The following is a 57,671-nucleotide window of genomic DNA, read 5'->3' as shown; positions in this document are numbered from 1 at the left end:
AATTATTTTTGTTCAAAATACGATTTTCAGTCTTTTTTGTTTTGTTTGCTCTGATGCCTTGATCGGTATATTGGTTTGTTTCTGAATATGATCCAATACTTATAACTTTATATTTGCCAAGTTCATCGAATTCAGACTCAATAGATGTCCCTCCAGTAGACTTACCGAAATCTTCCAACTTACGTTGTTCCCAATCGTCAATAAAAAAGATATATTGACTAATAATATACAATATTTTTATTTTTTACTTTTCAAAAATATAAGCATTTTATCTAACTCATTTATGTTTTTCTTATTTTTAGATAAAAATAAGAAAATTGTCAAGTTAAGTGTTGAATTGCAAGAAATACAAGTAAAGAATTTGGACAAGAAAAAGAATAGTCTGTCATTATATCACAAAATATCATTGATTTTAGTAGATAAATTAGAAATGTAGTAACGTTAATGATAGATGATAAGAATAAAAAATAAATATATAAAAGAGAATGTATTCAAAAGTAAGGTGTAATGAATTATAGTGATTTTTTACTATTATGGATAATAAAAGGGTGTATCCCATATTTCTTTTTTAGTACAGCGTGATATAATTGAGCATGAGAGTATTTTGATAAAAGGTTAATATATAGCGTTTATTTGTCAATGTTATATAAAAATGTATGCATCTCAAATGTAAATATTTTTGTTAAAGTTAGTGTGTACTTTGTGCAATGAGAAGGAGAAAATATATTATTAACAGAATGAAGATAGTTTTATTTGTTAATAAGAAAAGGAGAAAAAAGAATGATTACATCAGAGGAAATAAAATCACGTTTATGGAGTGGTGCGAATGAACTACGTGGTTCAATGGATGCCACTAGATATAAGGATTATATGTTAGGCCTTATGTTTTATAAATTTTTAAGTGATAAAACACTTAAAGAATTTGCAATAGCTTGTGGTCTTTCTGCTACGGATAATTGGTATGATGAATATTGTAATGCATATTTAGAGTATGGACAATCAATTGAAGATATGATTCAAAATATGGTAGGGTATTGTATACGTCCGGAGTATCTTTATCATACGTGGATTAAAGATATGAATTCAGGGCATTTTGAAGTGCAGAAAGTAATGGATAGTTTGAATCAATTTGAACGTAGTATTTCTGTAACAAGTAGAGCGAATGATTTTCAAGGTCTTTTTGCAAATTCAACACTGGATTTATCAGATACATCTCTTGGGAGTAATTTGAATGAGCGTAGTAAAAATATTCAAGCTCTTATTCGACTGTTTGAAGATTTGGATATGGTTTCTCTCCAAGACGGTGATGTACTTGGTGATGCGTATGAATATTTAATTGGACAATTTGCTATGGAATCAGGTAAGAAGGCTGGAGAGTTCTATACACCTCGACAAGTCAGTGAAGTCATGGCACAAATTGTGACAACAAACGATACAATAAAATCTATCTATGATCCTACTGTTGGTTCTGGCTCGCTTCTTTTAACAGTAAAACAACATTTAACAAAGGAAGAACAGAAAAAACTTGAGTACTATGGTCAAGAGAAAAATACAGCGACTTACAACTTAACACGTATGAATTTATTACTTCATGGTGTTGAACCTAATAAAATGAATATTAAAAATGGCGATACTCTTTCTCAAGATTGGCCGGAAGATCCAGAACGTCCAAATGAAGGTGTTCAGTTTGATGCAGTTGTTATGAATCCACCGTATTCTATTAAAAATTGGAATCGTTATGGACTTAAACCGAGTGATCCACGTTTTGAAATTGCGGGAGTTCTGCCTCCAGATTCAAAAGGAGATTTTGCTTTCTTACTTCATGGTTTGTATCATTTGTCTATAAAAGGACTTATGGCAATTGTTTTACCTCACGGTGTTTTGTTTCGTGGTGCAGCAGAAGGAGAAATTAGGAAACGTTTAATAGAGAAAAATCAAATAGATGCTGTTATTGGACTACCAAATAATCTTTTTACGAATACGGGTATCCCAGTATGTATTATTATCTTGAAGAAAAATCGTGAATTAAATGAACCAATTCTGTTTATTGATGCTTCACGTAATTTTGTTAAAGAAGGAAAACAAAATGTTCTTCAAGAAAAAGATATTGCAAAAATTGTTGATGTTTATAAAAATCGTACAGAAGAGAAAGGGTATAGTCATTTAGCATCACGACAAGAATTAATAGAAAATGAATATAATATGAATATTCCACGTTATGTGGAAGCTTCTGATGAAGAAATTCCTCATGATGTTGATGCACATTTATATGGCGGCATACCAGAAAAAAATATACAGTCTTTAAAAGTTTTAAATGAAACGGTTCAGGATATTTTAAATAAGGCGTTTATTGAAAAGCGTCCGGGCTATTTAGAGTTAAATCAACCGCTCGAAGAACTTTCTGAAAATATTTTTTCGAGTCGTGCTATACAAGAAAAATCACAAAAAATTAAAGCAACTATTGAAAATTATATCCAATGCTATTGGACAAAATTGCATCAACTAAACTATAAAAATAACGTAAGTATGATAAAAGCAAGTATGCTTGAAGATATTAAAAAGTGTCTGGACGAATTTGGACAAATTGATATTTATGAAGGGTATCAAATTATTGCAGAAATGTGGAAAAATGCATTGATGCATGATGCGGAACTTATTGAGCAATTAGGATTTTATCAAGCTGGACGAACACGTGAACCGAATATCGTATCAAAAAAAGGTAAAGAGAAAATTCAAGATGGTTGGAACGGAGCAATTATTCCTAATAATCTTATAGCTGATTATTGTTATGAACGTGAACAAGAACGGATTACAGCACTAAAATCACGTCTTTTAGATATTGAGAGTGAATTGAGTGAACTTGTAGAAAATGCTAAAGTAGAAGATAGCGAGGAGAATATTATTCTTGGTGATTTTCTGAAAAGAAATAATGAAGGTGAGATACAAGATAGTTTTGATAGTAAGTTGATAACAGCAGGGATGAAAGAAGTGACAAAAGGGTCAGATGAATATAATCTCTTAAAAAATGTATCTAACTTATTAAAAGAAAAAACATCTATTGGTAAAGAAATCAAATTAAAAGAACAAGAAGTGAAAGAATTAGTATGGAATCGTATAGAGAATTTAAGTGATGAAGAAGTTGATGAACTTTTATACCAAAAATGGTTTGGCTCTGTTATTGAAAAAGTTTTACTTCTAGTAGAAAAACCACTAAAAAAAGAGATTGCTGTGATTGATGAGTTAAACAAACGTTATTCAGATACATTAGATGATATAGATGATGAAATATTAAAACTTGAACAGGAGTTTGAAAAACTGATGAGTGAATTGGTGGTGCTTTAATGGTGGAAAACAACAAAAAAATACCAAAAAGACGCTTTAAACAGTTCAAAAATGCTGATGCTTGGGAACAACGTAAGTTGGAAGATTTCGGTAAGTCTACTGGAGGGACATCTATTGAGTCTGAATTCGATGAACTTGGCAAATATAAAGTTATAAGTATTGGATCATATTCAGAAACAAACCAATATACCGATCAAGGCATCAGAGCAAACAAAACAAAAAAGACTGAAAATCGTATTTTGAACAAAAATAATTTAACAATGATATTAAATGATAAGACTGCTTCAGGGAACATAATTGGTCGAGTTTTACTGATAGATTCTGATAATTCCTATATTTTTAATCAACGGACTGAAAGAATTGAAGTTTATGAAAATGAATATCTACCAGAATTTTTATATCAATTTTTGAATGCTGATAATATTCGTGGGAAAATTATTTGTGCTTCTCAAGGAAATACACAAATATATGTAAATTGGACTTCTATTAGAGAATTAACTTATGAAATTCCTGTATTGAAAGATGAACAAAGGAAAATTGCAGATTTATTTAATCAACTCGACAACCTCATCGCCTTTCACCAGCGTAAACTTAATAAGTTAAAAACGTTAAAAAAGGCTCATTTATCAGAAATGTTTCCCGCTGAAGGAGAGCGTGTGCCAAAACGTCGTTTTTCTGGTTTTTTTGACGATTGGGAACAGCAGAAGTTGGGGGAGATAGGAACAACTTATTCTGGGTTGTCTGGTAAAACAAAAGAAGATTTTGGACACGGTAAAGCTTGTTTTATACCTTATATGAATATTTTTTCTAATCCCATTATCGATTTAAATGATATAGAGTATGTTGAAATTGATGAAAAACAAAATGAAGTAAAAGCAGGAGATGTATTTTTTACAACATCTTCAGAGATACCTGAGGAAGTTGGTATGACCTCTGTGATAATTGAAAATAAGCCAAACACTTATCTTAATAGCTTTTGTTTTGGCTATCGCCCAATTAAATCAATAGATAATTATTATTTAACATATATGCTACGTTCTAAATCTGTAAGAAAATCGATTGCCTTTTTAGCACAAGGAATTTCAAGATATAATATTTCAAAAAATAAGGTTATGGGAATTGAAGTACCGTTGACTACAACAAATGAACAACAGCGAATAGGGGCATTTTTCCGAGATCTCGACCACCTCATCGCCCTTCATCAGCGTAAATTAGAAAAGTTAAAAAATTTAAAAAAAGCTTATTTAAACGAGCTATTTGTTTGATACCAACGTGTGTATATCGTGTTATTTAGTACTGGAAAGGAGATAGATGAAATTGACAGATAAAAATGGTTCTGAACGAGAGTTTCAAAATAAATTTGTAGAAGAACTAAAAAAATATAGATGGCAAGCACCGGACAAATTGAATGGAAATTTGCATAAAGTTACTGTTGATGATTTAATAAACAATTGGCGTGAGGAACTTAATCGAATAAATGTAGATGTGTTAGAAGGTGTTGCCCTAACAGATGCAGAGTTTGAACAAATTATGTCCAAAGTCAATCAAATCTCTAATAGTTATGAAGCTGCAAAAATTCTTTCTATGGAAGGTTCAATAGGAAAGATTGACGGCATTTATCGTGATAAGCATCCAGATGTTACTAAAAAGCAAATTACATTGACGATATTAAAGAAAGCACAAGTAAGCGGAGGTGATTCTAGTTATCAAATAGCTAGAGAGGTATCAACTAGTAATAATAATCGTTTTGATATTGTTCTTTTAATCAATGGTTTACCGTTAATCAATATAGAACAAAAAAGAAGTGATAAAACCTTAGATGAAGCATTTGGACAGTTTAAAAGATATTATCGAGATGGTGAATATACGAATAATTTTATGGCCTTTTCACAAATGATGGTCGTAACGACTGAGATTGAAACGCGTTATTTTGCAACGCCAAAAACGATAAATGATTTTAACCAATCATTTGTTTTTCATTGGTCGGTTACAAAAAAAGATAAAAAAGATGGTCGACATTTAGGACAACGCATCTTAACAGACTATAAAGAAGTTATTGAGCATTTTCTAATGGTGCCAATGGCACATCAAATGGTTGGAGATTATTTGATTATTGATGAAGATCCAGATAACGAGGAAAATAGACGGCACATGTTGATGCGACCTTATCAAGTATATGCTTTACAAGCTGTTGAGAAAGCTACTTTTGGATGGGATAATGCTGAAGGAAAACCACATGGTGGTTTTGTATGGCATACCACTGGATCAGGTAAGACAATTACGAGTTTTAAAACAGCTCAATTTTTATCCACACGAACCGAATTTGATAAAGTTGTCTTTTTACTGGATAGACGTGATTTAGATGAGCAAACATCAAAAGCGTTTAAAGCTTATTCAACGTATGAATCTGTTGATGTCGATGATACGAGAAGTACTTATCAATTAAGAAAACAAATGATGAGTTCTAAAAATGGTATAATTGTAACGACGACGTTTAAATTAAGTTTCTTAGTAAAAGAGTTAATTACAGCACAAGATAATACTTTAGCAGACAAAAAAATAATTTTTATTATTGATGAGGCACATCGAACAACCATGGGAGAAATGATGGGAATGATTAAAGATTATTTCTTTAAAAATGCATTATTTTTTGGATTTACAGGAACGCCTCTATTTGATGAAAATAACGTTAAAGGAAAAATTAATCAAAGAAGTGAAGTCATCAATACGACTGAAAAATTATTTGGTCCATTATTACATCAGTATACGATTGATGAGGCTATTAAAGACGGTAATGTTTTAGGATTTCATGTAGATTATATCAATACAGGTGAATTTATTAGTTATGAAAGTTTACGAGATGAGCTAGTTGAGAAATTAGTGGTCATGAATACTGAGTGTAGTAAAAAGGAAATACAGCGTAAAGTCCAATCATGGTCAGAATTAGAAGTTGAAGAGAATGCTGTAAAAGAAGGTATTTTAAAATACCAAGATAAAACACATATTCCTAGAGTCGTCTCAGAAATTCTTTCTGGGTGGAAAGAACAATCTAGAAATGGAGAGTTTAATGCTATATTAACTGTTGCTTATAAAGATCGTGTGATTGCTTATTATCATGAGTTTAAAAAGCAAATTAGTGAAAGATTTGATACGACTGAGCATAGACCAAATATTGCGATGACATTTAGTTTTGGGAATGAGAATGATGTTGAAAATATGGCGATTGATGTGATAGATGAAATGTTTGAGGATTATGCGAATTTTACAGGTATTCAGTTTTTAGCGGGAGATAAGCGGAATGGTGAAGATGCTTATTTTGAAGATTTAACATACCGTGCAAAACGTGGTGGAAGTGGTAGAAATTCAAAAAATATTGATATTGTCATCGTTGCGGATCAATTACTAACAGGTTATGATGCAAAACGAGTGAATACATTGTATGTAGATCGACGACTTGAATTGCAAGGACTTATACAAGCCTATTCTCGTACAAATCGTGTTTTTGGCGCCTCTAAGGAATTTGGAAGTATTATTAATTTTCAATATCCTAGAATAACAGAAGAAATTGTAAATGAAGCTATTCGTTTATATGGAAGTGGTGGTAAGAACAGTTATGTTCTTGTTGAAAAATATGACGATGCTGTTATTTTATTAAGAAAGTGTATGGATGATTTAATTTTATCATTACCAAATCCAACAGAATGGCCAACTATACAATACGATGAAGAGAAGAAAAACTATTTTAAAAAAGTATTTGAATTAGCGAATAAGCAACTAAATCGTGTGAAGCAATACTATGAGTTTTGTTGGGATAATGAAACATTTGGTATTAGCGAGGATATTTTTCAAAACTATGTAGGTGCGTATAAAAATTTATTTCTACGTACTTCTCATATAGAAGTGGAAGAAATACAGGAACTGTTGGGACAAACAAAATTACAAGGGACACAAATTATTGATGCTCAAAATATTTTATCATTTATTGATAAAAAAACAGAGAGTGAAGATGGTTATAAAGTTGTAAATGATGGGAATCTTGTTTTAATTCTTGAGAAAATTGAAGAATTAAGTAATAAAGGGGAATACGATTTGGCAGAATCTTTAAAATTATTTGTTCAGAATGAATTAAAACCGGGGCATCTAGAAGTAGATGTAGATTTTGATACGGCTTTTAGAAAATGGCAAGAAGAACGATGCTTTGAAGATGTTAAAAAATTTGCTTCTGAATGGGGACTTGATAGTGAATTACTTGAAAAATCATTAATGGACTATAACGTAAAGAAAAAGGATGAAATTCCATATTTATCAAATTTGATTAAATCGTTGGACGCAACAAAAGCAACCAATGAATTTGCAGGTAATAAAATAACATTATCCTTGAACGTACATACAGCTTTAAAACAATGGATGCCTGAAATAAAACAAACTTATAAATACTGAAAAGATCAAGAATATTCTTGGTCTTTTTGCTGTATCTATTTTTTTAAGTGTTTTATCATAAATTTTTTCTAAATAATAGCTATGCAAAATTTTTTTACTTTATACGTTCTCATCATTCTTCATTCAGCATAAGGCATAGATAGAAAGGATTATTATGAACAAAATGACAAAAGAAACGTTATTACATGAATATTTTCAACAATGGATAAAACTTTTTAAAGAGGGAGCTGTTCGTTCTGTTACACTTGAAAAATATTATAATAATTATCAGCATTTAAAAAATATTGTTCCAAATCTTAAATTATGTGAACTAGATAGAACGGCTTATCAGCAAATACTAAATGATTATGCTCAGATGCATGAAAGGCAAACGGTTATTGATTTTCATCATCAGATAAAAGGTGCTATATTAGATGCGGTAGATGAAGGTTTCGTTTATAGAGATCCCACTCGAAAAGTTATTTTTAAAGGAAAGGTTCCAAGAGCGAAAAAAATGAAATATTTGAATCAATTTGATTTACATAGTGTGTTATCAGATTTGAATTTAGAGTATAAAATAAATTGGGATTGGCTCATTTTGCTTATTGCTAAAACAGGGTTAAGATTTTCAGAAGTGTTAGGCTTAACACCGTCGGATTTTAATTTTTTACAACAAAATATCTCTGTGACAAAAACTTGGGATTATAAAGGCAAAGGAGGTTTTTTACCAACTAAAAATAAATCGTCGGTTAGAAAAGTGCAAATTGATTGGCAATTAAGTATGCAATTTCAGCAGTTGATAAAAGATTTACCAAAAGATAAACCAATTTTTGTGAATGGTCCCGTTTGCAATTCCACACCAAATAAATGGTTAGAAAAGCATTGTAAGCGTGTAGGTGTACCGGTTATTTCAATACATGGATTAAGGCATACACACGCCTCTCTTTTAATGTATGCGGGTGTATCTATTGCCAGTGTTTCAAGACGATTGGGGCATTCTTCTATAACAACTACACAAAAAGTCTATATGCATGTTATATCAGAGCTTGAAAATCAAGATAATGATATTGTCATGAGATATTTGGCAAGTTTAACTTAGAAAGACTGCTTTATGTTGATGAAGAAGATGAGAGTATTATGGAGTTTGATACATATTTGATTATAGTAGAATAATCTAAATAAATTCAAAAAGAGATATTCGTATGCTATAATTTGAAAGACTATTTTTAGAAAGTTGGAATAGTGGTAAAATGATGTTCAGTGAAAGGATATAGAGAGTATAGAAATTACCAAACTTTCCAAATATAGATGGTTTATGATAGACTATTACTAGGAGGCAATTATGTTATCAAAAGAAAAATTAAATCGAATAAATGAATTGGCAAAAAAATCAAGAGAAGTCGCTTTGACAGAGGAAGAAAAGGCTGAACAAAAAGCACTTAGAGAAGAATATTTAGAAGCATTTCGTGGAGGAATGAGAAATCATATTGAAGGGTTGAAAATGATTGATCCAGAGGGTAATGATGTTACACCAGAAAAATTAAAACAAATTCAAAAGGAAAAAGGTTTGCATGGACGTGATAAAGAGTGATTTATTGCAACAAGTAAGAGAGATATATGCGAAACATCTTGAAATGCCTTATATTTCACCTGAGCGTGATTTACAAGCTTGGTTAAATGAAGTGTCTGTATCTTCGGGGAAAATTGTTCCTAAGCGAAATATGGAGCGTTTAGATAATGGATTATTACCGGGGCATATTATTTTGTTGTGGCGAGTGAATTTTGGAACATATACGACAGATACGGTTATTTCAAAATATTTTGAGCATACGTATGGGATTGATGCCCAAAAAGATATTCACTTGTTAATGGAACAAGGTCTTGTTGAAGAAGAAAGTGCTATTGTATCAACACGCCATTTAACAAGCGGTGTGTTGAAATCATTTTTAAAGGAAAAACAAATCAAAGGTTTGTCATCTTTAAAACGAGCAGATATTGATGAGGCAATACGCACACATTTTAGTGAAGAAGAACTGACAAAATTATTTGCATTAAGAGGCTATACATTAACGCAAAAAGGACAGGAAACATTGAAGTGTTATCCAGAAGTGGTTGACAGACATCCAAAGAAAAAATTCTAATTGAAAAAAGATGTTATTTTTTGTAAAATAGAAAAGAACGTTATAGAAAAGAGGAGAGAGTATGGATACAATATGGGTTGTTTTAATTGCATTTGCAGCAATGGCATTAGGTGTTGTGGGTGGCTTCTTCTTAGCAAGAAGAACAATGATTAAATATTTTGAAGAAAATCCGCCAATGGACGAAACTATGGTACGTACAATGATGGCACAAATGGGACAAAAACCATCTGAAAAGAAAGTGCAACAAATTGTACAATCTATGAAAATGCAAAGTAAAAAGAAAAATAAAAAATAATAAAAATACTTTGTCAAATTGTGTTGGTTGGTTTCACCCACCAACACAATTTATAATATAACTCTTGATGTGATAAGTTACATCAAGAGTTTTTTGTTTAATTTTTTTGATAGGTAAAAAGGTGTATAAAAAAGGGAGTGACAATACCGTTTGTCACTCCTCCTCAAAACTTAACTACCGTAACTCTGCATCTAATACATCAAAAATAACGTTGATTGATTGAGAGAAATTACTTTGTTCTTCTTTTGTGGTGATGTATATAGGTGTTCCAAAATTTACTTTTGTTTTTTTTCGTTTTAATAGGTCTTTAAATGAAAATGGTCCTTGGTAGACACATGGGATAATTGGCACTTTCGCCAGACGAGCAATCATAGCAGCACCTTCCTTTGCTTCGGATGTATGACGAGAGCCACTTGGGAAAATGACAAGCCCTAGCTTCCCTTCTTTTAAATGAGTTACAGGAATTTTAATAGCGCTAGGTCCAGGGTTTTCTCTATCTACTGGAAAAGCATTCATACTTGTAATCAACCAGCGTAATGCAGGGTTTTTAAAAAGTTCTTTTTTTGCCATAAAACAAAATTGTTTAGGACTTGCTGCTAAGGCTAAGTAGATAGGATCTAACCAACTACGATGAGGTGAAATTAAAATATAACCGACATTTTCTTTAGGGTCTGGTAAATTTTGTTTGTTTTTAATGAGAGTAGTTCCATTTAAGATAATTAATAAAAATCGTGCAATACCACGAATCATTGAGTATAACATAAGACGCTCCTTTTTATGAATGTATTGATAGTATGACAAAAAATATCAGTAAAATCAAGTCAAAGAAAAAAGTGAATATATAGAATTATTTGACAAGGTAGTTCTATTACTCTATACTCTTTTTATAACAAATGTTTGCTTTTTAAAACGTTTGTTTATAGATAGGAGGGATTTTATGAACTATTTACCTTTAGTTGGTATAGTGATTATTTTATTAGGTTTTATTTTTAAATTAGATACGACAGCAACAATTATTGTATCGGCTATTGTGACCGCACTTGTTGCTGGTATTAGTTTAGACGGAGCAATTACAGCTTTAGGAGAAAATTTTGTAAAAAGTCGATTGGTAACAATTTTGATTTTACCTGTACCTGTTATTGCACTTGTTGAAAAATATGGTTTAAAAGAACAAGCAAGCCAAATCATTAAGAAAATGAAAAAATTAACAGCACCTATTTTCTTATTTGTTTATTTCATTATTCGTCAAATTACAGCTGCAACATCTATTCCATTTGGTGGGCATGCACAAGTGGTACGTCCGATTGTTTATCCAATGGCAGAAGCGGCTGCTGCAAAAGACGGTGAATTAACAGAAGAAATTTCTGAACAAATGAAAGCTAAATCTGCTGCTGTGGAAAATATTGGTAATTTCTATGCACAAAATGTCATGTTAGGATCTGCTGGTGTATTATTGATTTCTAAAACATTAGAAGAATTAGGGTATAAAGCACCAACAAATGATATTGCACAAACAGCATTGATTATTGCTTTTGCCTCATCTGCTGTGATGCTTTGTACAACATGGTTATGGCAAAAAGCATTGAAGAAAGGAGGAAAATAATCATGAAAAATATTTTTTTAGAGTTAGCGTATATACTGATTGGTTTCCTATTCTTTCTAAATGCCATTCAAACATTTAGACATAACAAAGAAAAACAAATAGGTACTAGCTTATTTTGGGCAATTTTAGGATTTACTTTTGTTTTTGGGAATAGTGTTCCTTACATTGTGACGGGTGGATTATTGATTATCTTAGGTGTTTTAACAGCAACCAAACAAGTGTCTGTTGGGAAGTTTAAAGCTGTTGAGGATAGTGTAAAAAAACAACGTTCAGACAAATATGGTATTCTTGTCTTTTTACCTTCTGTTTTATTAGCCTTTGTTGCATTTTTTGTTGCTTTTACAACAAATTTAGGCGGACAAGTCGGCGTAGTGATCGGATCAATTGTTGCGTTTTTAGTATCCTTACTTTTATTTAAACCAAGTTTATCAGAAGTACACGAAGGAACATCACAATTAACACAACAAATGGGTGTGAATATTTTTCTACCACAATTATTAGCAGCTTTAGGTAGTATTTTTGCGACTGCTAATGTGGGAATGATTATTTCAAATGGTGTGGCTTCAGTTGTTCCTGCAAATAACCGTTTAATTGGTGTGATTGCTTATGTATTAGGTATGGTCATTTTTACCATTATTATGGGGAATGCATTTGCTGCCTTTACAGTGATTACGGCAGGTATTGGTGTTCCGTTTGTTTTTGCTTTAGGTGGGAATCCAGTGCTTATTGGAACAATGGCAATGACAGCAGGATATTGCGGAACATTGTTAACACCAATGGCAGCAAACTTTAATAGTATGCCTGCTTCATTATTAGATATGAAAAATCAATATGGTATTATTAAAGCACAAGCACCAATCGCATTAGCAATGATTGTTGTGCATATTGTATTGATGTACACATTAGGATTTTAGGAGGGAAACACGATGAAAATTTTAGTGACAGGATTTGATCCATTCGGCGGTGAAACAATCAATCCAGCGTGGGAAGCTGTGAAACAGTTACCAGAAACATTAAATGGTGCAACTATTAAAAAAATACAAATTCCAACAGTGTTTCATGATTCAGCAGATGTTGTTTTTAAAGAGATCGATACATTTTCTCCAGATGTGGTATTGTGTATTGGGCAAGCGGGCGGACGTGTTGGGGTCACGCCTGAAAGAGTTGCTATTAATGTTGATGATGCACGCATACCAGATAATAACGGCAAACAACCGATTGATGTGTGTATTCAACCAGACGGTGAACCAGCATATTTTTCAACTTTACCGATAAAAGCAATGGTCAATAATATGAAAAAAGAAGGCGTTCCGTCAAGTGTATCAAATTCAGCAGGTACATTTGTGTGTAATCATATTATGTACCAAGTATTGTACTATTTGTCTAAACATTATCCAGAAAGTCAAGGTGGATTTATTCATGTGCCGTTTATTCCAACGCAAGTGGTGGATAAACCAACAGAGCCGTCTATGTCTTTAGACGATATTGTAAAAGGATTAACATCATCATTAAAAACGATTGTAGACTACCATGGAAAAAATGACGATAAATTAGTTGGTGGGCAAACTCATTAATGTGTAAAAGGTTTCTAGTTTTTGTGCTAGGAACCTTTTGCTATAAGGTAATACTTGATTTATACTTTAAATTTGATAAAATATTAACATATAATCTATAAAACGAAAGAAGGAAAGTACACATGAGCGATGGTTCGTTACCCGCCCAGATACTACTTATTATTATTTTAACAGCGATAAACGCACTATTTTCAGCGACAGAGTTAGCGTATGTATCGTTAAATGTCATGAAAATGAAGCAACTTGAAATAGAGGGCAATAAAAAGGCAGAAAAAGTGATGCGATTATTAGATAATTCGGATGACTTTTTAGCGACAATTCAAGTTGTGATTACATTTGCAGGATTTCTATCGAGTGGTTCTGCCTCACTTAGTTTTACAAAATTGATTGAACCATATTTGGTGAGTTTTGCTGGTGAGTTTGGTGTGACATTGTCTGTTTTAATCGTGACTGTCATTTTATCATATTTAACACTTGTGTTGGGGGAATTGTATCCAAAACAAGTTGCGCTACAAATGCCTGAAAAAATAGCATTGTCAACAGCAGGTTTTGTGATGTTGACACAAAAATTTTTCAAACCATTTGTTCGCTTATTGTCATTTTCAACAGGTGTTTTGAAAAAAATTACACCGATTGAATTTAAAAACGAAGAGGAAAAATTAACACGTAGCGAAATGAAAGCATTATTAGACAATAGTCGTAATGATGGTGCGATTGACTTAGAAGAGTTTTCTATGATGCAAGGGGTACTATCTCTTGATACGAAATTAGCACGTGAAGTAATGGTACCTAGAACAGATACATTTATGATTGATATTGAAGATGATATGAATGATATATGGACATCTATTTTAGATAATTCTTATTCTCGTATTCCTGTTTATGAGGGTGACAAAGATATGGTCATTGGTATCTTGCATGTAAAAGATATTTTAAAAACAGCTAAAGTAACGGGATTTGATAGCCTTAATCTTCGTGATTTAATGAATGATGATCCATTATTTGTACCGTCTACTATTTTTATAGATGATTTATTACTAGCTTTTAGAAAAGAACGTCAACACATGGCTATCTTAAAAGATGAGTATGGTGGTGTTGAAGGGATTGTGACAATGGAAGACTTAATTGAAGAAATTGTCGGGGAAATTGAAGATGAATCTGATGAAGAAGCAGATTTATATAAAAAATTATCACATCGTGTCTATAATATAGACGGAATTATGCCGATTGATAAATTTAATGATGTTTTCCATTTAAATATTGAATCTGAAGAAATGGATACAATGGCAGGATTTGTTTTAGAACAACTTGGCTATTTACCAGAAGATGATGAAAAAGATGTACGAGTTGACTTAGAATCATGTATTTTAAAACCCGTACATATTGAAAACGGACGTATCCGAAGTATCAATGTTATTTTAAAAGATAAAATTGAAATTGAGGTTGACTAAAAAACCTTGACACATTGGCTAGCCGATGTGTCAAGGTTTTGATTTTAGAAGTGATGGGAGATATATATGGTAGGAATTGGAACAATCATCAATGCGATTTCAGTTTTGTTAGGGGGTGGAATAGGACTTCTTCTAGGAAATCGTCTACCCGAAAGCATACAAAAAATATTAACACAAGCAATGGGACTATCTGTTTTATTTATTAGTGTTGCAGGTGCTATGTCACACATGCTTGTATTAACAGATAAAGCACTTTTGACAAAAGGAGGTATGCTAATCACGATTTCCTTAGCCCTAGGTGCTATACTTGGTGAATGGATAGATATTGAACGACACATTGTCTTATTTGGTGAGAAAATTAAACAAAAAGTCGGGAATACGCAAGATAATTTATTTGTTGAAGGATTTGTTACAGCCAGTTTTACCATTTGTATTGGTGCAATGGCTATTGTAGGGTCTATTCAAGACGGATTACTGCACGATCCAACGATGCTATTTACAAAATCTGTTTTAGACGGTGTTATTTTAATTGTCTTTGCATCGGTATATGGAATAGGTGCTATTTTTTCTATCATACCTCTTGTATTGTGGCAAGGTATAATTACGTTGTGTTCAAGTTTAGTGCAACAGTTTTTAACACCTACTATGATAGATAGCATTTCGTTAGTAGGGTCTTTACTGATTTTTTGTGTTGGTGCTAATTTATTTTTTAATATGAAAATAAAAGTAGCAAATCTTTTACCGTCACTTATTTTTGCGATTATTTTAGTGCATGTCATTGGATAATGGTATTTTTAAGAATGTAAGAAGACTATTGAAACAAAAGGGGAGGGTGAGTTATCATAAGTCAAATTACTGAATATTAAAGGGTTTTCCATATAAAATATAAATTTTTTAAGAGTTGTTTAGTTTTAGTAACGCTATTTTTGGGATTTAGTCAAATGAATAGTACTTTTGCGGAAAATACAACTAAGGATATTTTAACTGAAAAAGTTGACAGTCGAGATAAAACAAAAAAATTATCAGGTGCTTTTTTTGATGTACTTACCCAAAAATGAAAAAGTAATATATATTATTGTTTTTAATTTTTGAAAGTTTATACTTGTAGACTCTTAAACTTTTTTGGTGTCCGAATAGTTCGCTTTTTAATTTATTTCTTTGCTATTTTTATGAGTAAGTCAGTTAATGTATAAAATTGTTTAATAAGTATTTTTTATTTGTTCATGTTCTTCTTGTGTAACATTGCAGCTTATTGTTTTATTTCTTAATCGTCCTGTTGTAACCTCCTTTTTATGATGATACATGACTTATAAATAGAGTAGATGAACGTTCGCTTATCGTCCTAATTTGAAAAAGTGCTAAGACTTTAATCATTTCAGAAATTTTATAATCAATTTATAACTGCGGTTATTAAATTGATTACTTCAGTTATCAAAGTTTTTTTGTCTTTTATTAAGTCTTTTTTAGGTGTACAGTTTTTTCTTTCACTTATACTTATATGACTAATTTAGGTTTAAGATAAGGTGAAAAAAGCAAAGAGAATTTAACATGATTTATGATAGAACTAAAAACCGGAACGAATGTATGTTATCATTCGTTCCGGTTTTGTATATTCATATTATTTTTAGCGTTTTTGCTGTTTGCCCTCATTACGACGTACTTTTTGTGTTGGGGCTGTTGTTACTTGTTTTGTGTGAACAGAGGTTGTTACGTCTTTTCTTTTTGGGAAATGAATAGGATTTTCTTCCATATCTTTTTTAATATCTTCTTTAATTTTTGGTTTTAACACTAATGAAATGTATAAACTTGTTAAACAGCTAAAGATACCACTGACGGTCCAATATAATGCAGCACCGGCAGGTAATGATAACCCAAATATTAAGTTAATTAAAGGTGTGGTAAATAGAACAGCTTTATTCATTTGTTTTTGTTCTTCAGTCATACCAATTTGTGAAATGTATCCTTGGATTAAATAAAAAGCGGATGACAAGATACAGAATAACCAGCTAGGTGTTGCTAAAGAAACACCTAAGAACGTATCGTTTAAAATTTCAGTTGATGAAATTGTTGCAAAGTATAATGCTGAGAAAATAGGCATTTGAATGAATAGTGGTAAACATCCACTGGCACTTACGAATTGAATACCTGCTGCTTTTTGTAATGCAGCTTGCTCTTGACGTAGACGTGCTTGTTCTTCAAAAGTTTTTGCTTGTCGCATTTCTTCTGTTATTGCTTGCATTTGTGGTCTAATATACGCCATTCTCTCTTGTTGAATGGTATTTGTTTTCATCATGTTGATATTTAAAGGTGTAATCGCAATACGTACTAATATGGTAACAGCAATAATACCTAGCCCATAACTACCGACTGTATTTCCAAAAATACCTGCAAACCAGAAAATAAGTTGTTCCATAGGTCGACCGAGTACGTCCCAAATAAAACCTGTTGGAGCACCACTTGTATCACGACCTACACATCCTGATAAGATTAAAACGAGTGTCAAAGTTACCAAGATACGTATCCATTTTTTTTCTTTCATATGTTCATTCCTTTTTTTAAATTTACTAGAAGATTATACCCTATTTTATACGAAGTTTCAAAAATATGATATAATAAAGCAAAAATAATAAATATGGAGGCAGAGCAGTGGCTAAGAAAAGAAACAAAACAAAAAAGAAGCAAACATTTAAGTTAGAGTATATATCCATTGCTTTACTATTTGTCTGTTTATTTGCTGTTTTTTCATTCGGTTTTATCGGTGTTTTTTTTGCTAATATTATCCGTTTATTTGTTGGTGATACGTACCGATTTGTGTCTATTTTGTTGATTATTTATGCAATTTATATGCTATTTAAACGAACACCCTCAATTCCGATGACAAAAAAGCAAATGATTGCCAGTTGTGTATTTACAATTATAATTCTTGTGTTTTTTGAATATTTAGGATTTGCAAACCGTACTAATCTTATGTCAGACACATGGAAAGCTATCTCAACTGATTTATTCAGCAATCAATTAAAACAAGCGACCGGTGGCGGTATGATTGGAGCTGTTTTAGCGAATATATTTACGTTTTTATTTGGTGAAATTGGGACATATTTAATACTGCTCCTTTTATTAGGTATCACTTTAGTATTAGTAAGTGGAAAAACGATTTCTGATTTTATTGATATGGCGCAGCATACTAGAACAAAAGTGCAAAAAACGCAAATAAAACTACCAAAATCAGTAAAAGAGGTCAAAGAAGATATAGATAGCGTGCTATATATTGAAGAAGACGATAAACCAGCCGTTGAAAATATAGAGCCGATTGTTATAAATAGTTTCCAGCCCGAACCAGACGTGATTGACCCGGTAGTAGAAGAAGTGGTTGAAAAAGAAGTAACATTTTCTGTATCAAAAGAAGATTCGCACTATGAATTACCTCCAGTAACATTATTAAATCGTGTAGAACCAGTTGATCAATCGAGTGAGCATGAATTAATAAAAAGAAATATTCGTATTTTAGAAGATACATTTAAAAGTTTTGGTGTCAATGCACGTGTTATTTCTGCTAATTTAGGTCCGTCTGTGACAAAATTTGAAGTACAGCCAGCTGTTGGTGTGAAAGTCAGTAAAATTGTGAGTTTAACAGATGATTTGGCGTTAGCCTTGGCAGCAAAAGATATTCGTATTGAAGCACCGATTCCTGGAAAATCATTTGTAGGTATTGAAGTACCGAATCAAACCACAAGTATGGTTTCTTTCAGAGAAATTATTGAAGGTAATATTGATTCTAAATCAAAACTAGAAGTCCCACTTGGAAGAGATATTTCAGGAAATATTCGTATGGCTGACTTATCAAAAATGCCACATTTACTTGTTGCTGGTGCTACGGGTAGTGGAAAATCTGTGGCGATTAACGGCATGATTACAAGTATTTTGATGAAAGCCAAACCAAGTGAAGTGAAACTGATGATGATTGACCCTAAAAAAGTAGAGTTAAATGTCTATAATGGCATTCCTCATTTATTAACTCCAGTTGTCACAAATCCACGCCGTGCTGCACAAGCATTGCAAAAAGTTGTCTTGGAAATGGAAAGACGCTATGAATTATTTGCTCAAACAGGTATGCGTAATATTATTGGGTATAATGAACAAGTTGATGAATTTAATGAAACAGCTGATGAACCCATGGAGAAAATGCCGTACATTGTTGTGATTGTAGATGAGTTAGCTGATTTGATGATGGTGGCAAGTAATGAAGTAGAATCAGCCATTATCCGATTAGCGCAAATGGCACGTGCAGCAGGAATTCATATGGTTTTAGCGACACAAAGACCAAGTGTAGATGTTATTACTGGATTGATAAAAGCCAACGTACCTAGTCGAATGGCATTTGCCGTATCTAGTAGTATTGATTCTCGTACGATTATTGATAGTAACGGTGCTGAAAAACTACTCGGAAAAGGTGATATGCTATTTCAACCAATGGGAGAAAATAAACCAATTCGTGTACAAGGTGCGTTCTTATCTGATTCTGAAGTTGAAAAAATAGTAGAATTTGTTAAAAATCAACAAGAGGCAAATTATGTCGAAGACATGATTCCAACAGATGAACCGGTATCACAAGGAGAACCAGAAGACGAATTATTTACTGAAGTTGTAGAATTCTTGAAAGAACAAGAGTTTATTAGTGTATCTATGTTACAACGTCGTTTTAGAATTGGCTTTAACCGTGCGGCGAGATTGATGGATGAATTAGAAGCCAAAGGACATGTTGGTGCGGCTGAGGGAACAAAACCACGACGTGTATTAATTAATACAGAAGTATAACACAAAATAGTATTTAAACAGAAAGGCTTGAAATCAATTTGCTGATTTTAAGCCTTTTTGTGTTATTGATTTAAATACTATTTTTTAATCATGGGTTGCCATATCTGATACTAGTTGATTTGAAAAACTATGTATTGCAATAAATGTATCCTAATAATTAACGCTTGATTGTCGACTTTGAAAAGAGTAGAATAAAAAGAACAATATATTTAACGTGGAGAATATTATGAAAATTGCGATGTTTACAGATTCGTACTTTCCTCAAGTAAGTGGGGTAGCGACATCAATTAAAATTTTAAGTGAAGAATTAGAAAAAATGGGTCATGACGTCACAATTTTTACGACGACAGATCCCCATGTCGATGAGAATGAGAATAATGACAAAATTGTTCGGATTGCTAGTGTGCCGTTTATTTTCTTTACAGATAGACGTTTAGTCATTGGTGGAATGAATAAAGCTTATAAAATTGCGAAAGAAAAGCAATTTGATATTGTGCATACGCATACAGAATTTGGCATGGGACTTATTGGCAAATATGTGGCATATCGATTAAAAATTCCAACAGTTCACACTTATCATACCATGTATGAAAAATATTTACATTATATTGCTAATGGTTATTTAGTTAGACATAGCCATGTTCGTTTTTTATCTCATTCATTTTGTAACCACACGTCAGGTGTGATAGCTCCGGGCCCACAAATTTTTGAGATTTTAAAAGGCTATGATATTGAAACGGATATTCAAATTATTCCAACGGGTGTACCAATCCCAGAAAAAGTTACTTCTGTTAGAACAAATATTAGACAAGCATTAGGTTTATCTGATGAACATCTTGTGTTATTATCTTTATCTCGATTGGCAAAAGAAAAGAGCTTAGATAAAATTATAGATGCTTTCCCACATGTTTTAGTACAATATCCAAATGCTAGATTAGTATTTGTTGGAGATGGACCTGCTAGAAAATCATTGGAAGAACAAGTAAGTGAATTATCTCTGCAAGATACGGTTATCTTTGTCGGCGAAATTCAAAATGATGATGTGTATAAATATTACCAAATGTCTGATATTTATGTGAATGCATCTGAATCTGAAACACAAGGGCTAACGTATTTAGAGTCTTTAGTCAATGGCTTACCTGTTATTGCAAAACGTAATGATTATTTATCTGGTATCATTACGAATGAAAGTTTAGGATGTTTATATGAAGACACATCACAATTAGCCAAAGCAGTCATTGATTATGTACCTATTTTAAACGAAACTCAAAAATTATCTAATGAAGAAAAAGAAGCATTGTCTTATAATGTATCAGCAGATAAATTTGGGAAAGCTGTTGAGGCGTTTTATTATCAAGCCGTTGAAAGTTATAAAGAAAAACGAACGAATGAAGAAAATCCAAAATCAAGTATTTTAAATCGTTTGTCCTTTGGAAAGTGGTTCGATAAAGATGAGTAAAAAACTACTTAAAACAAATGCTCTTAGACAATTAGACCAAAAAAAGATTGCTTATACAGTTCATACATATGAATGGGATGAACAGCATATCGGGGGTAGACATATTCTTGAACAATTCAAGGATAAAAGTGAACGCATTTACAAAACGATTGTTTTAGTTGGAAAAAGTGGTGCCTTATATGTTTGTGTTGTGCCGATAACAAGTGAACTTGATTTAAAACAAGTAGCGCATGTGTGTAAAGAAAAAAGTGTGACATTATTACCTTTAGACATGCTTGAAAAACAAACAGGATATATTCGTGGAGGCTGCTCGCCAGTAGGCATGAAAAAACAATTACCTACGTTTTTCGATACAAGTGTTCAAAATTATGATACAATAGTCGTATCTGCTGGTAAAAGAGGGTATCAAATGGAATTGACCCCCGCAGATTTAATGAATGTTACCAATGGGATACTTTCTCATTTAATACAATAAATACAGGTTTTGCATGCGTGACGCATGCAAAACAAAACGCAGTCGTGGTGGAATGGCAGACACGCTATCTTGAGGGGGTAGTGAGAGTATTCTCGTGTGGGTTCGAGTCCCATCGACTGCATTTTTTTAATGTTTTATAAAATAGTTAAATCTGAGAAATGACTTTATATAGCCTTTTTTTTAGTTTTGGGGATATTAAAAAAATGGCTCTTCGTCAAATTGTGTTGGTGGAGAGAAATAGTGAGTATGTTGGTAGTGAATGGCATTAACCATTCACTACCTTTTTCACATTCTTTTTCTGCCACTGAGAATGGTGTTGTATGATTAAAATACGCAATCTAAAATAAGAAAAACGTCTGTAGCCATAGGCAATCCGTTTGATGACTTTAATATGATTGTTGATAGCTTCTGTGATACCGTTTGAATAAGGTGTGGTAAAAGCTTGATAAATACCATTCTGATAGGTTTTAAAAATATCAAATTTCTTTCTAAACCACTCTGGTAATGACGGGTCAATATGATGAATAACCTCCATAAATGACTCAAAATCTCGCTGTCTATAAGCATATCTCAACTCTTGTACAAACTCATATGCTTGTTTTAAAACAGGACTATAGTCTAATAATCTATCCAGGATTTGTGCGTGTGTCAGATATGTTTTAAAGGATTGGTGATAGTGATAGTCTGTATCATTTACATCAAAGGCATCTTTTAATAATAATTTCCAGTATTTCTTTAAGTGTTTATAAGCCTTTTCTTCTTTTTTAAAGGTGTTCATTTCTTTTATACGTAGTGTATTTAAATTCCGATGTATATGTTGTATGATATGAAATCTATCTGTGACAATAACGGCATTAGGAAAAACCTTCTGAATAAGTTTGCCATAATTGGCATTCATATCCATAACAAGATAGCGAACGCTATGTCTTGCTTTTTTAGAAAATTGTTTAAAATAAGTGATTAAATGGTCTAATTGGCGACTAGGTAACACATCAATAATACGGTGCGTCAATCCGTCTACACAGATAAAACTCATCTTCCCTAAATGAGATGTCACAGACTTAAATTCGTCGATACATAGTACCTTAGGTAGATAATGAAAAGACGGTTTAACTTGTTTTGTATATTTATCTAAGACACGTTGTACGGTCACATCAGATACAAAGTGGTCTTGGCAGATATGTTTTCTTGAAATATTTTTCGTTAAATCAAGTGCAATAAGTTGTTTTAATTCTTTAGAAATACAAAATGTTTATCGACTAAAGAACACGAAGAAGAACAGGTTTTTAGACACGTTTTACAGCGATAACGGGTTCTTTTAAGAAGTAAAACAGTTTTGATTTGTCTAAACTTTGGTAATAATGTTTTCGTTTGATATGTCCCATGTTTGATGAGTGTTTTAGCATGACAATGTGGACAGGTGTGGCAAGGCTTTGTCCAAGTACCTTTAATAAAGTGGTGTGGAATACCATTTATTGTTTTTTCTTCTAACCAATGTTCATCAGCTATGAAAGATTTATCTGTTAATGTCAATAATTTTTTTGTATAATAATCCATGAGAAATACCTCCTTGTTTAATTGTGGTGATTTAATCATACAGGTATTTCTCTTTTTTTGTCCACTTTTATATACAAAATCGTGTTGGTGGATTATTCCCACCAACACGATTTATTATAGAGCCGTTATTTATTAAGATGTGTTTGGCAAAAATAGACTATATTTACTAGAAGATATATTGTTAAAATATTTTTTATCTATTTTTCATAAAGCTCTTTTTTATTTCATTATCAAGATAACAAGTCATTATTGTCATCATGATTACTGATAGAGTATAATGAATAAAACATAATAAAATAGTCAAATTGGAATGGTTATGAGCAAGTAAAAATGAATAGGGAGGTAAGTATGAAAAAAGATTATATTATGAAGAAAGAATATGTTACAAAAAAAGGGAATAATATAACCTTTACCATAAGAAAAACAACAACAGAAGAAAAACTAAAAACTTTAGTAGGTTTAACGGGTGTTGGATTGTTAATATGGTGGCTCTTTTTCGAATAATGAAATGAAAAATATACTGATTGTTATGAATATGATATAATGACTTTAAAAACGATTCAAAATATTAGTCGTAGAGAAGAAACTGAAAAAAGTCTTTTTGTTTATGGCTAAATACTTTTTGTATACAGAAGAAAGATTTAATAGTAATGAACGAAATATACACTGGTGTGAAAACGTTTTAAAACGTAATGAAAATAAAAAAGTGCCGGAACGGCACACAAATTTGTTAAAGGACAAAGCCTTATTTTAACTCGCTATGTTGTTTTGAATGGTTAAACAATGTTATTTTAACAGGTTTTGTTAAAAATGTAAAGCGTTTTACTTAAAAATAGGAGGGGTTTTATGGCAAAAAAATATTCAATAGGTTTAGATATTGGAGTAGGTTCTGTCGGTTATGCTGTTGTGACGGATAATTATAAAGTACCTTTTAAAAGAATAAAAGTTTTAGGGAATACAGATAAGAAGTATGTGAAAAAAAGTTTGATGGGTTCTTCTTTATTTGAACCGGCTGAAACAGCAGCAGAAAGAAGAATACATCGAACAACAAGACGTAGATATAACAGACGTCGTAACCGTTTGTTGTATTTACAAGATATTTTTTCGGAAGAGATGATGAAAGTAGATAAAAACTTTTTTTATCGTTTAAGTGAAAGTTTTTTGCAAGAAGATGATAAAAAATTATCGGAATCTAAATATCCGATTTTTGCAACATTGGAAGAAGAAATCAGCTATCACAATACATTTAAAACTATTTATCATCTTAGAGAGTATTTAGCTAATACGAATGACAAAGCAGACTTACGCCTTGTTTATTTAGCAATTGCACATATTCTGAAATACCGTGGACATTTTCTTATTGAAGGTTCACTTGATGTATCTAATATAACCGTTAAAGAGAATTTTGAAGTATTTTTATTAGAGTACGAAGAACATTTTGGAAGTTTAAATAAAATAAATGAGCATTTATATGAAGAGGAATTGACACGTAAACTCAGACAAAGTAAAAAAGTAGAGAATATTATGAAACTTTTTCCAGATGAGTTGTCAAAAAGTGCTTTGAAATATTTTGTTAAGTTGATTATTGGTAATAAAGTAGATTTTAAAACAGTATTCAAACTAACAGAAAAATTTGACCTACAATTTTCAAGTGAAACTTATGAAGAAGAAGTAGAAGCTCTTTTAGCAATTATTGGTTTAGAGTATGAGCCTTTATTTGAGTATGCTAAAAAAGTTTATGAGTCGATATTATTATTTGATATTTTAAGAGATAGTCCCTTAGATTCTAATGCACCGCTATCTTCTAGTATGGTTGTGAAGTATCATGAACACCATCAAGACTTAAAAGATTTAAAACAGTTCTTTAAATTATATCTTCCTGATAAATATGGTGTGATGTTCAAAGATAAAAGTCAACAAGGATATGCAGGATATATTTCTGGTGAACATAAAAAAGTTGGTTCCACATTTACATCTACGGCTAAACCTGTTTCTCAAGAAGCCTTTTATAATTTTACAAAAGCTCTCATTGGGAAAATTCCAGAGGGGCAGATATTTATTGATAAAATAGAAAGTCAAACATTCCTTAATAAGCAACGGACTTATGCCAATGGGGTTATTCCTTATCAAATTCATTTAAGAGAGTTAGAGGCTATTTTAGAAAGTCAAGGAAAGCATTATCCATTTTTGAAAGACAACGCCGACAAAATCAAACAAATATTAACGTTTAGAATCCCTTACTATGTAGGCCCTCTAGCAAATGGACAAAGTGAGTTTGCTTGGTTGTCTAGAAAATCAAACGAACCTATTCGTCCTTGGAATTTTGAAGAAATTGTCAATGAAGAAGAATCTGCGAAACGATTTATTGAAAAAATGACACTATTTGATACATATTTACCTGATTGCCGTGTTTTACCTAAACATAGTTTAATTTATGAAAAATATATGGTATTTAATGAATTAACAAAAGTTAGATTCCAATTTAATGGAGGTCAATGGACTTACTTATCGACACAAGACAAACAGAAAATATTTGATGCATTATTTAAAAAATATAGAAAAGTCACTTATAAACAGTTGATTCGTTTTATGGAAAATGAATTGCAGTTTTATGATTTTAAATTGAAAAATGTACAAAATGATGCAGCGTTTAATGCATCGTATGGTACATATATAGACTTGTTAAAAGTTTTTTCTAAAGATTTTTTAGATGATGTGAAAAATGAAGAACTTATTGAAAATGTGATTCATATTTTAACTATTTTTGATGATCGAAAAATGATTGAAAAACAGTTATTTGATTTAGGTATACTTGATGATGCGATAATTAAAAAATTATCTCGTAAGAAATTTACTGGGTGGGGACGTTTGTCAAAAACATTATTACATGGGATACGAAATAAAGAAAACGGAAAAACGATTTTAGATTATTTGATAGATGATGAATTAAATAATCGTAATTTCATGCAGTTAATCCGTGATGCATCATTGTCATTTAAAGAGGAAATTGAAAAAGCACAAGTACAACAATTAGAGTTAGATAATAATGAAGAACTTGTTGCCTCTCTTTCAGGTAGTCCAGCAATTAAGAAAGGTATTTTACAAAGTCTTAAAATTGTTGATGAAATTATTCGTGTTATGGGAAATCAATTACCAGAAAATATTGTGATTGAAATGGCAAAAGAGCATCAAACAACGAAAAAAGGAAAAGATAATTCAAAAAAAAGATATGAAACGATTGAAAAAGGTCTGAATGATTTAGGAAGTGAGTTATTAAAACAAGAGCCTGTTTTGGATAATCAATTATTACAAAAAGAGAAACTATTTTTATATTATTTGCAAAATGGAAAAGATTTATACACTGGTAAGGATTTAGACATAAACTTTTTATCACAGTACCATGTTGATCATATTGTGCCAAGAAGTTTTATTAAAGATGATTCAGTTGATAATAAAGTATTAACTTCAGCTAAAGAAAATGCTAAAAAAACAAATGAGGTACTTGATTTAGACATCGTGAGAAAAGAAAGTTTGTTTTGGAAAAAATTGCATGAAGTAGGTTTAATAAGTGATAAAAAATTAAGTCGTTTAATGAAGCAGGAATTGACAGTTGAAGATAAAATGCGATTTATTCAACGACAAATTGTGGAAACACGTCAAATTACAAAACACGTTGCGCGTTTATTAGATGATAAATTTAATAAAGAGATAGATAATGACGGTAGAAAAATAAGACGCGTAAAAGTGATGACGGTTCACGCTAATATTGTTTCTCGTTTTAGACGAGAATTAAAGTTGTATAAGTTAAGAGAAGTTAATCCATATCATCACGCTCATGATGCTTACTTATTAACAGTAGTAGCCGATGTATTGTTGAAACTTTATCCTCAAATGGAAAAAGAATTGGTATATGGCAGTTATATCAAACACGGTACTTTTGACCAAAATGGAATGAAAGCAACTCAAAGACATGCAATGTATGATAAAATCCTCTCCTTTATGCAGAAAGAAAGACTTGTGGATACATTAACTGGTGAAGTTGTTTGGGATAAGGAACGTATGAAAGAGAAGTTAGGGCATGTGATATATAGCATGCCGGTAACAGTGACGAAAAAAACGGAGATTCAAACTGGAAGGTTGTATAAAGAATCAAATAAGCCGGCGGGATATAACAATAAGTTGATTGATAGAAAACAACATTTAAATGCTGCGAGATACGGTGGTTTTATTGAGCCTACAGAAGCCTATGCTGTTTTTGTGAAGTATGTGGATCAATCTAAAAAGAAACCAAAAGAATTGTCTGAAATGATTAGTATTAAATTACTTGATAGATCAGAGTTTGAAAAAGATGAAAGAGCCTATTTAATGTCTTTAGGTTTTAATAATATTAAAACGTGGTTTATTTTGCCTAAATATAGTTTATTTGAATTTGAGAATGGTGTACGTCGATTGCTATCTAGTGTGGATGAATTGCACAAAGGCAACTATTTTCGTTTAGATTATCAACTAACAGAATTGTTGTATCATGCTAAAAAATTAAGTAGTCCTGTCGTTGATAGTGAAGATACATATAGTTTGGGAAAAAATAGACAGCTGTTTGATGTATTATTTGAACGAGTGGTAGAATTTAATCAATATATTTTAGCAGATAAAGTAGTTAATGAGTTAAAATGTTTATACGAAGAAAATAAAAATAGCGATATTGAAACGATTGCGAAATCTTTTGTAAACTTACTGACATTTACGTCGTTTGGAGCACCTACTGCTTTTACATTTTTCGATAAAAGTATCAAAAGATTCAGATATAAATCTACAACAAAATGTAAGACTGCAATACTGATTCATCAATCTGTTACAGGTTTATACGAAACACGTATTGATTTAGGAGCATTGTAATGGGATGGCGAACAGTTGTTGTCAATACACACTCGAAACTAGCGTATAAAAATAATCATTTAGTCTTTAAAGATGCCTATAAAACAGAAATGATTCATTTATCTGAAATTGATATTCTATTACTTGAAACAACGGACATACTGTTGACAACTATGTTAATTAAACGATTAGTCGATGAGAATATTCTTGTCATTTTCTGTGATGATAAACGATTACCAACAGCTCATTTAGTACCATTTTATGCAAAGCACGATTCTAGTTTACAGTTGTCCAAACAAGTAATGTGGGAACAAGATGTGAAAGCACGTGTTTGGACAAAAATTATTTCTCAAAAAATATTGAATCAGTTTCTTTTACTAAATGACTTTGGTTTTTGTGAAAAAGCGAATCATGTTTTAAAGTTACTAGATGAATTAGAATTGTATGACCCTACAAATAGAGAAGGGCATGTGGCTAGATTTTATTTTAATACACTATTTGGCTATTCGTTTACTCGTGATGATAATAATGATATAAATGCGGCTTTAGACTATGGATATACGTTATTGTTGAGTATGTTTTCTCGCGAGATTGTTGTCTGTGGGTGCATGACACAATTTGGGTTAAAACATGCTAATCAGTTTAATCATTTTAATTTGGCGAGTGATATCATGGAGCCGTTTAGACCGATTATTGATAGAATTGTCTATGAAAATAAAGACAGACCTTTTCAAGATATTAAGCGACATTTATTTTCTATTTTTTCGGATACATTTGAATACAATAATAAGGAAATGTATTTAACGAATATTGTTAAAGAATATACAAAAAAGGTCATTAAAGCATTAAGCAATGGAGGAGAAGGAGTTCCTGTGTTTAGGATATGAGTTATCGGTATATGCGTATGATTTTAATGTTTGATATGCCAACAGAAACAGCTGACGAAAGAAAAGCATATCGTAAGTTTAGGAAATTTTTGATTGATGAAGGATTTATTATGCATCAATTTTCAGTATATAGTAAATTATTGTTAAATCATTCAGCTAGTACAGCAATGATTGCAAGATTGAATGAGAATAATCCAAAAGAAGGAAATATCACTATTTTAACCGTAACAGAAAAGCAATTTTCTAAAATGATTTATTTATGCGGTGAAAGAGATGTTTCTGTTGCTCATTCGGATTCTAGGCTAATTGTATTGGGAGAGGAAATATAATGATGAAATTAAACTTTCCTTTAATTGATGAACCCATCACATTGGATAAGTGCACTATTTTAGTATTAGAAACACAATCGGTTTTTGCTGATTTTATAAAAAATCTATACGCTTATACTGGAGAACAAGGCATTGTAATTTATGACACCATTGATACAATAAATCCATCTGAACTGGTTTGTATCACTGATATTTTAGGTTATGATATAAATTCTCCTACTGTCATAAAATCGGTATATCACGATTTAGAACAGCAGTTAAATGATAAACCTGATGTCAAAACAAAAATAGAAAAATTAGTATCGAACATAACAGAATTACTTATATTTGAATGTTTAGAAAATGAATTAGACTTAACTTATGACACAATTACCATTTTAGAGTTGATAAAAGCCTTAGGAGTTATCATTGAAACGACAAGTGATAGTGTATTTGAAAAATGTTTGGAAATTTTACAAGTATTTAAGTATATGAAGAAGAAAAAAGTACTTATTTTCATAAATACGTGTGTCTACTTATCAAAAGAAGATATGAACGTTCTAAAAGAGTATATTGAATTACAAAATATTTATGTTCTTTTTGTAGAGCCACGAAAAGTATATGATTTTTCACAGTATACTTTGGATAATGATTATTTTTTAATCTATGAAGAAAACAAATGATTGCCATGAAGTAACAAAATGTACTCAATAAGTGACAATAAACTATCGGGAAAATAATTTCCGATAGTTTATTGTGACGTTTGTAATGCCGCATTATGATATAATTGTAAAAATAGAAGATGCATATTATTAAAAAATTTATAATGATAATAATATTTATTATAACTATTTTGGAAGTTTGAAAAATAAAAAACAACCACGAAAACAATCGAAGCAAGGCAAGCGTAAGAAAGTTAAGTAGTTGTTTACAAGGAAAAGAGAGCGAAAGCTCTCGGCTCCTTGTGAATAGTATAACATGTTAAAAGAGAAAATGAAATACATACTCATATATTTTGTTGTTTATTTGGTACACAAATGGATAGAAAGAGATGATGAAGAATAATGACAGAAAAAAGAAAAGGATATACGGACCCAAAACTACAAGCAGAAGCTAATAAAAGATGGTCAGAAAAAAATAAAGAGTATAGAGCTTATTTAACAAGTCGTTCAAGTGCTAGGGGTTTCATTAGAAATAAAGCAACACAAGAAGATTTAAACGAATTAAAGATACTTATACAAGAACGAGAAGAACAATTAAAATATACAGAATAGGAGGAAACTACAAAAAAGCCTTTTACAATAACGAATAAAGCGACAATGATGATACTACTTATAATTGAAATCATCAAAATTTTACTCGAAATAGTAAAAGAACTTTCGAAAAAATAGAACCGCTAAGGGCCTCGGCTCTTAGTTGTATCTTACTTATAAAATATCATGAAAAATACAAATATTATTATGGATTGCGATTATTTTGAATATCGTTCTTATTTTATTGCAGATTAGACGACTTATATAATGACGGAAAAAACTCAAAAATATCGTAGTTTTATAAGAAAAATTATATTATTTTAACGTTAATAATATGAATGTGTTATAATCAAAATAAAAGGCCATTCAAAACTGAAGTTTTGCTAGAACGAGCAGTTTGAGGATAAACCGGCGAACAAAATTTTGAGTTTTAGAGCTGTGTTGTTTTGAATGGTTATAAAACTTAAGTCGTAACCTAACCCCCCTACTTTGTGTTTTAGAGCTGTGTTGTTTTGAATGGTTATAAAACAATAAATATTGCTTATATTTCTTTGCGTGCGTTTTAGAGCTGTGTTGTTTTGAATGGTTATAAAACTCTTTAGAAGAGTATAGGAGGTTTAACACAGTTTTAGAGCTGTGTTGTTTTGAATGGTTATAAAACACATGACGCTATCAATCCTAGTCATTATAAGTTTTAGAGCTGTGTTGTTTTGAATGGTTATAAAACGTTATTTGTTTACAAGACAAGTTTGCCAAGTTTTAGAGTTGTGTTGTTTTGAATGGTTATAAAACAAAACGTGTAAAGCGACCTATTGAAAACCGGTTTTAGAGCTGTGTTGTTTTGAATGGTTATAAAACAAGTTGTGGTGATTGGGTAATGAAATATTTGTTTTAGAGCTGTGCTGTTTTGAATGGTTCAAAAAGAAAAAAAGACACACTATAAACGTTAATTCGACAGCGTTTCAAAGGCGTGCCTTTTTTTGTACACAAATGATTTTATCGATAAATATGATTTATTACAGAATCTATATTTACCAACGATATTTTTGTTGTCTATTAGATATGTTTTATTACTCCCCATGTGATTATTTTTCTTAGATATGGTACAATAAATACAGATATACATAAAGGTCGTTATAAGATGAAAAAACCAAAAATATTTGATATGTGTTTTTCTGTCATTCATGATGCCTATGTTAAAAAGGCAGTGCGTAAACAGAGGACGAAAGAGGAAGTAGATACAATTATTTGTTGGTTAACGGGTTATTCTGTCGAAAATTTGCATATGCTGAGTAGGTCTGAACACATCACGTTAGAGCAGTTTTTTAATCAAGCACCACATATCAATGAGCATGCTGATTTAATTACAGGGACAATTTGTGGTGTGAGAATTGAAGAAATTGAAGATGATATGATGAAGAAAATTCGTTGGCTAGATAAATTGATTGATGAACTTGCTAAAGGAAAAGCAATAGATAAGATTTTAAAATAATAGTATAGAGGTGGACGTATGGCGAATAATCCAAAAGCGTTGGTAGAATGTAATAAAGAAATTAAAAAGTTTGAACAAGTGATGAAAGAGCCGATTAAAAAAAGAAGTTCTGTTTACTATACAGGTGTCGATTTAGGAACAGCATGTATTGTGTTAGCTGTATTAGATGAAAATCATGAACCAATAGCAGGTGCTTATGAGTATGCAAAAGTGGTAAAAGATGGTATGGTTACTGATTATGTTGGTGCCGTGCGAATTGTAAAAAAATTAAAAGCACAGTTAGAGGATGAATTAGGTGTTGAGTTACTTTATGCAGCAGCAGCAATTCCTCCTGGAACACATGCTTTAGATTCAGGCGCGATTAAAAATGTTGTACAAGCAGCAGGTTTTGAATTGACGAATTTATTAGATGAACCTACTGCAGCCAATCAAGTGATGCATATTAAAGATGGAGCTATTGTAGATGTTGGGGGAGGTACAACAGGTATTTCTATTTTACAAAACGGACAAGTTGTGAGTGTTGCAGATGAACCAACGGGTGGGACGCATTTTTCTCTTGTGCTCGCAGGAGCTTATAAAATGTCATTTGATGAGGCGGAACTTTTTAAACGTAAAAAGAAAAACCATGTTGAAGTTTTAACGGTTGTGAAACCAGTTGTTGAAAAAGTGGCATCCATTATACAAGAATATATACAAGATTATAAAGTAGATGAGATATATTTAGTAGGTGGAACATGTTGTTTAACAGGCATTGAACAAATTGTTGAACAAAGAACAGGGATTAAAACGTATGTTCCTAAAAATCCAATGTTTGTCACACCATTAGGTATTGCCAAAAGTTGTACGAATAAACCTTTAGATATTTAAATAAATAGTGTTTATATCAAATCGTGTTGGTGGATTACTCTCCCCCAACACGATTTATGATAGAGATTATATAAACTGAGTGAATGGGTCATATATCCATTCACTTTTTTTGTTGTGTCATAAATAATTGCTTGCTTTCTAAGTGTATTAACTATATAATACACTTAACAAATGTATTAAACGATTGATACACTAAATAAAAAGGAGGTGTTGGTATGGAACCTTTTGATAAGCGTATACCGGTTTATGAACAAGTTATTAAGCGTATGAAAAAAGATATTATTACTGGAAAATATCATGCTGGAGAAGCGATACCGTCAAGAAGGGAGTTGGCTCAGATGTATCAAATCAATCCAAATACGGTGCAACGTGCATATAAAGAAATGGAAGAAATCGGGCTTATCTATACAGATAAAAATGTATTAAGTCGAGTGACAAATGATGAACACTATTTAAAAAATTTAAAATCAACTATTTTAAATGAGGCATTAGATAAGTTTTTTGATGATATTGCATTTATGGGGTTGCACGAAAACCAGTTGATAGAATATATTCATCGCTATTATGAACAGAAAGAGGGTGCTTTAGATGCTAGAAGTGAATAATGTGTACCAATCCTATGGAAGTAAAAAGATTTTAAAAGGTATGAGTTTTACGGTGAAAAAAGGAGAAGTAACTTGCTTAATTGGTATTAACGGTTCTGGTAAATCAACAACAATGAATGCGATTATGGGGTTAATACCAATAAAAAAAGGAACGATTACCATTGATCATGAACCAATCAAACATAAAATGTATGACCATATTATCTATATTCCAGATCAGTTAGCAATGTATCCCGAGTATACATTGAAACAAGCGATTGCCTTTATGCAAGATTTTTATGACTGGAATAAGGAAAAAGAAGATAAGTTACTGACATTGTTTAAATTGAAAAAAGAAGAGAAGTTAAATCGTTTGTCAAAAGGGAATAAAGCAAAAGCCAATTTATTATTAGGCTTATGTGTCGAATCAGATTATGTGTTATTAGATGAGCCTTTTTCAGGTATTGATATTTTTACGAAAGAACAAATTTTACGTGTTTTCTCAAGTGACTTGATTGAAGATAAGGGTATTTTATTAACCACACATGAGATTAATGATGTGGAAACACTGGTAGATAAAGTTTTACTCATGGAAGACGGAAGAATTATTCGTGAGTTTTATGCAGAAACGATGCGAGAACAAGAAGGCAAATCCATTATAGATGTCATGAGAGAGGTGTATGTATCATGAAGATGTTTTTAAATCTATTGACAGTTGAATTAAAGCGATTATCAAAATATGCCTTGTTTGGTGCATTTGGTTTGATTTTACTTCAAGGTATTAGCTTGAGTTTTGTTTTAAACGCTGAATTAAACAGACAGACGTTTATTAGTAATGCTGAAAAATTCCCGTATGAAACAATTATCAGTAGCGGTACATTGTATACGTGGAGTATTATGGTGTTCTCTATTGCTTTTTTTATTCTTGTACGACAAATATGGCATTGGGATTTTCATCGCAAAGGTAATATGGCCATTCGATTATTTACCTTGCCACAACACAGATTTGTGATTTATTTAGCCAAATTAGTTGCCATTTCATCTTTAGGTATTTTGTTTATAGGACTACAACTATGTTTAGATAATCTTTGGATTATTGTTGCTAATTTCTTTATTCCAAAAGCACAACAAGTAGAGATGAATGCTTTTTTAAATATGTATGCAAATTATAAAGATAGTATTACTAGTAGTCTTTATTATATCAATCCATGGTATATTGGACGAACCTTATTTATACCTTTTGCTTTTATTATCCATATTTTCTTTTTGGAAATACTAGCTCAATCTATTTCTTATTTACATGTTTTTATAAAATATACTGTTTTAGTCGGAGTTACAGTTGGTTTAATTGCCTTGTTTATCAGTAGTAGTATATATATTTATAAAAATTTAATAGGCTCTGAGTATTCGATTTTCCTTGTTGCATTAGGAATGATTATTGTCATCATCGAGATTTTATTATCGAATTATCTTTTATGTAAAAAAGTCATGATTAGGGGGTGAAAGTTGTGAAAAAATACAGTATCATTATTGTAGTTGTGATTTTAAATGTTTTGTCACTTGTTTGTTTATTTGGAAACTATACTTTTTCTAAAAGTCTTTTACCAAGTGTTAAAATCGAAACAATCAAAAAAGATGACAGTCAAGTAAAAAAAGTTGAACTAGTTGGAAGTTTTATGACAAATTACAGAGGAATGCCTTTTCGGTTGAATGATAAAGGCACATCACTCGATAATGAGGAAATAAATCCTCAAAAAAATATAATTAGTAAATATCAAAAAATTCCTATTTTAAATAGACCGAATATTGATTTTGTATCACAATCAACAGAAATAGGCGATTGGATTATTTTATTAGCAAATACAAATGATAATTTAAAAGGAAAACTTATTTCTAATTTATACGCCTATAATCAAAAGACAGAACAACTATTTGAAACGCCAATTAGTGACATTCCGATATTTGATGGTATTTTTGTCAAATCAAATGACAAGCTTTATTTTGTAGGTACTACATCCAATAAAGAAGATTCTTCTATAAAAATTTTAGAGATTTTATTAGAAGATACACAAATGATTGTAAAAACGATTAAAGAAAATCTTAAAGGAGTAGACTATCAGGGGTTTTCTGTTTTTCAATCTGATTCAACATTTAATGTTGTTTTTAGAAATAAAGGAAAGTTTTTTGTTTACCGTGTTTTAAAAGATGAATTAGTCGATTTGTCGAAAGAAATTTTTGATGACATATATGTTTCGGGGAATCCGTATACTATTTCAGATATATCCGTTGTAGCAGACAGAGTTTATTATAAAACACAAACAGAATTGAAAACATTTGATTTGAATACTAAAGAATATCAAACAATAAAAAAACTAGATACAAAGCAAATCTTATTCGATGATGAGTATATGTTTGAAGAAAAAGATTTGACAATAACGATTACCAATTTAAAAACGAATCACATTATTTATGAAGGTAAAATAACAGGTGATTTTAAAGGGTATGAATTAAGCATAAATAATATATATTTAAATGATAAAAGAGTTTCGTTCTTTCCAATAAGATAGTACGACAAAAAATTATTCACATTTATCGTTGAAAACACATGACTTTTCTTGACGACTATTTCTTTATTTAGTATACTACTAGTTGTGTAAAATAATGCAGCAAAATTAGAAGTACAGCGTCAACAGTTTTTCACGACTAAGTGTCATTGTGTAACCTGCGGCTGCTAAAGGTGAAGATGAAAAGAAAAACTGCACGTATACGGTCTAGTTAACTATTATTTTACTCCAAAACAATTTATTATTGGAGGAATTTTATTATGTCACGTTATACAGGTCCATCATGGAAATTATCTCGTCGTTTAGGTATTTCTTTAACAGAAACTGGTAAAGAATTACAACGTCGTCCATACGCACCAGGTCAACACGGTCCAAACAACCGTAAAAAATTATCAGAATATGGTTTACAATTACAAGAAAAACAAAAATTACGCCATATGTACGGTATGAGCGAACGCCAATTCGCAACTTTATTTAAAAAAGCTGGTAAAATCAAAGAAGGTAAACACGGTGTTAACTTCATGATTTTATTAGAACAACGTTTAGATAATGTTGTATACCGTTTAGGTTTAGCAACTACTCGTCGTCAAGCACGTCAATTAGTAAACCACGGTCATATCACAGTTGACGGCAAACGTGTAGATATTCCATCATACAGCGTATCTGTTGGTCAAGTAATCTCTGTTCGTGAAAAATCAAGAAATGTTGAAGTTATCAAAGTTGCTGCTGAAGGTATCTTTGGTCGCCCAGACTACGTTTCATTTGATGTAGAAACATTAACAGGTTCTTTAACACGTTTACCACAACGTGAAGAATTATCAGAAAACATTGACGAAGCATTGATCGTTGAATACTACAATAAATTAGGTTAATTTTAATAGTATATCACACTCACAAATCCCTTGTATCAAGGTTTTTGTGAGTGTGTTTTTTGTCATCTATGTAAAGTTTAAGATGAATCTTTCTAGTTTATAATACAAGTATAAGATGTTATAATAAGGGCTCTATAATAAATCGTGTTGGTGGGAATAATCCACCAACACGATTTTGTATATAAAAGTGGACAAAAAAAGAGAAATACCTGTATGATTAAATCACCACAATTAAACAAGGAGGTATTTCTCATGGATTATTATACAAAAAAATTATTGACATTAACAGATAAATCTTTCATAGCTGATGAACATTGGTTAGAAGAAAAAACAATAAATGGTATTCCACACCACTTTATTAAAGGTACTTGGACAAAGCCTTGCCACACCTGTCCACATTGTCATGCTAAAACACTCATCAAACATGGGACATATCAAACGAAAACATTATTACCAAAGTTTAGACAAATCAAAACTGTTTTACTTCTTAAAAGAACCCGTTATCGCTGTAAAACGTGTCTAAAAACCTGTTCTTCTTCGTGTTCTTTAGTCGATAAACATTGTTGTATTTCTAAAGAATTAAAACAACTTATTGCACTTGATTTAACGAAAAATATTTCAAGAAAACATATCTGCCAAGACCACTTTGTATCTGATGTGACCGTACAACGTGTCTTAGATAAATATACAAAACAAGTTAAACCGTCTTTTCATTATCTACCTAAGGTACTATGTATCGACGAATTTAAGTCTGTGACATCTCATTTAGGGAAGATGAGTTTTATCTGTGTAGACGGATTGACGCACCGTATTATTGATGTGTTACCTAGTCGCCAATTAGACCATTTAATCACTTATTTTAAACAATTTTCTAAAAAAGCAAGACATAGCGTTCGCTATCTTGTTATGGATATGAATGCCAATTATGGCAAACTTATTCAGAAGGTTTTTCCTAATGCCGTTATTGTCACAGATAGATTTCATATCATACAACATATACATCGGAATTTAAATACACTACGTATAAAAGAAATGAACACCTTTAAAAAAGAAGAAAAGGCTTATAAACACTTAAAGAAATACTGGAAATTATTATTAAAAGATGCCTTTGATGTAAATGATACAGACTATCACTATCACCAATCCTTTAAAACATATCTGACACACGCACAAATCCTGGATAGATTATTAGACTATAGTCCTGTTTTAAAACAAGCATATGAGTTTGTACAAGAGTTGAGATATGCTTATAGACAGCGAGATTTTGAGTCATTTATGGAGGTTATTCATCATATTGACCCGTCATTACCAGAGTGGTTTAGAAAGAAATTTGATATTTTTAAAACCTATCAGAATGGTATTTATCAAGCTTTTACCACACCTTATTCAAACGGTATCACAGAAGCTATCAACAATCATATTAAAGTCATCAAACGGATTGCCTATGGCTACAGACGTTTTTCTTATTTTAGATTGCGTATTTTAATCATACAACACCATTCTCAGTGGCAGAAAAAGAATGTGAAAAAGGTAGTGAATGGTTAATGCCATTCACTACCAACATACTCACTATTTCTCTCCACCAACACAATTTGACGAAGAGCCATAATAAGTAAAATGAAACCATTCAAAGCTGAAGTTTTGCTAGAACGAGCAGTTTGAGGATAAACCGGCGAACAAAATTCTGAGGTTTTAGAGCTGTGTTGTTTTGAATGGTTATAAAACAAGTTTCAAAGTCATCAATACGTTGTCGAGGTTTTAGAGCTGTGTTGTTTTGAATGGTTATAAAACCAATCGCACCTTTTATAATGTGTGATAGATGTTTTAGAGCTGTGTTGTTTTGAATGGTTATAAAACTGAACACAAGGGATTAGTTCTACTATCTAAGTTTTAGAGCTGTGTTGTTTTGAATGGTTATAAAACAATCAAGTTCACTAGAACACTTCAAGAACTGTTTTAGAGCTGTGTTGTTTTGAATGGTTATAAAACATATTAAACAATCTGAATGGTTTGTGTAGTGTTTTAGAGCTGTGTTGTTTTGAATGGTTATAAAACTTTATCATATTGTCATCTTCTTTCTATTTTGTTTTAGAGCTGTGTTGTTTTGAATGGTTATAAAACTTTATTCAAATATCTTGAAAGTGATGATTTGTTTTAGAGCTGTGTTGTTTTGAATGGTTATAAAACTAGGTATTCCAAAAGGTGATACGCATCAATGTTTTAGAGCTGTGTTGTTTTGAATGGTTATAAAACCTAATGAAAAATATGAGAATCAAAACGCTTGTTTTAGAGCTGTGTTGTTTTGAATGGTTATAAAACCGGCGTAAAATCGATTCTAGCTTAAAATGTGTTTTAGAGCTGTGTTGTTTTGAATGGTTATAAAACTTTTTATTTCCTTTCTACCCAACTGATGAAGTTTTAGAGCTGTGTTGTTTTGAATGGTTATAAAACATCACCTTCTGCATCGCCAATAACATCATCGTTTTAGAGCTGTGTTGTTTTGAATGGTTATAAAACTAGTATTTGTTTCATAGGTGTGATGTGTTCGTTTTAGAGCTGTGTTGTTTTGAATGGTTATAAAACTAGTATTTGTTTCATAGGTGTGATGTGTTCGTTTTAGAGCTGTGTTGTTTTGAATGGTTATAAAACATCTTTTGTGTTTGCTCGTTCTCTAATGATGTTTTAGAGCTGTGTTGTTTTGAATGGTTATAAAACGCTGACGTTATCCGATACAATCGAACAAATGTTTTAGAGCTGTGTTGTTTTGAATGGTTATAAAACAATACTAGGTGTCGTGATACACAATGACGCGTTTTAGAGCTGTGTTGTTTTGAATGGTTATAAAACTGTTCTGCTAATATAGAATATTCACGCTCTGTTTTAGAGCTGTGTTGTTTTGAATGGTTATAAAACGCAACGTATTGCTTATAAGGTAGAACAAACGTTTTAGAGCTGTGTTGCTTTGAATGGTTATAAAAGAAAAAAAGAGATATGTCATATCGAAAATCAGGTTTTTCAAATAACCGGTTAAAAAATAAAAAAGAGCCTTGGTTAGACGGACCGAAAGCTCTTGTAATCTCAACGGTCATTACAGCGATTGTTGAGATAATCAAACACTTTTTAAAATAAAAAGTGACGGGGAGGGGCGAAAGCCCCAACCTGTATCTGATTATAACATATCTTTTTAGTACAAAACAATGAAAAGAAAAAATGATAATTTTTATGTAGGTATTGGAGTTGTAATTTTAATTCTTTGGTGGATAAAAATTTTAATTTTTGGATAGAAAAGAGTTGAGTTATTTGTAAGTATATACACTAAAACAGTGGGGAAATTTAAGAGGTTTTTAGCTTTTAAATCAGGAATTTTTTCAAAAACAATTAGTAATGATGAAAATGATATAAAAAATGAGAAAAGTATCTTATTAAATTGTAGAGAAATTGGAAAGTGTGCTGGATATAAAGACAGCACAAATTTCTTTGAAATGAACTTCGGTTTTTCCGTATAAAATTATTGTATATTACATAAAGAGATATGCTTGATTGTGTTTTATGTGTCTGTACAACTTGTTTTTTATTCAGCCCTTTTGAAACGATTTTGTTCACTGTTAGTGTTTTTTTATTAAAATCAATAAATTACAAAAGATATTTTAGAAACGTAACTAATTATTTGCTTAAAACGGTTTTTAGCATTAAAAGTTGTAGGGGATGTTTTAAACTCGTACTACTTTGACTTTTTCAATAAAGGATATATACTAAAAAATGTACATCGTAAGGTGTGCATCTTTTTTATGAGAAAATAAAGTAATGATTAGATACAATAATTTTTGATAATAGAACTGAGGAACTAGATGAATAAAAAAGATATGCGGAAACTTGTGTTACAAAGAATGAGCACTGTTTCTAAAGAAAGACGGGAATATATAGAACAAACACTTATGACAAAATTACTAGAAACATCTCTTTGGAAAGAAGCAAAAACCATTGGTATAACGCTATCTACGTTTCCAGAGTGGGAAACACGTCGTATCATTGAAGAAGCGTGGCGTCAACATAAAACAGTGGTTGTGCCAAAAGTAATTAAAAAAGGCGTTATGGTTTTTAACCACTATACGATTGATACACCATTGGAGATATCGGCATTTGGTATAGATGAGCCTGTAATGGTAGATGAAGTCACACAGATTGATTTACTAGTTGTACCGGGTGTGGCATTTCAAAAAAATGGTGCTCGTTTAGGTTTTGGTGGTGGTTTTTATGATAGATATTTACAAGATTTTGAAGGGAAAACAGTATCATTAGTTGCGATGGAACAAATGGTAGATATAGTGCCTTTAGAAAAACATGATATTTTTATCGCAACTATTTTGAATGCATGATAAAAATTGTGTATAATGAATACCATAGCATATTTTTAGTTGGAGGAGATTATGTTCAGAAATTTTAGAGGTATTCCTAGTCAGTTACAAGCGACATTTGTTCTTATTTGTATCAACATTATTGTCTTTATGGTAACAACGACAAAGGGTGGGACTGCAGAAGTTCTTGTTCAATATGGTGCATTATTTAAGCCGTTAGTTCTGTTTAGACATGAATATTGGCGACTATTTACAGCGATGTTTTTACATGCAGATGTAATGCATTTATTGGTTAATATGTATTCCTTATTTATCGTTGGCTCTTTATTAGAACCTATTTTTGGGAAACATAGATTTTTATTTATTTATATGTTAAGTGGATTGATGGGTTCGGTTCTATCTTTTGCTTTAGGTAACATCTTCAGTATTTCCGTAGGTGCTAGTGGTGCTATTTTTGGTTTATTTATGAGTGTGGTGTTATTACATCGCTTTTTCCCATATCATACAGGTATTCGTTTACAGTCACAGTCGTTTTTATCGACTATTTTAATAAACTTGGTTTTTAGTTTTGCACCGGGTATTGATATGTGGGCACATATTGGTGGTTTATTAGGTGGTTTTTTAGCAACAATGACACTGAAGTTTCAATCAAGAGATAGAGTTAAACAAGGAATGATTCTTCTCTTGTATATTATAATCGTTGCGACATTGATTTTATTCGGAAGGAAGTAAGGGGAATGTCAAAAAAATTATTGGGTATTGATTTAGGTGGTACGAGTGTTAAAATGGCGATTTTGACACTTGATGGTGACATTCAGCAAAAATGGACTATTCCAACAAATATATTGGATAATGGATGTCATATTGTGCCGGATATTATTGCATCTATTCAACATCATTTGCATTTATATCAGCTGACAAGTGATGAGTTTTTAGGTATTGGGATGGGTAGTCCAGGTCAAATTGATGAAAATTTAGGGACAGTCATTGGTGCCTATAATTTAGGTTGGTCTACGACACAATATGTAAAAAAAGATTTAGAAACAGCTTTAAATATGCCTGTTTTTATTGATAATGATGCGAATGTAGCTGCTCTTGGAGAACGGTGGGTAGGTGCAGGAAATAATGCTAGTGATGTTGTGTTTATCACACTTGGGACAGGTGTTGGTGGTGGTATTATTGCCAATGAAAAATTAGTACATGGTGTGAAAGGCAGTGCTGGAGAGATTGGGCATTTAATTGTTGAAAAAAACGGATTTGCATGTACATGTGGCAAAAAAGGGTGTCTAGAAACGGTGGCAAGTGCTACGGGTATTGTCAATTTAGCCAGAGCTTTTGCTGAGAAATATGCAGGAAGTTCATCTTTAAAAGAGCTAGTTGATGACGGTTCTGCAACAGCAAAAGATGTTTTTGACTTAGCAAAACAATCAGATGTGCTTGCTGAACAAGTTGTTGAGGCGTTTGCCAAATATTTAGGAGTAGCATGCAGTCATTTAGCTAATATTTTAAATCCTGCCTATATCGTCATTGGCGGAGGTGTGTCCGCAGCAGGAGAGTATTTACTTGAAAAAGTTGATACATATTTTAAAGAAGATACATTTATTACAGCAAGAAAATCAACGCAGTTGAGATTAGCAACATTGGGAAATGATGCGGGTGTGATTGGTGCAGCGAGTTTAGTATTACAGTAGGATGAAAGGATGAGTTTATGGAATTTTGGAGTATATTTCAATTACTAGTTATGATTTTTGTGGGAGGATATTTTATTTATCAAGTGTATTTGTTTATAGAGCGTCGTTCATCAGCAAAATACATCACACAAGAAGAATTTAGAGAAAATATGCGTAAAGCACAAGTTATTGATGTGCGCGAAAAAGCAGAATTTGATGTGAAGCATATTTTAGGTGCTAGAAACATACCTTATACACAATTTAAACAACGTATGGGTGAAATTAGAAAAGATCAACCGATTTATTTATGTGATGATTTTGCTTTGGTTGCAGGAAAAGCAGCAGGAAAATTAAAAAGAAAAGGTTATACAGACATCTATATTTTAAGAGGTGGTATGGAAAGATGGTCTGGAAAAATAAAATCAAATAGAAAATAGAATAAACAACAGGTGAGTATCCTGTTGTTTATTCTTACATAAGGAGATAAATATGGTTAAGGTATTATTTGTATGTTTAGGAAATATTTGTCGTTCGCCAATGGCAGAAGCTGTTTTTAAAGATATGGTAACTAGAGAGGGATTAAGCGATAAGATATACGTTGATTCAGCAGCAACAAGTTCGTGGGAACAAGGTAATCCTGTTCATCAAGGAACACGACAAAAATTAAAAGAAGTAGGTATTCGTACAGAGGGAATGTATTCCAGACAGTTACAAGACGATGATTTGAGTGCTGATTATATTATTGGTATGGATAACAGCAATATAAAAAATATTCATACATTTATTCAAAATAGAGCATCTGGTACAGTTTGTAAACTTTTAGAATTTGCTGGAGAAAATAGGGAGATTGACGATCCTTGGTATACGGGAGATTTTGAGAAAACCTATCAAGATGTTTTGAAAGGATGCCAAGGATTATTGGCGTTTATTAAAGCACATAATCTTTAAAATATTTTAAAGATAGTTGTACTTTTAAAAAATAATCGTTACAATCATGTCAGATTAAATAAAAAGGAAGTTCATCATGAAAATAGGTATTGATAAGATTGGTTTTTATGCACCTAGTATGTATTTAGATATGGTTGATTTAGCGAATGCAAGAGGAGTAGAACCTGAAAAATTTACAATAGGATTAGGTCAGGAAGAAATGGCAGTGCCTCCTTTGTATGAAGATGCGGTGACAATGGCAGCTAATGCAGCATTATCTATTTTAGAAGATATCGATAAAGAGAAAATTGACTTGATTTTAGTAGGGACAGAATCAGGGATTGATAATTCTAAGTCTATTGCTGTTTATATGCATTCTCTTGTAGGCCTATCATCTCGTGTTCGTGCTGTTGAATTAAAGCAGGCTTGCTATGGCGCAACAATGGCACTTCAATTAGCGAAAGGGCACATTCTACAAAATCCAGAAAGTAAAGTACTTGTTATCGCAACAGATATTGCTAAATATGGGTTAAATACACCTGGAGAAGCTACACAAGGTGCTGGTGCCGTAGCGATGTTAGTATCGAAAAATCCTAGAATTGCTATTTTAAATCAAGAAAATACATATTTAACAGAAGATATTATGGATTTTTGGCGACCAGTTTATTCGAGTACCGCCTTTGCAGACGGAAAATTTTCCACTGAAAAATATTTATATTTCTTTGAAACGGTTTTTAAAGAGTATTGTGAAAAAACAAAAGAAACAGTGGCAGATTTCAAAGCAATTTGTTTTCATCAACCATTTACTAAATTAGGGTTAAAAGCATTGAAATTAGTTCTTGACGGTATAGAGGAAGATAAAAAAGAAGCATTATTAGCGTTATATAACAGTAGTAAAACATATAATAAACGTATTGGAAATATTTATACCGGTTCGTTATATTTAGGATTATTATCGTTGTTAGAACAAAATAATACACTGTCTGCGGGCGATAAAATAGGTTTGTTTAGCTACGGGTCAGGTGCTGTTGGAGAGTTTTTCACAATCACATTAGTAAAAGATTTTGAGAATTATTTGTACACAGACAAACATAGTGCGTTATTAGAAAATCGTCAACGATTGACAATCAACGAATATGAAGCGATATTCTCAACAAGTTTACCAGAAGAAAAAGCAACGTATTATATTGAAAATGTGCCAAATGATAGAGTTGTTTTATGTGGAAAGCAAGATCATAAAAGAATATATAAAAAGAATGAGGTTCGATAAAAGAATCTCATTCTTTTTGCATATATTAAAAATAGGAGGTGATAAGATGAATGATGTATCTGTTATTGGGCGTATCGTAAAGCCTATTCATGTAAAAGAGATTGGAACAGATAAGTATGTGATCAACAATATTTTGGCGATTTCCAAAAAGAAAAAAGAAGGAAGTGAACAAACAGCTGATTTTATTCCCATTGTTGTGTGGGGAAAACCGGCTCAAATTATTGAACAATATTGTGAGAAAGGTAATTTAATTGGTGTGACAGGTCGGTTGTCGTCAAGACAATATATGGCACAAGGCGGCAAGTATCACTTTATTGTAGAGATTATCGTCTCTAAAATACATTTAATTGAGGGGAAACGTTATGTAAACGAGCGTTAAGATGATGAAAACTGTTGTTTTATTTAGGAAATGACAGTTTTTTTGATGGTTTGAATGTGATAATTATAGTATAATAATGGAGTTCCAAAAAAAGAAAGTGAGGTGTCAATATGGATATAGAAACAATCGTACAGAAAAAATTAGGAATGCGATTTTCAGATGTAACACTATTAAAACAAGCATTTACGCATGCTTCGTATGCGAATGAAAAAAAATATCAAAAAATTGATAATAATGAGCGACTAGAGTTTTTAGGTGATGCCGTTTTAGAATTAGTGGTATCTGATTATTTATTTCACAATTTTTTGCAATGGCCAGAAGGGAAATTAACACGATTTCGTGCACAATTAGTTTGTGAGCAAACACTTTCTACTCTTGCAAAGGAATGTGGATTTGATGAACTTGTTTTATTAGGAAAGGGCGAAGATGCCGGTGGTGGTCGAAAAAGAGATGCTTTATTATGTGATGTATTTGAAGCATTTATTGGAGCACTTTATTTAGATAAAGGATTAGATGTTGCGAAAGCTTTTATTTTAAGTCAACTCATGCCAAAAATTCATGAACAAGAGTCAAATTTGTTTATGGATTATAAAACACTTCTACAAGAAAGATTGCAAAAAAATGGCAGTATCACTATTCAATATACCATTGTAAAAGAAGAAGGTTTAGCGCATGATAAAGAATTTGAAGCAGTTGTTTCTGCACAAGGTAAAATTTTAGGTAGAGGTATTGGAAAAAATAAAAAAGCTGCTGAACAGGCTGCTGCCAAACAAGCGTATGAAGAAAAAACAGGTGAATAAAGGTGTATTTAGATAGAATTGAAATAACAGGATTTAAGTCATTTGCCGATAAAACATTGATTGAATTTGATAAAGGTGTCACAGCTATTGTAGGGCCAAATGGTAGTGGTAAAAGTAATTTATCCGAGGCGATAAAGTGGGTGCTTGGTGAGCAATCTGCGAAAAGTTTACGTGGGAAAAAAATGGATGATATTATCTTTTCAGGTTCTCAAACACGTAAGCCTGTCAATATAGCAGAAGTTACATTGGTGTTAAATAATGATGATGCATTTTTACCATTTGAGGCTTCGGAAATTCATTTAACACGACGTATCAATCGTAATGGTGAGAGTGATTGTTTTATCAATAAAAAACCGTGTCGCTTAAAAGATATTGTGAATTTGTTAATGGATTCGGGTTTAGGGAAAGATTCATTTTCTATCATTTCTCAAGGGAAAGTAGAAACGATTTTCCAAAACAAACCAGAAGAACGTCGTGCGATGTTTGAAGAAGTAGCAGGTGTTTTGAAATATAAAACACGTAAAACGGAAGCAAGCAGAAAATTAGATAAAACTCAAGAGCATTTAGATCGTGTCGATGATATTTTACATGAAATTCATGGGCAATTAGATCCGTTGGCAAAGCAAAAAGAAAAAGCACTTATATATCAAACGAAAAAAGAAACATTAAGTCATATTGATATTGCGTTAATGGTTGCTGAAATTGAAACATTAAATGAACAGTGGCAAGTGGCGAAAAAGGAACTGGCTTTTTTTGAAAAGCAAATTGAAGATAAACAAATTCAAGAAGAAGAAGTAACGTCAAAAATTAAAGAATTAAAAGAAGCACTAACGACTTTAGAGCATGTTTTATTACAACAGCAAAATGAATACGTGGAATGTGTTAAAAAAGTTGAGAAAGCTGTTGGTGAACAAAATGTTTTAATACAAAAATTAGAGTTTTCAAAACAAAATAAAGAACAACAACAAGATGCACGTTTCCAAAAAGAGCACAGTATAAAAACTATTTCTGAACAAATGACTAAGACAAAAGAAGAAACAGAAGAAAAAGAGCAGACTGTAAAACAAACACACTTAGCGCTTGATGAATTAAAGCAAGAGGAATTGTTTTTAACAGATACAAGTCAAAGTCATTTAGAAAATGAACGTCAACGCTATATTGATACGCTTCAAGAAGAAACGCGTATGAAAAATGAACTTGTGCATTTGGAAAAAGAGTTATTAGTGTTGACAAATCAACAAAAACGTTTTGTAGAACAAGAGAGTGATTTACAAAAGCAACAAGAAATTGTTAAAAATACATTATTGGATAAGGAAAATGAATTATCCAGAGTTCAAGAGCAGATTGATTTATTGATGAGTGACTATCAAGAACAAATGGATTCTTTAGACAAAGAAAGACAGCATACTCAAGAGTTAACACAAACGTATGAACAGATGCAACAAGTTAAAAATCGTTTAGAAGCTAGAAAAGCAAGCTTACAAGACTTGAATGATGACTATGCTGGATTTTATCAAGGTGTTAAAGAAATATTAAAACAAAGACATCAATTTGACGGTGTACATGGTGCTCTGGCAGAATTGATAAAAGTACCAAAAGAGTATACAGTTGCGATTGATATTGCTCTAGGTGCAAGTATGCAACATATTGTCGTATCCAATGAACAATCGGCTATGCAAACTATTCAATATTTAAAACAGAAACGGCTAGGTCGTGCAACATTTTTGCCATTAACTGTTATTAAAGGAAGATATTGCTCGCAAGATATTTTATCTCAAGTTGAGCATATGGACGGTTTTATTGGTGTTGCAAGTGATTTGGTTCAAACACAAGTGACATATAAAACGATTGTTGAAAACTTTTTGGGTCAAACACTTGTTGCTAAAACATTGGAACAAGGGACAAAAATTGCTAAAAAAATAGGATATCGTGTGCGTGTTGTATCTCTTGATGGAGAAGTCATCCATTCAGGCGGGTCTATGACTGGTGGAGCAACGAAACAGCAAACGGGTTCTATTTTATCAAGAAATCAGCAGCTAGAGGACGTAACAAAAGAGTTACATGCGTTAAAAGATAAGCTAAATGAAACAAAAACTTTGTATCAAACGCAAAAAGAAAAAGTATTAGCGTTAGAAGTATCTTTACAAAATGTACAGCAAGAAGGAACGAAAAAGCGTCTTGAAGAAAGAGATTTACAAGCTGTAGTGTTCCAATTACAAGAGAAAGTTTCTCAAGTAGAGATGCAGTATGATGTGTTAGTAAAAGATAAAAACCGCCAACAAGTTGTTTTGAATGAGTTAAAAGAACAATATGATACTATTAAAGTGTCTGAAAAAGAAATTAGTCAGCGTGTTGAAAAAGCAAAACAACATATCGATACATTGAGTGTTTCTCAAGAAGAACGCACAAAACAATTACAAGCATTACAGCCTCGAATACAAAATATTTCAGCGCAATGTGCAAGAGAAACAGAGCAGTTAACACATTTGAAGCACCGCTTACAAGAATTGCAAAAACAATTAAAAACGGAACAGATGAGTTTACAAGTTTTATTCACGCAACAAGAAGAGCATCTGCAATCTCAAGAAGAAATTGAGGGTATGATAGATAACATCAAACAAGAATTAAATACCTATCAACAAGAAAAAATAGCGTTAGAAGAAAGCATTAAACAAAAACAAGAAGAGAAAAAAGATGTGGATACAGTGTTATTTGTTGAAGAAACACAAGAAAAAGATCTTCAACAAGATATTCAAAAATTATTGCGTGATAAAGGGGCAATGGATGCTAAAATTAGTCGTTATGATGTAACGATTGATACGCACTTGTCTAGATTGAATGAAGAATATAGTTTAACTTTTGAAGCGGCAAAAGAGTTGGGTGTGTTAGAGATAACTATTCAAGAAGCGAGCAAGCAAGTATCACAATTAAAAAGAGAAATTGAGCAGTTAGGGCCTGTGAATTTAACAGCTATTGAAGAATATGATGTGGTGTATGAACGTTTTACATCTATGACAGAGCAACAGCAAGATTTAATTCAGGCAAAAGATAGTTTAATGGCGACTATTCAGGAAATGGATAAGGAAATGATGCAACGTTTTGGCGAAACATTTTATGCGATTAAACATCAATTTGAAAAAACATTCCCTAAATTATTTGGTGGAGGACGTGCGACCTTAGAGTTAACAAATCCAGATGATTTATTGGAAACAGGGATTGATATTGTGGCACAACCACCTGGTAAAAGATTACAAAATCTAAGTTTGTTATCTGGTGGAGAGCGTGCTTTTACAGCGATTGCTTTGTTATTTGCTATTTTAGAAGTGAAACCTGTACCGTTTTGTTTACTTGACGAAGTAGAGGCTGCACTTGATGAAGCCAATGTTAGCCGATATGGACGTTATTTGAAAGAGTTTATTGATAAAACACAATTTATTGTCATTACACATCGTAAAGGAACGATGGAGGAAGCAGATGTTTTATATGGTGTGACGATGCAAGAATCAGGAGTATCTAAATTAGCTTCTGTGCGATTTGAAGATTATGAAAAAATAGGAGAAACAGTATGAAGAAAAAAATAAGTCTTGTCTTATTGAGTATGTTATTAGTTGGATGTGCTACTCAAAAAGAAGAGGCGAAAGTGACACAAACGAGTATGCAAGAAACAACAACGATGAAAGAGGTTGTGGAAACGAAAGTTTATGAAAATATCGAAGATGATGTAACGACAACTTTATCTGTTACATATAAAAATGATATTGTGACACATGTTGATATAAAAGCAACAAAACCATTTCCCGAAGATGTTCGTTTAGATACACAAGAACAAAAAGAGATGTTAAAACGTGAGTTAGAACAATCACCAGAGTATCAAGAAGAAAAAGAAAGAGATGGATTCAAAAAAAATCTTGAAATTGATGAAACAGGATTTGTTGTATCTTTTTCTTATGATGTTTCAAAAATAAATGCAAAAGATTTTGAACATTACAAAACGTATGAACAATTTGGCCATGTTCTATCTCAAGGTGTCACAAAAACCGAAACAGAAAAAGAATTGGCAGAAATTGGTTTTAAACTAAAAAACTAATGTATTAGAGTTTAGTAGTGACTAGTTATATAAAGAATTAAAGCAGAAATCATCATGGTTTCTGCTTTAATCGTTCCATGTTAATGTGTTAAATAGAAAGAGTGAACATGTTTTTTGTTGACCAATCTTGTGAAAACAATGTATGATTGGGAAGAATATGGCAAGGAAGGAGAACAATATGGCAAAAAAAGTGACAGCACAATATGGGGATGACGCCATTCAAGTTTTAGAAGGATTAGATGCCGTTAGAAAAAGACCGGGAATGTATATCGGTTCAACAGATAGCCGTGGTATGCATCATTTAGTTTATGAAATTGTTGATAATGCTGTTGATGAAGCGTTGGCAGGTTATGCAACTAAAATAGATGTCACTATTCATCAAGATAATAGTATTACTGTAAAAGATAATGGTAGAGGATTACCAACTGGTATGCATAAGTCAGGTATACCAACTATTCAAGTTATTTTTACGGTCTTACATGCTGGTGGTAAATTTGGACAAGGAAGTTATAAAACTTCTGGTGGACTGCATGGAGTAGGTGCCTCAGTAGTGAATGCTTTATCTGAATGGTTAGATGTGACCGTCATACGTGATGGAAAACAATACTATCAACGCTTTGAAAAAGGCGGTGTACCAATCGGTAAAATTAAAGAAACTTCTGCACCAAAAAATTTAGTTGGTACAACAGTACATTTTAAACCAGATGCGACCATTTTTGGTAGAGCGGAATATGTTTACGACACACTAAGTGAACGTTTAAGAGAATCTGCTTTCTTGTTAAAAGGGTTAACAATGTCAATTACAGATGAACGGACACAGCAAACAGAAACATTTCATTATGAAACAGGCATTAAAGAATTTGTTCATTATTTAAATGAAGAAAAAGATACTCTTGGAGAAATTGCTTATTTTGAAGGAGAACAAGACGGTGTTGAAGTAGAGTGTTCTTTACAATATAATGACGGTTATTCTGAAACGATTTTATCTTTTGTAAACAATGTTCGTACAAAAGATGGTGGGAGTCATGAAGTTGGTTTTAAAACAGCTTTAACAAAATCCTTTAATGAATATGCAAGAAAAGTGAATTTACTAAAAAAGATAAAGATAAAAATCTTGAAGGTAGTGATGTGAGAGAAGGCTTAGCAGCTGTTTTGTCTATACGTGTCCCTGAAGAGATTTTACAATTTGAAGGTCAAACAAAATAAATTAGGAACACCTGCTGCAAGAGGAATTGTAGAAGCGATTGTGAGTGAACAATTAGGGTTTTATTTGATTGAAAATGGTGAATTAGCACAACAACTTGTTAGAAAAGCAATTAAAGCAAGAGATGCAAGAGATGCGGCACGAAAAGCTAGAGAAGAATCAAGAAATGGTAAAAAACGTCAAGCGAAAGAAACACTTCTTTCTGGAAAATTAACACCGGCGCAAAGTAAAAATGCTAAAAAGAATGAACTATTTTTAGTAGAGGGAGATTCTGCTGGAGGTTCTGCAAAACAAGGGCGGGACAGAAAATTCCAAGCGATTTTACCATTAAGAGGGAAAGTTATTAACACAGAAAAAGCCAATATGTCCGATATTTTAAAAAATGAAGAAATCAATACCATCATTTATACCATTGGTGCAGGTGTTGGATCTGATTTTACAATAGAAGATTGCCAATACGATAAAATTATCATTATGACCGATGCAGATACGGACGGTGCACATATTCAAGTGTTATTATTAACATTCTTTTACCGTTATATGCGTCCACTCGTTGAAGCAGGAAAAGTTTATTTGGCAATGCCACCTCTATTTAAAGTGTCCAAAGGACGTGGTAAAACAGAAGTTGTCGAATATTGCTGGCGTGAAGAAGAAGTGGAACGAGCAACAAAAAAAGTAGGTAGAGGATATATTCTTCAACGCTATAAAGGGCTTGGAGAAATGAATGCCGATCAATTATGGGAAACAACAATGAACCCAGATACACGGACGCTCATTCGTGTAACTATTGATGACTTATCGCAAGCAGAACGACGTGTGACAACACTTATGGGAAATAAAGTAGAACCTCGTCGCAAATGGATAGAAAGTCATGTTGAATTTACAATGGATGAAAGCGATAATTTATTAGAAACAGCTCAAAAAGGGACTACTGCTGTGGAACACAAAAAAGAAGTACGATTAGAAAGTACAGACACATTCGAGCAGTTAGATTTATTTGGAGGTGAGTTTTAATGTCTGACGCAATGCCAAATATTCAAGAGTTATCTTTAGAAGATGTTATGGGAGATAGATTTGGGCGATACTCTAAATATATTATTCAAGATCGTGCCTTACCAGATATACGTGATGGATTAAAACCTGTACAACGACGTATTTTATATGCGATGTACATGGATAATAATACAGCCGATAAAAATTTTAGAAAATCAGCAAAAACAGTCGGAAATGTTATTGCTAATTATCATCCTCACGGAGATACAAGTGTCTATGATGCCATGGTGCGTCTAAGCCAAGACTGGAAAATGCGTGATATTTTAGTTGAAATGCACGGAAATAACGGAAGTATGGACGGCGATTCAGCTGCTGCGATGCGTTATACAGAAGCGAGATTATCTCAACTATCTGATGAACTATTAAGAGATATTGATAAAGAAACCGTTGATTTTATTTTAAACTTCGATGATACAACTGAAGAACCAACGGTATTGCCTGCACGTTTTCCTAATTTATTAGTAAATGGATCAACAGGTATTTCAGCTGGGTATGCAACGGATATTCCACCTCACAATTTAGGTGAAGTGATTGATGCTACTGTACATTATTTAGGTCATCCTAAAGCAACTACTGAAGACTTAATGCAATTTGTTAAAGGTCCTGATTTCCCAACAGGTGCGATTGTTCAAGGGATTGAGGGTTTAAAAGAAGCCTATGAAACAGGTAAAGGAAAGGTGATTGTTCGTTCTAAAACAAGTATCGAAGATATTCGAGGCGGTAAACAGCAAATTGTCATTCATGAAATTCCATTTGATGTGAATAAAGCTGTTTTAGTTAAACGCATGGACGAAATTCGCATTAACAAAAAAATTGAAGGTATCGCAGAAGTTCGTGATGAGTCTGATAGAAATGGTTTGCAAATTGTTGTGGAATTAAAAAAAGAAGCGAATGCGGACGGTATTTTAAATTATTTATTAAAAAATACCGATTTACAAATTGCTTATAATTTTAATATGGTTGCTATAAATGAAAGACGCCCACAACAAGTAGGGTTAAAGGCTATTTTAGCTGCATATATCAATCACCAAAAAGACGTCATATTAAGACGAACACGATTTAATTTACAAAAAGCACAAGATAGATTACATATTGTAGACGGCTTGATGAAAGCATTGTCTGTGTTAGACGAAGTTATTCGTATTATCCGAAATAGTGCTGATAAAAAAGATGCCAAAGAGAATTTAAAACAAGAATTTCAGTTTAGTGAGCGTCAAGCAGAAGCGATTGTTTCTTTACAATTATACCGATTGACGAATACAGATATTACAGCATTACAAAATGAAAAACTTGATTTAAACGAGGAAATTGCTTCTTTAGAATTGATTTTAAAACAAGAAAAAGTTTTATTAACAGTGATGAAAAAAGAATTATTGGATATGAAAAAACAATATGCAAAACCACGTTTAAGTATCATTGAAGATGAAATAAAAGAAATTAAAATTGAAACGGAAGTACTTATTCCAGAAGAAGATGTCTATGTTGTGATAACAAAAGGTGGTTATTATAAACGTGTAAGCCCTCGTTCAGTGAATGCTTCAAATGGCGAAAAAACAGGACTACGTGAAAAAGATGAGATTGTTTACCAAGGTGCTGCAACGACATTGCAACATTTGGTCGTATTTACTTCTAAAGGGAATTATATTCACTTCCCAATTCATGAAGTACCCGAATATAAGTGGAAAGACTTAGGAGAGCATTTTTCACAACGTGTATCCTTGGACACACAAGAGCAAATCATTGGCGTTGTCGTGATGACTGGATTAGAAAAAGCGGATGCAACCATTACATTCGTAACAAGTGACGGTATGATTAAGCGTACACTACTAAAAGACTTTACGACATTTAGAAGCTATAAAACTAAAACAGCGGTTGCCATGAATTTAAAAGAAAAAGATGCCACTGTTGTGTATATGAGTTGTCAGTCAGAAGAAAATAAAGATGATGAAGTATTGCTTGTGACACACTTAGGTTTTGGATTACGCTATAAATTAGATGAAGTACCAGTTGTCGGTACAAAAGCAAGTGGTGTAAAATCTATCAATTTAAAACAAGATGATTTTGTTGTTGGTGCAATTACCTTTAATCCAACGAATATGTCCAAAGTACATGTACTTCTTGTAACCCAAAGAGGTTCTGTAAAACGATTGAATGTTTTTGATGTCAATATATTAGGGCGTGCAAAACGTGGATTGATGTTATTGAAAGAATTAAAAAATAAACCACACCGTTTTGTATTTGTATCGAATATTGTCACATCTGATATGGCATTTGATATTGTGACATCAACGAATAAACAAACGAGTATTCAAGCAATGCAAATTTCTTTATATGACAGATATTCAAATGGAACATCTGTAATTGATGATGGTGAGGTTGTTTCTGTCATTCAAACGACTATATAAGGTAACCCGAAGTGAACCGACTATCTATGCGATTCACTTCGGGTTTTATACTAAGATGTTAGTTTTATCATTAAAAACAAAAAGAAGAATTACTCATGCACAAGTAATTCTTCTTTTTATATATTTGTTATCAATCTGTTGGTTGTTTTTAACATATTTGATAAATAAAAAAATATAATAGAGAATGAGAGGTACTGTTTTTTAAGAGAAATACAAAAAACAAGTGGTAGAAAGTGGGGAATTGTGGTAAAATATGGTGAATGATTTCTACGTAAGGAGGTTTTTGCCGTGTTAATGGGAGAATATAAACATAATATGGATTCAAAAGGTCGTATTATTGTACCGTCAAAATTGCGTGATGAACTAGGCGATAAGTTTATTTTAACGCGCGGATTAGACGGGTGTTTATTTGGCTATCCATTGAATAGTTGGCAATCTTTAAGCGAGAAATTATTACATAATTTACCACTTGGTAAAAAAGATGCACGTGCGATTACACGTTTCTTTTATTCAGCAGCAAGTGATGTTGAATTTGATAAACAAGGTCGTATTATGATTCCGGCAACTTTACGTGAGTATGCAGGTTTGGACAAAACATGCCGTATTATTGGTGTATCAGATCGCTTAGAAATATGGGATGATGAAAAATGGCAAGTATATGTCAAAGAAACAGAAGAAAATGTTCAAACATTAACGGAAAATATATCAGAATTTGAATTTTAAAAGTGGAGGCAATATGTTTCATCATATAACAGTTTTACGAAACGAAACAGTCGATGCATTACATATAAAACCCAATGGTATCTATGTAGATTGTACATTAGGTGGTGCGGGGCATAGTGCCTATTTATTAAGTCAATTATCACAAGAAGGTCACTTGTATGCATTTGATAGAGATACAATGGCTTTAGAAAATGCTCAAATCGTTTTAAAACCATATATTGAAAAAGGTATGGTAACATTTATTAAAAGTAATTTTTCGCACTTAAAAGAAAAACTAGAAGAGCATGGTGTCACACAAGTTGACGGTATTCTATATGATTTAGGTGTGTCTTCTCCGCAATTAGATAAAATTGAAAGAGGATTTAGTTACAGTCAAGAAGCACCATTAGATATGCGTATGGATACAGAACAATTTTTAACGGCAGAAATTATTGTGAATGAATGGGATTACCATGATTTAGTAAAAATTTTTTATCGTTATGGTGAAGAAAAATTTTCAAAGCAAATTGCAAGACAAATTGAAAAAGTAAGACAAAGTAAACGTATTACAACAACGACAGAATTGGTGGATATTATTAGACAAACAATTCCTGCATCTGCACGACGTAAAGGAGGACATCCTGCTAAAAGAATTTTTCAAGCAATTCGTATTGCTGTGAATGATGAATTATCATCTGTAGAAGAATCACTAGAACAAGGTTTGTCTTTATTATCTCAAAACGGGCGTATGAGTGTTATTTCATTCCACTCCTTAGAAGATAGAATTGTCAAAACAATATTCAAAGAGTATAGTAGTGTTGAAGATATTCCAAGCAAATTACCTGTTTTACCGGAATATTTGGAACCAGATTACCAATTAGTTGTGAAAAAACCTATTTTACCAAGTCAAGAAGAAATCGAAGAAAATGGGCGTGCCAAAAGTGCGAAATTAAGAGTTATTGAACGTGTGAAAGTATAGGAGGAACAGTATATGTTTGAAACATTACTGACGAAAGCAGAAAGTTTTGTGAAACGCGATACGAAAAGAAAATACGTATTGTCAATGACACGATTTGAAAAAGTAACGGTTGTTATTATTGCGATTAGTTTTTTAATTTTAATGACAGCAGTTGTATTTACAAAGAGTAAAGTTTCTGAAACGAATGCACAAATTGAAGAAACACGACGTGAAATTGCGACAATTAATGCAGAAAGTCAAATTTTGCAACAAAAAGTGGATGATTTAACAACTTATGAAAGAATTTCATCTATTGCAAATGAATATGGATTAACGAAAGCAAATGCGGTAGTAAGGACTGTTAATAAATGAAACGGATAAAAAACTTGATAAAAACGGACTCTATTAAAATGGTGCATATTTACATGGCTTTTTTATGTGTTGTATTTATTGTATTTTTAGTTCGTTTTACGCAATTGATGGTTTTTAAAACAGCAAATGGGGAAGATTTAACGAAATTAGTACATCAAATGTATAATGGTGATGAAGTTATTCCTGCTCGACGAGGCACTATTTATGATGCATCGGGAGAAACATTAGCAACAGATGTCAAAACGTATGCCATTTATGCTGTTTTAACGGATAAGTATAAAGGTGTTGAATATGTAGAAGATAAACTAGCGACCGCAAGAGCATTGGCTAAGCATATCAATATGAGTGAAGATAATATTTTGAAATTACTCAACCAAGATAATGTTAACCAAACCGCTTTTGGAAACGCAGGTGTTAATTTAACATATCTTCAAAAAGAAAACATCGAAAAAGAATCTTTAAAAGGTATTTATTTTACGGAAAAAATTTCACGGGATTATCCAAAAGGATATTATGCCAATAACGTGATTGGATTGGCAAAAGACACACGAGAAGATACGAGTGTCGAAGCTCAGGGAAATCCTTTACAAGGTGTCATGGGATTAGAGGCACAATATAATGTGCAATTACGTGGTATTGACGGACTTGTGAATTAC

50 protein-coding genes, 1 tRNA gene, 1 pseudogene and 2 CRISPR repeat arrays (2 of these 54 only partly in view) are annotated in these 57,671 nt (G+C 32.0%); of the genes and pseudogenes, 47 read left to right on the top strand and 5 right to left on the bottom strand.

What is annotated here, in order from left to right:
• A protein-coding gene (locus H1220_06500) for a restriction endonuclease subunit S (GenBank protein QMI85366.1) crosses the window boundary here: on the bottom strand, positions 1-232 show its 5' portion. Its footprint begins 1,040 nt before the window's first position; 232 of the gene's 1,272 nt are visible here — the first part of the coding sequence; the start codon lies at positions 230-232; the stop codon falls past the left edge of the window.
• Positions 233-780: 548 nt separating this feature from the next.
• On the opposite strand from H1220_06500, the gene H1220_06495 reads away from it, so the two are divergent.
• The 7 genes from H1220_06495 (at position 781) to H1220_06465 (ending at position 10,197) form a co-directional block, all read left to right on the top strand.
• Positions 781-3,342 carry a type I restriction-modification system subunit M gene (locus tag H1220_06495; GenBank protein QMI85365.1) on the top strand — a complete coding sequence of 854 codons (2,562 nt, stop codon included), beginning with the start codon at positions 781-783 and terminating at the stop codon, positions 3,340-3,342.
• Positions 3,342-4,607, top strand: a complete 1,266-nt coding sequence (locus H1220_06490; protein QMI85364.1) for a restriction endonuclease subunit S — start codon at positions 3,342-3,344, stop codon at positions 4,605-4,607. Before H1220_06495 ends, H1220_06490 begins: the two co-directional genes overlap by 1 nt.
• Before the next feature lie 46 nt (positions 4,608-4,653).
• On the top strand, positions 4,654-7,782 hold the full coding sequence (locus H1220_06485) for a type I restriction endonuclease subunit R (GenBank protein QMI85363.1): 3,129 nt from the start codon (positions 4,654-4,656) through the stop codon (positions 7,780-7,782).
• 154 nt (positions 7,783-7,936) lie between these two features.
• Complete coding sequence (locus H1220_06480) at positions 7,937-8,860, top strand: site-specific integrase (protein QMI85362.1); 924 nt, start codon at positions 7,937-7,939, stop codon at positions 8,858-8,860.
• A gap of 243 nt (positions 8,861-9,103) precedes the next feature.
• Complete coding sequence (locus H1220_06475; GenBank protein QMI85361.1) at positions 9,104-9,352, top strand: DUF896 family protein; 249 nt, start codon at positions 9,104-9,106, stop codon at positions 9,350-9,352.
• Positions 9,333-9,902, top strand: coding sequence for a hypothetical protein (locus tag H1220_06470; GenBank protein ID QMI85360.1), 570 nt, complete (start codon positions 9,333-9,335; stop codon positions 9,900-9,902). The genes H1220_06475 and H1220_06470 overlap by 20 nt, the downstream gene beginning before the upstream one ends.
• A gap of 61 nt (positions 9,903-9,963) precedes the next feature.
• Positions 9,964-10,197 carry a YneF family protein gene (locus H1220_06465; protein QMI85359.1) on the top strand — a complete coding sequence of 78 codons (234 nt, stop codon included), beginning with the start codon at positions 9,964-9,966 and terminating at the stop codon, positions 10,195-10,197.
• Positions 10,198-10,371: 174 nt separating this feature from the next.
• Here the strand turns inward: H1220_06465 and H1220_06460 are convergent, their stop codons facing one another.
• Positions 10,372-10,959: a 1-acyl-sn-glycerol-3-phosphate acyltransferase gene (locus H1220_06460; protein ID QMI85358.1), complete on the bottom strand. Its 588-nt coding sequence runs from the start codon at positions 10,957-10,959 to the stop codon at positions 10,372-10,374.
• A gap of 175 nt (positions 10,960-11,134) precedes the next feature.
• Here H1220_06460 and H1220_06455 point away from each other — a divergent pair, with 175 nt between their 5' ends.
• The 5 genes from H1220_06455 (at position 11,135) to H1220_06435 (ending at position 15,611) form a co-directional block, all read left to right on the top strand.
• Positions 11,135-11,800, top strand: coding sequence for a DUF969 domain-containing protein (locus H1220_06455; GenBank protein ID QMI85357.1), 666 nt, complete (start codon positions 11,135-11,137; stop codon positions 11,798-11,800).
• Between the two features lie 2 nt (positions 11,801-11,802).
• Positions 11,803-12,714, top strand: coding sequence for a DUF979 domain-containing protein (locus H1220_06450; protein ID QMI85356.1), 912 nt, complete (start codon positions 11,803-11,805; stop codon positions 12,712-12,714).
• 12 nt (positions 12,715-12,726) lie between these two features.
• The gene (gene pcp, locus H1220_06445) at positions 12,727-13,374 is read left to right on the top strand and encodes a pyroglutamyl-peptidase I (GenBank protein ID QMI85355.1); all 648 of its coding nucleotides are present in this window, start codon (positions 12,727-12,729) and stop codon (positions 13,372-13,374) included.
• A gap of 122 nt (positions 13,375-13,496) precedes the next feature.
• Complete coding sequence (locus H1220_06440; protein ID QMI85354.1) at positions 13,497-14,825, top strand: HlyC/CorC family transporter; 1,329 nt, start codon at positions 13,497-13,499, stop codon at positions 14,823-14,825.
• Between the two features lie 66 nt (positions 14,826-14,891).
• Positions 14,892-15,611, top strand: coding sequence for a DUF554 domain-containing protein (locus H1220_06435; GenBank protein ID QMI85353.1), 720 nt, complete (start codon positions 14,892-14,894; stop codon positions 15,609-15,611).
• Positions 15,612-16,449: 838 nt separating this feature from the next.
• Here the strand turns inward: H1220_06435 and yidC are convergent.
• Positions 16,450-17,364 carry a membrane protein insertase YidC gene (gene yidC / locus H1220_06430; GenBank protein ID QMI85352.1) on the bottom strand — a complete coding sequence of 305 codons (915 nt, stop codon included), beginning with the start codon at positions 17,362-17,364 and terminating at the stop codon, positions 16,450-16,452.
• Positions 17,365-17,471: 107 nt separating this feature from the next.
• Between yidC and H1220_06425 the strand changes: the two genes are divergently transcribed.
• The 4 genes from H1220_06425 (at position 17,472) to H1220_06410 (ending at position 21,695) form a co-directional block, all read left to right on the top strand.
• Positions 17,472-19,640: a DNA translocase FtsK gene (locus H1220_06425; GenBank protein QMI85351.1), complete on the top strand. Its 2,169-nt coding sequence runs from the start codon at positions 17,472-17,474 to the stop codon at positions 19,638-19,640.
• A gap of 226 nt (positions 19,641-19,866) precedes the next feature.
• Complete coding sequence (locus tag H1220_06420) at positions 19,867-21,099, top strand: glycosyltransferase family 4 protein (GenBank protein ID QMI85350.1); 1,233 nt, start codon at positions 19,867-19,869, stop codon at positions 21,097-21,099.
• A complete protein-coding gene (gene ybaK / locus H1220_06415; GenBank protein QMI85349.1) occupies positions 21,092-21,574 on the top strand; it encodes a Cys-tRNA(Pro) deacylase in 483 nt (160 codons plus the stop codon). The genes H1220_06420 and ybaK overlap by 8 nt, the downstream gene beginning before the upstream one ends.
• Before the next feature lie 38 nt (positions 21,575-21,612).
• A tRNA-Leu gene (locus H1220_06410) sits at positions 21,613-21,695 on the top strand.
• Between the two features lie 144 nt (positions 21,696-21,839).
• Here H1220_06410 and H1220_06405 read toward each other — a convergent pair.
• Both H1220_06405 and H1220_06400 read right to left on the bottom strand, forming a co-directional pair.
• A complete protein-coding gene (locus H1220_06405; GenBank protein QMI86681.1) occupies positions 21,840-22,817 on the bottom strand; it encodes an ISL3 family transposase in 978 nt (325 codons plus the stop codon).
• Positions 22,802-23,239 carry a transposase family protein gene (locus H1220_06400; protein ID QMI85348.1) on the bottom strand — a complete coding sequence of 146 codons (438 nt, stop codon included), beginning with the start codon at positions 23,237-23,239 and terminating at the stop codon, positions 22,802-22,804. Before H1220_06400 ends, H1220_06405 begins: the two co-directional genes overlap by 16 nt.
• Positions 23,240-23,479: 240 nt before the next feature.
• On the opposite strand from H1220_06400, the gene H1220_06395 reads away from it, so the two are divergent.
• From H1220_06395 to H1220_06245, 31 genes and pseudogenes are all read left to right on the top strand, one after another.
• The gene (locus H1220_06395) at positions 23,480-23,635 is read left to right on the top strand and encodes a hypothetical protein (protein QMI85347.1); all 156 of its coding nucleotides are present in this window, start codon (positions 23,480-23,482) and stop codon (positions 23,633-23,635) included.
• A 342-nt stretch (positions 23,636-23,977) separates the two neighbouring features.
• Complete coding sequence (gene cas9, locus H1220_06390) at positions 23,978-28,027, top strand: type II CRISPR RNA-guided endonuclease Cas9 (GenBank protein ID QMI85346.1); 4,050 nt, start codon at positions 23,978-23,980, stop codon at positions 28,025-28,027.
• Positions 28,027-28,893, top strand: a complete 867-nt coding sequence (cas1, locus tag H1220_06385; protein QMI85345.1) for a type II CRISPR-associated endonuclease Cas1 — start codon at positions 28,027-28,029, stop codon at positions 28,891-28,893. The genes cas9 and cas1 overlap by 1 nt, the downstream gene beginning before the upstream one ends.
• Positions 28,890-29,222 carry a CRISPR-associated endonuclease Cas2 gene (gene cas2 / locus H1220_06380; protein QMI85344.1) on the top strand — a complete coding sequence of 111 codons (333 nt, stop codon included), beginning with the start codon at positions 28,890-28,892 and terminating at the stop codon, positions 29,220-29,222. The genes cas1 and cas2 overlap by 4 nt, the downstream gene beginning before the upstream one ends.
• Before the next feature lie 2 nt (positions 29,223-29,224).
• Positions 29,225-29,884 (top strand): type II-A CRISPR-associated protein Csn2, encoded by a 660-nt coding sequence (gene csn2, locus H1220_06375; GenBank protein QMI86680.1) that lies wholly within the window; start codon positions 29,225-29,227, stop codon positions 29,882-29,884.
• Between the two features lie 381 nt (positions 29,885-30,265).
• A complete protein-coding gene (locus tag H1220_06370; protein QMI85343.1) occupies positions 30,266-30,475 on the top strand; it encodes a hypothetical protein in 210 nt (69 codons plus the stop codon).
• Between the two features lie 406 nt (positions 30,476-30,881).
• Positions 30,882-31,378: direct repeats of the CRISPR family, unit length 36 nt; unit sequence GTTTTAGAGCTGTGTTGTTTTGAATGGTTATAAAAC.
• 217 nt (positions 31,379-31,595) lie between these two features.
• Entirely contained in the window at positions 31,596-31,946 is a 351-nt protein-coding gene (locus tag H1220_06365; protein QMI85342.1) for a DUF2200 domain-containing protein, read from the top strand.
• Positions 31,947-31,964: 18 nt separating this feature from the next.
• The gene (eutJ, locus tag H1220_06360; protein ID QMI85341.1) at positions 31,965-32,813 is read left to right on the top strand and encodes an ethanolamine utilization protein EutJ; all 849 of its coding nucleotides are present in this window, start codon (positions 31,965-31,967) and stop codon (positions 32,811-32,813) included.
• 215 nt (positions 32,814-33,028) lie between these two features.
• On the top strand, positions 33,029-33,418 hold the full coding sequence (locus H1220_06355) for a GntR family transcriptional regulator (protein ID QMI85340.1): 390 nt from the start codon (positions 33,029-33,031) through the stop codon (positions 33,416-33,418).
• On the top strand, positions 33,402-34,088 hold the full coding sequence (locus tag H1220_06350; GenBank protein ID QMI85339.1) for an ABC transporter ATP-binding protein: 687 nt from the start codon (positions 33,402-33,404) through the stop codon (positions 34,086-34,088). Before H1220_06355 ends, H1220_06350 begins: the two co-directional genes overlap by 17 nt.
• Entirely contained in the window at positions 34,085-34,900 is an 816-nt protein-coding gene (locus H1220_06345) for a hypothetical protein (protein ID QMI85338.1), read from the top strand. Before H1220_06350 ends, H1220_06345 begins: the two co-directional genes overlap by 4 nt.
• Positions 34,901-34,905: 5 nt before the next feature.
• The gene (locus H1220_06340; protein ID QMI85337.1) at positions 34,906-35,964 is read left to right on the top strand and encodes a hypothetical protein; all 1,059 of its coding nucleotides are present in this window, start codon (positions 34,906-34,908) and stop codon (positions 35,962-35,964) included.
• Positions 35,965-36,221: 257 nt separating this feature from the next.
• On the top strand, positions 36,222-36,833 hold the full coding sequence (gene rpsD, locus H1220_06335; protein ID QMI85336.1) for a 30S ribosomal protein S4: 612 nt from the start codon (positions 36,222-36,224) through the stop codon (positions 36,831-36,833).
• 144 nt (positions 36,834-36,977) lie between these two features.
• Positions 36,978-38,378 (top strand): ISL3 family transposase, encoded by a 1,401-nt coding sequence (locus H1220_06330; GenBank protein QMI85335.1) that lies wholly within the window; start codon positions 36,978-36,980, stop codon positions 38,376-38,378.
• Positions 38,379-38,522: 144 nt separating this feature from the next.
• Positions 38,523-39,812: a CRISPR direct-repeat array (repeat unit 36 nt; unit sequence GTTTTAGAGCTGTGTTGTTTTGAATGGTTATAAAAC).
• A gap of 12 nt (positions 39,813-39,824) precedes the next feature.
• A complete protein-coding gene (locus H1220_06325) occupies positions 39,825-39,962 on the top strand; it encodes a hypothetical protein (protein ID QMI85334.1) in 138 nt (45 codons plus the stop codon).
• 719 nt (positions 39,963-40,681) lie between these two features.
• Complete coding sequence (locus H1220_06320) at positions 40,682-41,209, top strand: 5-formyltetrahydrofolate cyclo-ligase (GenBank protein QMI85333.1); 528 nt, start codon at positions 40,682-40,684, stop codon at positions 41,207-41,209.
• A 51-nt stretch (positions 41,210-41,260) separates the two neighbouring features.
• A complete protein-coding gene (locus tag H1220_06315; protein ID QMI85332.1) occupies positions 41,261-41,920 on the top strand; it encodes a rhomboid family intramembrane serine protease in 660 nt (219 codons plus the stop codon).
• 5 nt (positions 41,921-41,925) lie between these two features.
• Positions 41,926-42,879, top strand: coding sequence for an ROK family glucokinase (locus H1220_06310; GenBank protein ID QMI85331.1), 954 nt, complete (start codon positions 41,926-41,928; stop codon positions 42,877-42,879).
• Between the two features lie 17 nt (positions 42,880-42,896).
• Positions 42,897-43,295 (top strand): rhodanese-like domain-containing protein, encoded by a 399-nt coding sequence (locus H1220_06305; GenBank protein QMI85330.1) that lies wholly within the window; start codon positions 42,897-42,899, stop codon positions 43,293-43,295.
• 52 nt (positions 43,296-43,347) lie between these two features.
• Entirely contained in the window at positions 43,348-43,806 is a 459-nt protein-coding gene (locus H1220_06300; protein ID QMI85329.1) for a low molecular weight phosphotyrosine protein phosphatase, read from the top strand.
• A 76-nt stretch (positions 43,807-43,882) separates the two neighbouring features.
• Positions 43,883-45,055 (top strand): hydroxymethylglutaryl-CoA synthase, encoded by a 1,173-nt coding sequence (locus H1220_06295; GenBank protein ID QMI85328.1) that lies wholly within the window; start codon positions 43,883-43,885, stop codon positions 45,053-45,055.
• 46 nt (positions 45,056-45,101) lie between these two features.
• Complete coding sequence (locus tag H1220_06290) at positions 45,102-45,434, top strand: single-stranded DNA-binding protein (GenBank protein ID QMI85327.1); 333 nt, start codon at positions 45,102-45,104, stop codon at positions 45,432-45,434.
• A gap of 110 nt (positions 45,435-45,544) precedes the next feature.
• The gene (locus H1220_06285) at positions 45,545-46,234 is read left to right on the top strand and encodes a ribonuclease III (protein QMI85326.1); all 690 of its coding nucleotides are present in this window, start codon (positions 45,545-45,547) and stop codon (positions 46,232-46,234) included.
• A 2-nt stretch (positions 46,235-46,236) separates the two neighbouring features.
• The gene (gene smc / locus H1220_06280) at positions 46,237-49,803 is read left to right on the top strand and encodes a chromosome segregation protein SMC (protein QMI85325.1); all 3,567 of its coding nucleotides are present in this window, start codon (positions 46,237-46,239) and stop codon (positions 49,801-49,803) included.
• Positions 49,800-50,321, top strand: coding sequence for a DUF1307 domain-containing protein (locus H1220_06275; GenBank protein QMI85324.1), 522 nt, complete (start codon positions 49,800-49,802; stop codon positions 50,319-50,321). Before smc ends, H1220_06275 begins: the two co-directional genes overlap by 4 nt.
• Positions 50,322-50,499: 178 nt before the next feature.
• Positions 50,500-52,539 (top strand): annotated as a pseudogene (gene parE, locus H1220_06270) (DNA topoisomerase IV subunit B).
• Positions 52,540-52,550: 11 nt separating this feature from the next.
• Positions 52,551-54,983 carry a DNA topoisomerase IV subunit A gene (parC, locus tag H1220_06265; protein QMI86679.1) on the top strand — a complete coding sequence of 811 codons (2,433 nt, stop codon included), beginning with the start codon at positions 52,551-52,553 and terminating at the stop codon, positions 54,981-54,983.
• A 288-nt stretch (positions 54,984-55,271) separates the two neighbouring features.
• A complete protein-coding gene (mraZ, locus tag H1220_06260) occupies positions 55,272-55,706 on the top strand; it encodes a division/cell wall cluster transcriptional repressor MraZ (GenBank protein QMI85323.1) in 435 nt (144 codons plus the stop codon).
• A gap of 13 nt (positions 55,707-55,719) precedes the next feature.
• Complete coding sequence (rsmH, locus tag H1220_06255) at positions 55,720-56,664, top strand: 16S rRNA (cytosine(1402)-N(4))-methyltransferase RsmH (protein ID QMI85322.1); 945 nt, start codon at positions 55,720-55,722, stop codon at positions 56,662-56,664.
• A 12-nt stretch (positions 56,665-56,676) separates the two neighbouring features.
• Entirely contained in the window at positions 56,677-57,015 is a 339-nt protein-coding gene (gene ftsL / locus H1220_06250; GenBank protein QMI85321.1) for a cell division protein FtsL, read from the top strand.
• Between the two features lie 104 nt (positions 57,016-57,119).
• A protein-coding gene (locus H1220_06245; protein QMI85320.1) for a PASTA domain-containing protein crosses the window boundary here: on the top strand, positions 57,120-57,671 show its beginning. 1,557 nt of this gene lie beyond the right edge of the window; the window shows 552 of its 2,109 coding nt (coding positions 1-552); its start codon is at positions 57,120-57,122; the stop codon falls past the right edge of the window.

The sequence above is a fragment of the Carnobacteriaceae bacterium zg-84 genome (assembly GCA_013874835.1).
Taxonomy (GTDB): Bacteria; Bacillota; Bacilli; order Lactobacillales; family Aerococcaceae; genus WM01.
The sequence above is the reverse complement of the archived record's forward strand: the minus strand, read 5'-3'. Positions and strand labels throughout refer to the sequence as shown.

What these genes read in the sequence shown, in the direction of transcription:
- H1220_06495 (QMI85365.1), top strand. Translation starts at nt 781, where the DNA reads ATGATTACATCAGAGGAAATAAAATCACGTTTATGGAGTGGTGCGAAT.
- H1220_06490 (QMI85364.1), top strand. Translation starts at nt 3,342, where the DNA reads ATGGTGGAAAACAACAAAAAAATACCAAAAAGACGCTTTAAACAGTTC.
- H1220_06485 (QMI85363.1), top strand. Translation starts at nt 4,654, where the DNA reads ATGAAATTGACAGATAAAAATGGTTCTGAACGAGAGTTTCAAAATAAA.
- H1220_06480 (QMI85362.1), top strand. Translation starts at nt 7,937, where the DNA reads ATGAACAAAATGACAAAAGAAACGTTATTACATGAATATTTTCAACAA.
- H1220_06475 (QMI85361.1), top strand. Translation starts at nt 9,104, where the DNA reads ATGTTATCAAAAGAAAAATTAAATCGAATAAATGAATTGGCAAAAAAA.
- H1220_06470 (QMI85360.1), top strand. Translation starts at nt 9,333, where the DNA reads ATGGACGTGATAAAGAGTGATTTATTGCAACAAGTAAGAGAGATATAT.
- H1220_06465 (QMI85359.1), top strand. Translation starts at nt 9,964, where the DNA reads ATGGATACAATATGGGTTGTTTTAATTGCATTTGCAGCAATGGCATTA.
- H1220_06460 (QMI85358.1), bottom strand. Translation starts at nt 10,959, where the DNA reads ATGTTATACTCAATGATTCGTGGTATTGCACGATTTTTATTAATTATC.
- H1220_06455 (QMI85357.1), top strand. Translation starts at nt 11,135, where the DNA reads ATGAACTATTTACCTTTAGTTGGTATAGTGATTATTTTATTAGGTTTT.
- H1220_06450 (QMI85356.1), top strand. Translation starts at nt 11,803, where the DNA reads ATGAAAAATATTTTTTTAGAGTTAGCGTATATACTGATTGGTTTCCTA.
- pcp (QMI85355.1), top strand. Translation starts at nt 12,727, where the DNA reads ATGAAAATTTTAGTGACAGGATTTGATCCATTCGGCGGTGAAACAATC.
- H1220_06440 (QMI85354.1), top strand. Translation starts at nt 13,497, where the DNA reads ATGAGCGATGGTTCGTTACCCGCCCAGATACTACTTATTATTATTTTA.
- H1220_06435 (QMI85353.1), top strand. Translation starts at nt 14,892, where the DNA reads ATGGTAGGAATTGGAACAATCATCAATGCGATTTCAGTTTTGTTAGGG.
- yidC (QMI85352.1), bottom strand. Translation starts at nt 17,364, where the DNA reads ATGAAAGAAAAAAAATGGATACGTATCTTGGTAACTTTGACACTCGTT.
- H1220_06420 (QMI85350.1), top strand. Translation starts at nt 19,867, where the DNA reads ATGAAAATTGCGATGTTTACAGATTCGTACTTTCCTCAAGTAAGTGGG.
- ybaK (QMI85349.1), top strand. Translation starts at nt 21,092, where the DNA reads ATGAGTAAAAAACTACTTAAAACAAATGCTCTTAGACAATTAGACCAA.
- H1220_06395 (QMI85347.1), top strand. Translation starts at nt 23,480, where the DNA reads ATGAAAAAAGATTATATTATGAAGAAAGAATATGTTACAAAAAAAGGG.
- cas9 (QMI85346.1), top strand. Translation starts at nt 23,978, where the DNA reads ATGGCAAAAAAATATTCAATAGGTTTAGATATTGGAGTAGGTTCTGTC.
- cas1 (QMI85345.1), top strand. Translation starts at nt 28,027, where the DNA reads ATGGGATGGCGAACAGTTGTTGTCAATACACACTCGAAACTAGCGTAT.
- cas2 (QMI85344.1), top strand. Translation starts at nt 28,890, where the DNA reads ATGAGTTATCGGTATATGCGTATGATTTTAATGTTTGATATGCCAACA.
- csn2 (QMI86680.1), top strand. Translation starts at nt 29,225, where the DNA reads ATGAAATTAAACTTTCCTTTAATTGATGAACCCATCACATTGGATAAG.
- H1220_06370 (QMI85343.1), top strand. Translation starts at nt 30,266, where the DNA reads ATGACAGAAAAAAGAAAAGGATATACGGACCCAAAACTACAAGCAGAA.
- H1220_06365 (QMI85342.1), top strand. Translation starts at nt 31,596, where the DNA reads ATGAAAAAACCAAAAATATTTGATATGTGTTTTTCTGTCATTCATGAT.
- eutJ (QMI85341.1), top strand. Translation starts at nt 31,965, where the DNA reads ATGGCGAATAATCCAAAAGCGTTGGTAGAATGTAATAAAGAAATTAAA.
- H1220_06355 (QMI85340.1), top strand. Translation starts at nt 33,029, where the DNA reads ATGGAACCTTTTGATAAGCGTATACCGGTTTATGAACAAGTTATTAAG.
- H1220_06350 (QMI85339.1), top strand. Translation starts at nt 33,402, where the DNA reads ATGCTAGAAGTGAATAATGTGTACCAATCCTATGGAAGTAAAAAGATT.
- H1220_06345 (QMI85338.1), top strand. Translation starts at nt 34,085, where the DNA reads ATGAAGATGTTTTTAAATCTATTGACAGTTGAATTAAAGCGATTATCA.
- rpsD (QMI85336.1), top strand. Translation starts at nt 36,222, where the DNA reads ATGTCACGTTATACAGGTCCATCATGGAAATTATCTCGTCGTTTAGGT.
- H1220_06325 (QMI85334.1), top strand. Translation starts at nt 39,825, where the DNA reads ATGTCATATCGAAAATCAGGTTTTTCAAATAACCGGTTAAAAAATAAA.
- H1220_06320 (QMI85333.1), top strand. Translation starts at nt 40,682, where the DNA reads ATGAATAAAAAAGATATGCGGAAACTTGTGTTACAAAGAATGAGCACT.
- H1220_06315 (QMI85332.1), top strand. Translation starts at nt 41,261, where the DNA reads ATGTTCAGAAATTTTAGAGGTATTCCTAGTCAGTTACAAGCGACATTT.
- H1220_06310 (QMI85331.1), top strand. Translation starts at nt 41,926, where the DNA reads ATGTCAAAAAAATTATTGGGTATTGATTTAGGTGGTACGAGTGTTAAA.
- H1220_06305 (QMI85330.1), top strand. Translation starts at nt 42,897, where the DNA reads ATGGAATTTTGGAGTATATTTCAATTACTAGTTATGATTTTTGTGGGA.
- H1220_06300 (QMI85329.1), top strand. Translation starts at nt 43,348, where the DNA reads ATGGTTAAGGTATTATTTGTATGTTTAGGAAATATTTGTCGTTCGCCA.
- H1220_06295 (QMI85328.1), top strand. Translation starts at nt 43,883, where the DNA reads ATGAAAATAGGTATTGATAAGATTGGTTTTTATGCACCTAGTATGTAT.
- H1220_06290 (QMI85327.1), top strand. Translation starts at nt 45,102, where the DNA reads ATGAATGATGTATCTGTTATTGGGCGTATCGTAAAGCCTATTCATGTA.
- H1220_06285 (QMI85326.1), top strand. Translation starts at nt 45,545, where the DNA reads ATGGATATAGAAACAATCGTACAGAAAAAATTAGGAATGCGATTTTCA.
- H1220_06275 (QMI85324.1), top strand. Translation starts at nt 49,800, where the DNA reads ATGAAGAAAAAAATAAGTCTTGTCTTATTGAGTATGTTATTAGTTGGA.
- parC (QMI86679.1), top strand. Translation starts at nt 52,551, where the DNA reads ATGCCAAATATTCAAGAGTTATCTTTAGAAGATGTTATGGGAGATAGA.
- rsmH (QMI85322.1), top strand. Translation starts at nt 55,720, where the DNA reads ATGTTTCATCATATAACAGTTTTACGAAACGAAACAGTCGATGCATTA.
- ftsL (QMI85321.1), top strand. Translation starts at nt 56,677, where the DNA reads ATGTTTGAAACATTACTGACGAAAGCAGAAAGTTTTGTGAAACGCGAT.